The 57,671-nt window shown below is 48.4% G+C and carries 46 protein-coding genes, 2 tRNA genes and 4 pseudogenes (2 of these 52 only partly in view); 22 read left to right on the forward strand and 30 right to left on the reverse strand.

Translation table 11 applies throughout. The features are described 5' to 3' along the window. Positions 1-379, reverse strand: partial view of a nucleoside deaminase gene (locus EDC33_RS12170; RefSeq protein WP_124011379.1) — the 5' portion only. 113 nt of this gene lie to the left of the window's left edge; the window shows 379 of its 492 coding nt (coding positions 1-379); the start codon lies at positions 377-379; its stop codon lies off the left edge, out of view. A 157-nt stretch (positions 380-536) separates the two neighbouring features. On the opposite strand from EDC33_RS12170, the gene EDC33_RS12175 reads away from it, so the two are divergent. The 9 genes from EDC33_RS12175 to EDC33_RS12215 all read left to right on the forward strand — a co-directional run bounded on the left by EDC33_RS12175 (position 537) and on the right by EDC33_RS12215 (position 12,648). Then, positions 537-1,490: an ABC transporter ATP-binding protein gene (locus EDC33_RS12175; RefSeq protein WP_094907111.1), complete on the forward strand. Its 954-nt coding sequence runs from the start codon at positions 537-539 to the stop codon at positions 1,488-1,490. Then, complete coding sequence (locus tag EDC33_RS12180) at positions 1,490-3,004, forward strand: ABC transporter permease/substrate-binding protein (RefSeq protein ID WP_094907110.1); 1,515 nt, start codon at positions 1,490-1,492, stop codon at positions 3,002-3,004. The genes EDC33_RS12175 and EDC33_RS12180 overlap by 1 nt, the downstream gene beginning before the upstream one ends. Before the next feature lie 251 nt (positions 3,005-3,255). Next, positions 3,256-4,797, forward strand: a complete 1,542-nt coding sequence (locus EDC33_RS12185; protein WP_124011380.1) for a BCCT family transporter — start codon at positions 3,256-3,258, stop codon at positions 4,795-4,797. Positions 4,798-4,897: 100 nt separating this feature from the next. Next, positions 4,898-5,185, forward strand: coding sequence for a 4a-hydroxytetrahydrobiopterin dehydratase (locus EDC33_RS12190; protein ID WP_040105469.1), 288 nt, complete (start codon positions 4,898-4,900; stop codon positions 5,183-5,185). Positions 5,186-5,475: 290 nt separating this feature from the next. Then, positions 5,476-7,089, forward strand: a complete 1,614-nt coding sequence (locus EDC33_RS12195; protein WP_124011381.1) for a BCCT family transporter — start codon at positions 5,476-5,478, stop codon at positions 7,087-7,089. A gap of 276 nt (positions 7,090-7,365) precedes the next feature. Next, positions 7,366-8,142, forward strand: coding sequence for a gluconate 2-dehydrogenase subunit 3 family protein (locus tag EDC33_RS12200; RefSeq protein WP_124011382.1), 777 nt, complete (start codon positions 7,366-7,368; stop codon positions 8,140-8,142). Continuing rightward, positions 8,143-9,894: a GMC family oxidoreductase gene (locus tag EDC33_RS12205; RefSeq protein WP_124011383.1), complete on the forward strand. Its 1,752-nt coding sequence runs from the start codon at positions 8,143-8,145 to the stop codon at positions 9,892-9,894. Positions 9,895-10,184: 290 nt separating this feature from the next. Then, positions 10,185-10,898 (forward strand): aggregation-promoting factor C-terminal-like domain-containing protein, encoded by a 714-nt coding sequence (locus EDC33_RS12210; RefSeq protein WP_124011384.1) that lies wholly within the window; start codon positions 10,185-10,187, stop codon positions 10,896-10,898. Positions 10,899-11,199: 301 nt separating this feature from the next. Continuing rightward, positions 11,200-12,648, forward strand: a complete 1,449-nt coding sequence (locus EDC33_RS12215) for a flotillin family protein (protein WP_124011385.1) — start codon at positions 11,200-11,202, stop codon at positions 12,646-12,648. A 98-nt stretch (positions 12,649-12,746) separates the two neighbouring features. Here EDC33_RS12215 and EDC33_RS12220 read toward each other — a convergent pair whose 3' ends face one another. Then, the gene (locus EDC33_RS12220) at positions 12,747-13,634 is read right to left on the reverse strand and encodes an RluA family pseudouridine synthase (protein ID WP_124011386.1); all 888 of its coding nucleotides are present in this window, start codon (positions 13,632-13,634) and stop codon (positions 12,747-12,749) included. A 227-nt stretch (positions 13,635-13,861) separates the two neighbouring features. Between EDC33_RS12220 and EDC33_RS12225 the strand changes: the two genes are divergently transcribed. Continuing rightward, positions 13,862-14,905, forward strand: coding sequence for a C45 family autoproteolytic acyltransferase/hydrolase (locus EDC33_RS12225; protein ID WP_124011387.1), 1,044 nt, complete (start codon positions 13,862-13,864; stop codon positions 14,903-14,905). A gap of 53 nt (positions 14,906-14,958) precedes the next feature. Here the strand turns inward: EDC33_RS12225 and EDC33_RS12230 are convergent, their stop codons facing one another. Further along, entirely contained in the window at positions 14,959-15,564 is a 606-nt protein-coding gene (locus tag EDC33_RS12230) for a TVP38/TMEM64 family protein (RefSeq protein ID WP_249036100.1), read from the reverse strand. 375 nt (positions 15,565-15,939) lie between these two features. Here EDC33_RS12230 and EDC33_RS12235 point away from each other — a divergent pair. From EDC33_RS12235 to EDC33_RS12245, 3 genes and pseudogenes are all read left to right on the forward strand, one after another. Further along, positions 15,940-16,532 (forward strand): annotated as a pseudogene (locus EDC33_RS12235) (transposase). A gap of 160 nt (positions 16,533-16,692) precedes the next feature. Then, on the forward strand, positions 16,693-17,154 hold the full coding sequence (locus EDC33_RS12240; protein WP_124011389.1) for a helix-turn-helix transcriptional regulator: 462 nt from the start codon (positions 16,693-16,695) through the stop codon (positions 17,152-17,154). A gap of 445 nt (positions 17,155-17,599) precedes the next feature. Beyond that, positions 17,600-18,546, forward strand: a pseudogene (locus tag EDC33_RS12245) (IS30 family transposase). Between the two features lie 57 nt (positions 18,547-18,603). Here EDC33_RS12245 and EDC33_RS12850 read toward each other — a convergent pair. Next, a pseudogene (locus EDC33_RS12850) lies at positions 18,604-18,711 on the reverse strand (universal stress protein); the annotation flags it as partial. 8 nt (positions 18,712-18,719) lie between these two features. Continuing rightward, positions 18,720-19,310, reverse strand: coding sequence for a TetR/AcrR family transcriptional regulator (locus tag EDC33_RS12255; RefSeq protein WP_170156423.1), 591 nt, complete (start codon positions 19,308-19,310; stop codon positions 18,720-18,722). A 144-nt stretch (positions 19,311-19,454) separates the two neighbouring features. Here EDC33_RS12255 and EDC33_RS12260 point away from each other — a divergent pair, with 144 nt between their 5' ends. Beyond that, positions 19,455-21,107, forward strand: a complete 1,653-nt coding sequence (locus EDC33_RS12260) for a YhgE/Pip domain-containing protein (protein ID WP_124011390.1) — start codon at positions 19,455-19,457, stop codon at positions 21,105-21,107. 212 nt (positions 21,108-21,319) lie between these two features. Beyond that, positions 21,320-21,748: pseudogene (locus EDC33_RS12265) on the forward strand (LLM class flavin-dependent oxidoreductase); the annotation flags it as partial. A gap of 512 nt (positions 21,749-22,260) precedes the next feature. On the opposite strand, the gene EDC33_RS12270 reads toward EDC33_RS12265, so the two are convergent. Further along, a complete protein-coding gene (locus EDC33_RS12270) occupies positions 22,261-22,884 on the reverse strand; it encodes a TetR/AcrR family transcriptional regulator (RefSeq protein ID WP_170156424.1) in 624 nt (207 codons plus the stop codon). 159 nt (positions 22,885-23,043) lie between these two features. On the opposite strand from EDC33_RS12270, the gene EDC33_RS12275 reads away from it, so the two are divergent. After that, positions 23,044-24,192 (forward strand): YhgE/Pip domain-containing protein, encoded by a 1,149-nt coding sequence (locus EDC33_RS12275; RefSeq protein WP_124011392.1) that lies wholly within the window; start codon positions 23,044-23,046, stop codon positions 24,190-24,192. Positions 24,193-24,282: 90 nt separating this feature from the next. On the opposite strand, the gene rlmH is transcribed toward EDC33_RS12275, so the two are convergent. Beyond that, positions 24,283-24,762, reverse strand: a complete 480-nt coding sequence (gene rlmH, locus EDC33_RS12280) for a 23S rRNA (pseudouridine(1915)-N(3))-methyltransferase RlmH (RefSeq protein WP_124011393.1) — start codon at positions 24,760-24,762, stop codon at positions 24,283-24,285. Positions 24,763-24,866: 104 nt separating this feature from the next. On the opposite strand from rlmH, the gene EDC33_RS12285 reads away from it, so the two are divergent. Continuing rightward, positions 24,867-25,511 (forward strand): hypothetical protein, encoded by a 645-nt coding sequence (locus EDC33_RS12285; protein WP_124011394.1) that lies wholly within the window; start codon positions 24,867-24,869, stop codon positions 25,509-25,511. Between the two features lie 286 nt (positions 25,512-25,797). On the opposite strand, the gene EDC33_RS12290 is transcribed toward EDC33_RS12285, so the two are convergent. The 23 genes from EDC33_RS12290 to dnaA all read right to left on the reverse strand — a co-directional run bounded on the left by EDC33_RS12290 (position 25,798) and on the right by dnaA (position 53,096). Further along, entirely contained in the window at positions 25,798-26,586 is a 789-nt protein-coding gene (locus EDC33_RS12290; protein WP_094907308.1) for an MBL fold metallo-hydrolase, read from the reverse strand. A 5-nt stretch (positions 26,587-26,591) separates the two neighbouring features. Then, positions 26,592-27,368 carry a two-component system regulatory protein YycI gene (gene yycI / locus EDC33_RS12295; protein ID WP_124011395.1) on the reverse strand — a complete coding sequence of 259 codons (777 nt, stop codon included), beginning with the start codon at positions 27,366-27,368 and terminating at the stop codon, positions 26,592-26,594. Further along, positions 27,368-28,681, reverse strand: coding sequence for a YycH family regulatory protein (locus EDC33_RS12300; protein ID WP_124011396.1), 1,314 nt, complete (start codon positions 28,679-28,681; stop codon positions 27,368-27,370). Before EDC33_RS12300 ends, yycI begins: the two co-directional genes overlap by 1 nt. Beyond that, a complete protein-coding gene (gene walK / locus EDC33_RS12305; protein ID WP_124011397.1) occupies positions 28,674-30,515 on the reverse strand; it encodes a cell wall metabolism sensor histidine kinase WalK in 1,842 nt (613 codons plus the stop codon). The genes EDC33_RS12300 and walK overlap by 8 nt, the downstream gene beginning before the upstream one ends. Before the next feature lie 15 nt (positions 30,516-30,530). Next, positions 30,531-31,232: a response regulator YycF gene (yycF, locus tag EDC33_RS12310; RefSeq protein ID WP_040106977.1), complete on the reverse strand. Its 702-nt coding sequence runs from the start codon at positions 31,230-31,232 to the stop codon at positions 30,531-30,533. Between the two features lie 135 nt (positions 31,233-31,367). Next, positions 31,368-31,440: transfer RNA gene (locus EDC33_RS12315), tRNA-Asp, on the reverse strand. Between the two features lie 16 nt (positions 31,441-31,456). Next, positions 31,457-31,528 (reverse strand) — tRNA-Glu (locus tag EDC33_RS12320). Between the two features lie 120 nt (positions 31,529-31,648). Further along, positions 31,649-32,935 (reverse strand): adenylosuccinate synthase, encoded by a 1,287-nt coding sequence (locus tag EDC33_RS12325; RefSeq protein WP_124011398.1) that lies wholly within the window; start codon positions 32,933-32,935, stop codon positions 31,649-31,651. 115 nt (positions 32,936-33,050) lie between these two features. After that, complete coding sequence (gene dnaB / locus EDC33_RS12330; RefSeq protein ID WP_170156426.1) at positions 33,051-34,421, reverse strand: replicative DNA helicase; 1,371 nt, start codon at positions 34,419-34,421, stop codon at positions 33,051-33,053. A 39-nt stretch (positions 34,422-34,460) separates the two neighbouring features. Next, positions 34,461-34,907, reverse strand: coding sequence for a 50S ribosomal protein L9 (gene rplI, locus EDC33_RS12335; RefSeq protein ID WP_040106974.1), 447 nt, complete (start codon positions 34,905-34,907; stop codon positions 34,461-34,463). Then, positions 34,904-36,880, reverse strand: coding sequence for a DHH family phosphoesterase (locus EDC33_RS12340; RefSeq protein ID WP_124011400.1), 1,977 nt, complete (start codon positions 36,878-36,880; stop codon positions 34,904-34,906). The genes rplI and EDC33_RS12340 overlap by 4 nt, the downstream gene beginning before the upstream one ends. A gap of 5 nt (positions 36,881-36,885) precedes the next feature. Beyond that, complete coding sequence (locus tag EDC33_RS12345) at positions 36,886-37,806, reverse strand: DUF2232 domain-containing protein (protein WP_148087059.1); 921 nt, start codon at positions 37,804-37,806, stop codon at positions 36,886-36,888. 63 nt (positions 37,807-37,869) lie between these two features. After that, complete coding sequence (gene serS / locus EDC33_RS12350; protein WP_124011401.1) at positions 37,870-39,147, reverse strand: serine--tRNA ligase; 1,278 nt, start codon at positions 39,145-39,147, stop codon at positions 37,870-37,872. A gap of 286 nt (positions 39,148-39,433) precedes the next feature. Further along, the gene (gene hutI / locus EDC33_RS12355; protein WP_124011402.1) at positions 39,434-40,666 is read right to left on the reverse strand and encodes an imidazolonepropionase; all 1,233 of its coding nucleotides are present in this window, start codon (positions 40,664-40,666) and stop codon (positions 39,434-39,436) included. Continuing rightward, positions 40,663-42,339 carry a urocanate hydratase gene (gene hutU / locus EDC33_RS12360; protein ID WP_124011403.1) on the reverse strand — a complete coding sequence of 559 codons (1,677 nt, stop codon included), beginning with the start codon at positions 42,337-42,339 and terminating at the stop codon, positions 40,663-40,665. The genes hutI and hutU overlap by 4 nt, the downstream gene beginning before the upstream one ends. After that, positions 42,332-43,840 (reverse strand): histidine ammonia-lyase, encoded by a 1,509-nt coding sequence (gene hutH / locus EDC33_RS12365; protein ID WP_040106969.1) that lies wholly within the window; start codon positions 43,838-43,840, stop codon positions 42,332-42,334. The genes hutU and hutH overlap by 8 nt, the downstream gene beginning before the upstream one ends. A 102-nt stretch (positions 43,841-43,942) precedes the next feature. Then, entirely contained in the window at positions 43,943-44,386 is a 444-nt protein-coding gene (gene hutP, locus EDC33_RS12370; RefSeq protein ID WP_124011404.1) for a histidine utilization transcription antiterminator HutP, read from the reverse strand. A gap of 135 nt (positions 44,387-44,521) precedes the next feature. Continuing rightward, positions 44,522-47,026 carry a DNA gyrase subunit A gene (gene gyrA, locus EDC33_RS12375; protein ID WP_124011405.1) on the reverse strand — a complete coding sequence of 835 codons (2,505 nt, stop codon included), beginning with the start codon at positions 47,024-47,026 and terminating at the stop codon, positions 44,522-44,524. Between the two features lie 19 nt (positions 47,027-47,045). Then, on the reverse strand, positions 47,046-48,965 hold the full coding sequence (gyrB, locus tag EDC33_RS12380; RefSeq protein ID WP_040106988.1) for a DNA topoisomerase (ATP-hydrolyzing) subunit B: 1,920 nt from the start codon (positions 48,963-48,965) through the stop codon (positions 47,046-47,048). 14 nt (positions 48,966-48,979) lie between these two features. Then, positions 48,980-50,077: a DNA replication/repair protein RecF gene (gene recF / locus EDC33_RS12385; RefSeq protein ID WP_124011406.1), complete on the reverse strand. Its 1,098-nt coding sequence runs from the start codon at positions 50,075-50,077 to the stop codon at positions 48,980-48,982. Continuing rightward, positions 50,074-50,289 (reverse strand): S4 domain-containing protein YaaA, encoded by a 216-nt coding sequence (gene yaaA / locus EDC33_RS12390; RefSeq protein WP_094907322.1) that lies wholly within the window; start codon positions 50,287-50,289, stop codon positions 50,074-50,076. Before yaaA ends, recF begins: the two co-directional genes overlap by 4 nt. A 188-nt stretch (positions 50,290-50,477) precedes the next feature. Further along, entirely contained in the window at positions 50,478-51,611 is a 1,134-nt protein-coding gene (gene dnaN, locus EDC33_RS12395; protein ID WP_040106964.1) for a DNA polymerase III subunit beta, read from the reverse strand. Positions 51,612-51,773: 162 nt separating this feature from the next. Next, positions 51,774-53,096 carry a chromosomal replication initiator protein DnaA gene (dnaA, locus tag EDC33_RS12400; protein WP_040106963.1) on the reverse strand — a complete coding sequence of 441 codons (1,323 nt, stop codon included), beginning with the start codon at positions 53,094-53,096 and terminating at the stop codon, positions 51,774-51,776. A 448-nt stretch (positions 53,097-53,544) separates the two neighbouring features. On the opposite strand from dnaA, the gene rpmH reads away from it, so the two are divergent. The 5 genes from rpmH to mnmG all read left to right on the forward strand — a co-directional run. Continuing rightward, positions 53,545-53,682, forward strand: coding sequence for a 50S ribosomal protein L34 (rpmH, locus tag EDC33_RS12405; RefSeq protein WP_000240855.1), 138 nt, complete (start codon positions 53,545-53,547; stop codon positions 53,680-53,682). Between the two features lie 196 nt (positions 53,683-53,878). After that, the gene (gene rnpA / locus EDC33_RS12410) at positions 53,879-54,214 is read left to right on the forward strand and encodes a ribonuclease P protein component (RefSeq protein ID WP_175288337.1); all 336 of its coding nucleotides are present in this window, start codon (positions 53,879-53,881) and stop codon (positions 54,212-54,214) included. A 15-nt stretch (positions 54,215-54,229) separates the two neighbouring features. Continuing rightward, positions 54,230-55,096, forward strand: coding sequence for an RNA-binding cell elongation regulator Jag/EloR (gene jag, locus EDC33_RS12415; RefSeq protein WP_124011407.1), 867 nt, complete (start codon positions 54,230-54,232; stop codon positions 55,094-55,096). 14 nt (positions 55,097-55,110) lie between these two features. After that, the gene (gene mnmE, locus EDC33_RS12420) at positions 55,111-56,490 is read left to right on the forward strand and encodes a tRNA uridine-5-carboxymethylaminomethyl(34) synthesis GTPase MnmE (protein WP_094907326.1); all 1,380 of its coding nucleotides are present in this window, start codon (positions 55,111-55,113) and stop codon (positions 56,488-56,490) included. A 13-nt stretch (positions 56,491-56,503) separates the two neighbouring features. After that, a protein-coding gene (gene mnmG / locus EDC33_RS12425; protein ID WP_124011408.1) for a tRNA uridine-5-carboxymethylaminomethyl(34) synthesis enzyme MnmG crosses the window boundary here: on the forward strand, positions 56,504-57,671 show its 5' portion. Its footprint extends 716 nt past the window's final position; only the first 1,168 of its 1,884 coding nucleotides appear in the window; its start codon is at positions 56,504-56,506; its stop codon lies off the right edge, out of view.

Consider the following 57,671-nt stretch of genomic DNA (forward strand, 5'->3'; position numbering starts at 1 on the left):
AAAGTCCTTTCAACCGGCCCGGGGCAGCATCCATTTCTTCCTGCCATTCCTTCAACTGTCTGGTTGAACTGGCATAGACGATGCGGCCCAGACCTGCCAAAGCGTGGGCGGAAGCGCACATGGAGCAATGCTCGCCTGAAGTGTACACGGTCGCATGAAGACGATCCGTTTCCTGCATGTTATTGGCAGTCCACCGGGCAATCGCGAATTCCGGGTGCTGTGTATTGTCCCCTCCAGAAGTACGGTTGTGATCTTCAAAGAGCACTTCACCATTTTGTGATACAAGTATGGAGCCGAACGGTGCATTTCCTTTTTCCAATGCTTCCCGAGCCAATTCGATGCACCTTTTCAAATATTTACGATCCTTTTCTGTAATCATGAACCCACCCTTTCAAATAATGTTTCGTCTGATCACTTCAATCTTAAGCCGAAGGCCGGGTGTCGTCAAACAAGCGCACCTTTAAAAGTGAAAGTGTTTTCATTGCCTGATTCTTTCTCTATAATTACAGTTAATACATCCAACTAGGAGATTAAATATGATCAAATTCAAAAATGTGACAAAACGCTATGGTGATAAGGTTGCCGTGGATGATGTGAGCTTTGAAATCAAAGAAGGGGAGATCTTCGTCCTCATCGGCCCTTCAGGGTGCGGCAAGACGACGACGTTGAAGATGATCAACCGCCTCATTCCACTGAGTGAAGGCTATATCTACTTCAAGGACAGACCGATCAGCGACTACCCTGTATATGAAATGCGCTGGGATATCGGCTATGTCCTCCAGCAGATTGCACTCTTTCCGCATATGAGCATCAAAGAGAATATTGCACAAGTGCCGCAGATGAAGAAATGGACGGATGGGGAGATCGACGAACGGGTCGATGAACTCCTTACTATGGTAGGACTGGAACCGGATCAGTATAAGGACCGCGTGCCCGCCGAACTTTCCGGAGGTCAACAGCAGCGTATCGGCGTTATACGGGCACTTGCTGCCGACCCACCCGTCATACTCATGGATGAACCATTCAGTGCACTCGATCCAATCAGCCGCGAGAAGCTCCAGGACGATCTCGCAGACCTTCAGGAGAAGATACAGAAGACGATCGTATTCGTAACACACGACATACAGGAAGCACTGAAGCTTGGGGACCGCATCTGCCTCCTCAAGGAAGGTCATGTCGAACAGATTGATACCCCTGAAGGCTTCATGACCAATCCAAAGAACGATTTTGTCAGGGAGTTCATCGGTGACCTTGAATCATACAGGATGCAGCAGGTGACGGTTGGGGATATCGCCAAAGATCATCCTCCCCTTCAGCCTGGTGAACAGGTCGACTACCCTGAAGTCTCCCATGAGGCTTCCATACAGGACATCTATAAATACTTATCGGAACATGAAGGCATCCTCATCAATGAGAACGGCGAGAGAAAAGTATTGAAGCATACGGATGTCTTCAAATACCTGGATACCAGTCAGCGGGGTGACGCGTGATGAATACATTCTTCGAAACTTTGAATGCAAGGAAAGGCGAACTGCTCACCACACTGATTGAACATATTCAGATCTCCTTCATCGCATTGCTTATCGCGGTCATCATCGGCGTGCCCCTTGGCATTATATTGACAAAAACGAAAAAGTTATCCGAGGTTGTCATAAACATAGCAGCAGTCCTCCAGACCATACCTTCACTTGCGCTGCTCGGTCTGATGATTCCGTTGTTCGGCATCGGCAAGGTGCCTGCCATCATCGCATTGGTCATCTATGCACTGCTGCCGATTTTGAGGAATACCTTTACCGGCATAGACGAAGTTGATGATTCACTCGTTGAAGCTGCCAGAGGAATCGGCATGAAACCGATGCGTCGATTGACCAAAGTCGAGCTGCCGATTGCGATGCCCGTCATCATGGCCGGCATACGCACGGCGATGGTACTGATCATCGGTACCGCGACACTTGCTGCACTCATCGGAGCCGGGGGCCTCGGCGACCTGATCCTCCTTGGAATCGACCGGAATAATACATCACTCATCATCCTGGGTGCCATACCGGCAGCATTGCTCGCCATCTTCTTCGATATAGCGCTCCGGGTGATACAGAACCTTTCCTATAAGAAAATCATATTCACCCTCGGTACCATACTCGTGGCGATGCTGGTGATTTCGGCCGCTCCACTCCTCACACAGAGGGACGATACGATAACAATCGCAGGAAAGCTTGGAACCGAACCTTCCATCATTACGAACATGTATAAAATCCTCATCGAAGAGGAGACCGATTATTCGGTGGACGTCGAAGATGGCCTTGGCAAAACATCCTTCCTGTTCAATGCACTGAGGTCTGACGACATAGACGGATACCTCGAATTTACAGGAACGGTAATCGGCGAACTGACAAAAGAGGAGCTGGATTCCAAAGAGGAAGAAGCTGTGTACGAACAGGCCAAGAGCAGTCTTGAAGAACAGTTCGACATGACGCTGCTCGAACCGATGGAATTCAACAACACCTATACACTTGCAGTGAAGCGTGAATTCGCAGAAGAGAATAATCTAGAAACCATTGGAGATCTTCGGAGCATCGAAGATGAGATCGATCCTGGATTCACATTGGAATTCAACGACCGTGAAGACGGCTGGCCAGCGATCCAGGAAGCCTATAACCTGGATTTCGATAATATCAGGACCATGGAACCGAGCCTTCGTTACCAGGCAGTAGAAGGCGGGGACATCAACCTGGTAGATGCCTACTCCACTGATGCGGAACTGAGGCAGTTCGACATGGTCATCCTGGAAGACGATCGGAATGTCTTCCCTCCTTATCAGGGTGCACCACTCTTCAAAGAGTCATTCCTTGATGAACATCCTGAAATCATCGAACCATTGAATAAGCTCGGCGGTATGATCAGCAATGAGGAAATGCAGGAGATGAACTACAGGGTAGGCGTTGAAGGGGAAGACCCTTATGTCGTGGCAGAAGATTACTTGGAGGAAGCCGGACTGATAGAATAATCGAAAGACCTACAGCACTTATATGCTGTAGGTCTTCTTCATTTCCCGGGAAATTCACTGCGTAATCCACAACATTAAAGCAAGTGATGAATTTCTATTATTACTGTATAAGGGGTGGGGGAAATCTCCCATCTATAGTATCATTTGTAGCCGGCATCATTATAATCACAGCTGCATTTGAAGCTGTGTAATCTTATGCCCTGAATTGGGTATAGGTAATTCATATCACGTTTTATATAGGAGTGGTCACTATGCAAGCAAAAAAATCCATCACACTGGTGTTCTGGTTGGCTCTCGCTTTCTGCATCCTGTTTGTAGGGGTCGGAGCAATAATCCCCGAAAGTATGGAAGCATCCACGCAGTACATAACTACCCTCATTTCCAAGAATTTCAGCTGGTATTATCTGTTGCTGATACTGGCAATACTATTCGTCTGCATCTATCTGCTCTTCTCCAGGTTCAGCAGCATCACATTGGGCAAGGAAGGGGAAGACCCGGAATTTTCATTGCATTCCTGGTTTGCGATGCTCTTCAGTGCAGGTATGGGGATCGGCCTTGTCTTCTGGACGACAGCCGAGCCGATCAGTCATGCATTCAGTGCTTCCCCAATAGCGGAACCTGGCACCCAGGATGCAATCGACCAGGCAATGCAATTCTCTTTCTTCCACTGGGGTATCCACGCGTGGGCAGTCTACGGCATTGTAGCCCTGGTATTCGCCTACTTCAACTTCCATAAAGGATATAAAGGGCTCGTAAGTTCAACTTTGACCCCGTTGTTTGGTGAAAAACGGATGAGGGGACCTCTTGGCATCCTCATCGATGTCCTGGCAGTCATTGCAACTGTCACTGGGGTGGCTGCAACATTAGGTTTCGGCGCACTCCAGATCAATCAGGGCTTCAACTTCCTGTTTGGTGTGCCTGCAAACTTTCTGATCCAGTTCCTCATCATTGCAGTGGCCACACTGCTTTTCACATGGTCCACATGGTCTGGCATCAACAGGGGCATCAAGATGCTCAGCAACTTCAACATGGTCATCGCCGTCATCGTGCTGGTCGGCCTTTTCCTGGTCGGTCCGACGCTCTATATTCTTAATATGTTTACCAGTTCTCTCGGAAGCTATATTGCAAACTTCTTTGACATGAGTCTGCGTCTGCCCATGAATGATACGGAGGCTTTTTCCTGGATTCAGGGATGGACGATCTTCTACTGGGCATGGTGGGTCTCCTGGGCTCCATTCGTCGGCATCTTCATCGCCCGGGTATCCAAAGGGAGGACGATCAAGGAGTTCATTCTGGGCGTGCTTTTTGCGCCGACGCTCGTATGCTTCATATTCTTCGCGGTATTTGGTGCCTCTGCGATAAACCTGCAGGTCGAAGGTGTTGCGGACATCGCTTCATATGCCACAGAAACTGCCACATTTGCCATGCTTGAACAGTATCCATTGGGCTTCTTATTAAGCTTGCTGACACTGGTTGTCATTGCGGTATTCTTCATTACATCTGCCGACTCGGCAACATATGTCATTGGAATGCTCACCACAAACGGCAGCAACCTGCCAAGCGGCGTTGTGAAAATCATCTGGGGAATCATCCTTTCAGCATTCGCCCTGATTATGATCTATACCGGAGGTACACAAGCGATACAGAACCTGCTGATCATCGCCGCCCTGCCTTTCTCGCTCATCATCATATTCATGATATGGTCGCTTTTCCTTGCGTTGACGAAGGACCACCCGCGTTCCAGCAGTGCACATGGAGTCGTACATGAAGAGGATATAAAATTGAAGGAATGACCGGAAGCTCCCGCTAATGGGAAGAACTTCTACTCTGGATTGGCAGCAGCCATTTCCGGGTAAAGGAATACCACTATGCAATATTGAAGGGGGTGGAGGTATGTCAGATGTAAAATCCGAAGTGGAGAAACTGGATGGCTGGACACTCGAAGAAGAAAAGATAAGCAAGAAATATAAATTTGCCAAGTATTTGGATGGCATCGATTTCACAGAAAAAATAAGCATCTATGCTGAAGGGGTTCAGCATCATCCAGGAATAACAATCAACCACACTACAGTCACAGTATCCTGGACGACTTTCTCCAAAAAGGAACTGACCGAAAAGGATATTGCTGGAGCCAAAGCCTGTGAAAACCTATACCGTCTATTTGAACAACCGAAGAAATAATGGTCAGCATTATGCCCATGGGGGAATCCCCCATGGGCATAATATCTTTGATAGGCACCTTTCCCATTTTATTTTGTAACGCCATGCGGTACTTTATAAACAGCTTTATATCAGCATCTATACATAAAATGTAATGCCCCAATAATGCGTAATACGATGACATTCATCACCAATGTATGGAAATCCAAATTGTGCTTCTCCATTAAATTTGTTACTATCAATAGGTTATTCGTTTTGTTTAAAATAAATATAGCGGGGGTAGGCCCCCCCGAACAATAAGGAGCAGATCAATGAAGGATTCTTCAAGTCCTGACAGTAGGAAGTTATCGAATGTCTTTATATACTCGGTCATTATAGTCGCAATATTGGTAGTTATGGGGGCAATCAATCCAGAGCGGTTTGGGATGGTATCAGGTGCCATAGCAAATTGGGTGAGCAACTATTTCGGATGGTATTACATGATCATCACATCCGCCATGCTGTTCTTTTGTGTTTTCCTGATCTTCAGCCCCATCGGGAAACTGAAATTGGGCAAACCGCATCATAAGCCGGAATTCAGCACCCGTTCATGGCTGACCATGCTGTTTAGTGCAGGCATGGGTATCGGGGTCGTATTCTACAGCACCTCCGAACCGATTGCACACTTCCTCGCACCGGCTACTGCCGATCCGGAAACGGATGAGGCTTTGCTTGAAGCCATCCGTGCGACCATATTCCACTGGGGGGCACATGCCTGGGGCATGTACGGCGCAGTCGCCCTGGCCCTTGCCTATTTCCAATTCAGAAAAGGGGAGTCCGGACTGCTTTCCAAAACGCTGCGTCCCATATTGGGCGATAAGGTCGATGGACCAATCGGTGTCATAATCGACATCCTCACCGTCTTCGCTACAGTAATAGGGGTCGCCGTATCACTCGGTATCGGTACGACACAGATAAACGGCGGTCTGAATTATCTGTTCGGCCTTCCGATCAACCTGACGATGCAGGGCGTCATCATAGCTGTAGTAACCGTCCTCTTCCTCACCAGTGCATGGAGCGGCCTGACTAAAGGAATCAGATATTTGAGCAACCTTAATATGATACTTGCGTCAATATTGCTTTTGGCCGTCCTCATATTGGGGCCCACAATGCTGATATTAAACATGCTGCCGACTGCTGCCGGCGAATACATCAACACATTCGTCTCAAGGACCCTTGATGCTGCACCTTTGAGCCAGCAGAAGAACGACTGGCTGCAATCCTGGACAATCTACTATTGGGCATGGTGGCTGAGCTGGAGTCCCTTCGTGGGAATCTTCATAGCCCGTGTGTCAAAAGGACGTACAGTACGTGAATTCATCATGGCACTTCTTATCGTTCCGACCACCATCGGCATCATCTGGTTTACTGTATTTGGTGTCACTGGCATCGAAATTGCCGATAAGGTCCCTTCAATAGTGGAGCTCGGGCCGGAGACACAGCTGTTCGCGATCTTTAATGAGTTGCCGATCAGCGTACCACTTTCCATCATCGCAATCATATTGATATCTTCATTCTTCATCACCTCCGCCGATTCCGCCACATTCGTGTTGGGAATGCAGACATCGCACGGATCGCTGCGCCCGGCGTCGAGTATAAAGATCGTTTGGGGCATCGCCCTGTCCTCCATCGCCTATGTACTGCTCCTCTCCGGAGGAGAAACAGGGCTCGAGGCCCTTCAGTCTGCAGCCATCATTGCAGCATTGCCTTTCAGCTTCGTCATCATCATGATGATGATTTCATTCTATAAGGATGCCAATGAAGAGAGAAAATATCTCGGCCTCACAATTACGCCCAACAAGCATCGCATGAAGGAATATCTCAACAGGGAACAGCGGGAGTATCAGGAGCAGAAGGAAGCAGGCGTGGACGAAAGGGATCTATAGTACAAATCATCAGCATGTACCATAAAACCACCAGAACCTCATGACAGGCTCGGCAGTAGATACATTCTACTGTCGGGTTTTTTGAATTCAATTTGATTAAGAACACTTCATTTTTCCTCGCTCAAAAAATTCCGCTCCCATTGTCATTGACCAGAGGGCATGTACAAATAATTTCCTTCCTTGCAAATATTATTATGTTATTTCCGATAAAAAGTTGACTAAATTTTCTAAAAAGTTAAAATTGTATTTATATCTTATATTATTGGAGGGGAGATAATGGCTGATATTGGAGAAGAGAAACAGTTCTCAAGACGTGATTTTCTGAAAACCACCGGTGTTTTCACTGGCGGTATTCTCGGTGGCTCTTTATTGGGCAGCGTATTTATGAACCAGTCACAGATGCTTACTGACGATGATCCGGAAGTTTCAGAGGAGTCTACTTCAGAAGATGAGGCTCAAAACGAAAGTATGGAAGCACGGACCTTCTTTAGCCGGAGTGAGGATTTTGAAACATTGGCGGCTGCTACAGAGCGTATCTATCCTGAAGATGATAACGGCCCGGGCGCCATCGCACTGGGTGTACCCTATTTCATCGATCGACAGATGTACGGGTTCTGGGGACAGAACAGCCAGGACTATTCCTACGGACCTTTCGAGCCCACTTCAGACACACACGGATTTCAGGCAAAACTGAATAGGGGAGAAGTCTTTCTTGCCGGCCTGCGTCGTCTACAGGAACTCAGCATGGAGGAGCATGATACAGCCTTCGCGGACCTGGATGGCGGAGCCCAGGATGAGCTCCTCCGAAGTTTTGAATCGGGAGATGTGGAGATTAGAGGAGTAAGACCCGAAACCTTCTTTTCATTACTCAGAAACGCAACAATTGAAGGCGTCTACTCAGACCCTGCGTATGGCGGCAATAAAGATATGCAGGGATGGAAGATGATAGAGTATCCCGGCCCCCGTATGGGGTGGGCGGAAGACATTGAATCTGAAGAGTTCATGTCGCTGGACCCGGAAGGGTTGAGATCTTATCAGGGAGGCGGAATATAGATGGCTGAAGAATTGGATAAGGTGGACGTTGTTGTTGTAGGTATGGGGTGGGCCGGCGGCATCATCAGTGCCGAGATGGCCAAAGCCGGAAAAAGCGTCGTCGGTCTCGAAAAGGGGATTGATAAGAACAGAAGTGACTATGTAGGGGTGAAGGATGAACTGCGTTTTGACAACCGTTATCAGATCATGCAGAACCTTACCGGACACACCGTGACCTCAAGAAACGAAATCGACGAGACGGCGCTGCCTGTCAGAACAATGCAGAACATGCAGCTTGGCACGGATGTGGGGGGCGCCAGCGTACACTGGGCCGGGGCCACTTATCGTTATTGGCCCTATGAGTTTGAAATCCGCAGCCAGACCATAGACCGCTATGGTGCGGATAAGATACCTGAAGATATGAATCTTCAGGACTGGGGAATCACATACGATGAAATGGAAGAATACTATGAAAAATGGGAATACACAGCTGGTATTTCCGGGGAACAGGATCCATTGGCGCCTGAGAGGAACAGGGAGTGGCCGAATCCACCGTTGAAGGAGACACCCTCACTGAGGCTATTCAAGGATGCGACTGAAAGGCTCGGGCTTCATCCCTTCCAGATTGCAGCAGGCAACCTTTCCCAAAATTACGAGAATCCGGATGGTGAACAGCTCAACGCCTGCATGTACTGTTCCTTCTGTACGAGACATGGGTGTGATTTCAGTGCAAAATCAGATCCCCTTGCCACTGTTATCCCGACTGCAATGAAACATGATAACTTTGAGCTCAGGACCCGCGCCAATGTCAGGCGGGTACTTTATGATGAAGATAGTGGCAAAGCAACCGGCGTCATGTATGTTGATGAAAATACTGGTGAAGAATATGAACAGCCGGCTGATGTAGTTGTATTGGCAGCATTCGCATTCGCGAATAACCGCCTGCTGATGCTCTCGGACATAGGAGAACAGTATGATCCGGAAACAAGGGAGGGTGTCATTGGCCGGAACTTCAACGGACAGTACAATTCAGCCTTCCATGGGGCTACCGGCTTCTTCGAAAATGAACAATTCAACCTCTATATGGGGGCTGGCGCCCTCGGTGCTGCAGTAAACGATTATGCCGCAGACAACTTTGACCACTCCGATCTCGACTTCATCGGGGGAGGAGCGATAGAATTGAGGCAATATGGGTTCGGGGCTATTTCAAGCAGCGGCAACGTCCCTGGAGATACACCAAACTGGGGACAGGAGTTCAAGGACAAATCACTCCACTATGCCTACCGGACCCTGACTATATGGTATACATCCATAGCCATGTCCTACTGGCATAACTATCTCGACCTTGACCCGACCTATACGGATGAGTATGGAGATCCTCTACTGCGGGCTACTTACAAGTTTGGCGACCAGGAAAGGAATATCGCTCAATTCGGTATAGAACGGTGCCACGAAATCATGGAAGAGATGGGCGCTGATATCATTGAAGATGGTAATGTGCCTGAAGAATTCAATCATGTCTATTCCGGTGGCCATTACACAGGGGGCGTCGTCATGGGAGACGACCCGGAAACATCCGCCGTAAACAGCTACCTGCAGATGTGGGATGTGGATAACCTTTTCGTCGTAGGCGGCTCAGCCTTCCCACAATTTGGCGGCCATCACCCAACTCCGACCATCGGTGCCTTGGCCTATCGGGCAGCAGAAGGCATCGAACGATATCTGGAGGATGAAGAACAGCTTGTAAAAGCGCCCGGCAGAAAATTCATCTGATTTCAAATTACAGACTGCAATCCACCTGATGGGGGTGGATTGCAGTTTTTTTGCTTCTACTCACATCTTTACCACGAGTATTGCGAAATATTACAGACATATCTCCATGTTACAGACATCGGTGTATATTGTAACCTCCTTTTCATTATCCTGTAACCCACAATGTAATTATGAATGTTATAGTGGGTCTTGTCTTGGAAAAAGCAGGACATCAAAACGTGATGCACCCTGAAGATTAAAAACAATCAATTGATGATAATATACCCATTCATGGAGGATGAGATTTTTTTATGAAGAAAACAATACTGACGACAACACTCGCACTTGGACTTGGCGTATCCGGCATCGTAGCCGACCAGAATGCAGAAGCTTCAGAGGTCAATAAAGACGAACTCGCGCAGATGGCGCAGAACAACTCAAGCGCACTGAACAATGCACCGATCCACGAAGGTGAATACAGCTACAACTTCACTGTTGATGGCGTCAACTACAACTTCGAATCCGATGGCACGTACTACACATGGTCCTATGGCGGCTACAGCGTAGAAACACCGGAAGTCGCTGAGGCAGCACCACAAGAGGCGCCTCAACAAGCGGCACCGCAAGTGACTGAAGAAGAAACACAGGAAGCTGCGCCACAACAGCCAACTGAAGTGGAAACTCAAGAAGAAGCACCACAGGTCGTTGAGGAAGAGCCGGTACAACAGACACAGCAGGTTGAAGATGTACAGGCAGCAGCACCGGCAGCGAACGGTTCCACTAAGGAGCAGTTCCTTGCAGCCGGCGGTTCAGAAGCAATGTGGCAGCACATCGTAATGCCTGAATCCAGCGGTAACCCGCAGGCCGTCAATGAGCTTGGCTACAGAGGCCTTGGTCAGACGAAGGAATATTGGGGCACTGGTTCAGTAGAAACACAGACTGAAGGCATGCTCGACTATGCTGTGGAACGTTACGGTTCCGTAGAAGCAGCAATCGAATTCCGTCAAGCAAACAACTGGTGGTAAGATCTTCACCCATATCAGCTCCCTTATGAATTGGAAATCCAATTCATAAGGGAGCTTTTTTATTGAATCACCCGATTATCTTTTACTGAATATAACAAATATTATTAAAAATGGTATCATGGATATATAATCATTTTCAGCTTCTTCTTTTCTCAGGAAATTGAGATGCCTGATTATGTATATATGTCGGGTGATCCGAATCACATAATTTTACGGGAGGAGGGTTAATTGCAATCTACATCTGCCTTTTGGAACCTGACGCCTGCACATGACGTAAAATCATAAAGATGGGAGAATACATATGGAACTAACAGGAACATTGATCGTTATACTCGTAATTGCCGCACTGCTCATCGCCGGTGCTGTTGGCTGGTATCTTTTCATGAAGGCCAGATACCGTACCGTCCCTTCCAACGAAGCGCTCATCGTCACAGGACCGAATCTTGGGGATGAAACTAAAGAGACAAATATATATAAAGATGATCAGGGCCGTTATATGAAGGTCATCCGCGGGGGCGGCCACAGGCTCAAACTCTTCCAGACTGGTACGAGAGTATCCCTGAAATCATTCCAGCTGCAAATTTCAACACCAAAGGTCTATACACTTGAAGGTGTGGGCATCTATGGTCAGGCTGTCGCAACTGTAAAAGTGGCCGATGACCTGGATGGCATCGTAAAGTATGCAGAACAGTTCCTTGGGAAGGACCAAGAGGATATCGAACATGAAATATCCGAAGTCCTGAATTCGAATCTGCGAGCAATCCTGTCTAAGATGACAGTGGAGCAGATCAATAAGGATCGTGAGAGCTTCAACGAACAAGTGCGTGAAATCGCCCAGGATCAGCTGAACAGGATGGGATTCAAAATCACTTCCCTGGGCCTATCAGACTTGAAGGATGACGAAAATTATCTTGAAAACCTCGGCCGTCCGCAGATTGCCAGGGTGAAGAAGGAAGCAGAAATTGCAGAATCCGAGAATAGGCGCGAAACGGAAATCCAGCAGGCTAAAGATAACGAAGACATTTCCAACGAACAGTACAAAAGGGAAATGAATATCGCCGACAGCCGCAAGGAAAAAGACTTGAAGGACGCCAAGATACTTGCTGAAACCGAGAAGGAAAATGCAGCTGCCAGGGCTGCCGGCCAGCTTGAAGAGGAAGAGAGGCGCCTGGAAGTGGAGCGTCAACGTCTGGAGATCCGCGAGCAGGAGAAGCAGAACGAGTTGAAGCTTCGCCAGATGGAGCGTGAAAATGATGTGGCGCTTGAGAAGCAGCAGGTGGAGGTCCGCAGACAGCAGGCTGAAGCGGACTACTATGCACGCACCAAGGAAGCTGAAGCAAGAGCCGAGGCACGCACGGCCGAAGGTAAGGCTGAAGCGGAAGTCATCAGGGAGAAGAGCATGGCTGAGGCCGAGGCCATTGAACGCCGGGCCAAAGCAATGGCCGAGCATAAAGATGTCATCATCCTCGAACAGTTCATTGAAATCATGCCTGAATTCGCCAGGGCCGTCAGTGAATCACTCGGCAATGTGGAATCCATCCGTATCCTCGATGGCGGCAGTGGAGATCAGTTGAACTCATTGCCGAACACAGTGACAGGAACCATGGCCAAGCTTCAGGAAAGCATGGGACAGATGACCGGCTTCGACATGGAAAGTTTCCTCGGAAATCTATCCAATGAGGAGAAGAAGGAAAAGGATCAGGCCCCTGATGAAAAAGCTGAACAGGATAGTGACGATTATTCGATCTAGCACCTCCATATCAAGAATTAAAAGAGAGCCTGACCGTCATAAACGATGGTCAGGCTCTCTTTGATGGTCGGGAGACTGCGTCTCCACACGGCTTCGGATCAATTGAAGCTGCGCATGAATGCACTTGGAACTTCCGACTCGAACCTCAGGGTTTCTCCACTCTTCGGATGTCTGAATGCAAGGACATGGGCATGCAGACCCATCCTCCGGATGGGATTGCTGCGGGAACCATATTTTTTATCCCCCACGATGGGATGACCGAGTTCCTGCATGTGAACGCGAATCTGATTTTTACGTCCCGTCTCCAGATTGACTTTCAATAAAGATGAATTTTTATTGGATTTCAACACTTTATAATGGGTTACAGCTTTCTTTCCGTGATTTGGATTTTTACTCGATCGTACAGTAAGCGTCTTATCTTCAGTCAACCAGGAACTGATGGTCCCATCCTCCTGCACCCTTCCTTCGACGAGTGCGATATAGGTGCGCTCGGAGACGGTATTCTTCCAGGCATTCTGCAATTTCTGCTGCACGTCTTTACTTTTGGCGAACATCATCACTCCGGAAGTATCACGGTCCAGACGGTGCACGACAAAGACCCGGTTTCTGGGATGGCTGCGCTGTACATGGTCTGAGAGCTGACGGTAGGCAGTCATCTGATTCTCCTTATCCGACGCAATCGACAGCATCCCCGCTTCCTTTTCAACCACAATCACATCATCGTCTTCATGCAGTATCTTGATTCCCTTCACTTTCACATTCCTTGCCCCGAAACGGGAATTGATTTCAACACGGTCTCCGGGCTGCAACACCGCATTGAATTGGGTGGTCGCTTCGCCGTTCACATGGATCTGGCCGCGGCCTAAGATCCCCTTCACTGACTTGCGGCTGCGCGAAGGCATCTTTTCAAATAGGAACTTCAGCAGCTCTGTCGATTCTTCAACGATCCATTCGGCATCCGGGCCATTCGATTTCTTGCTTTTCATTATATTATACTCCTTCTACTTCACTTCATTTTGCTCTTCCTTAATGGACATTATAGCATTTATGGACAGGTTTAAATATCACTTGGAGCAGCTCAAAATCCATGGAACCTTTTTATACGTCCACCATAAAGGGTAGATATGGTTATGTACTTCAACACTATCCATCATTTCATAATTCACTGGCGCGTGAAGTGAAAGAATAGGATTTTGATAAAGGCGGAGAGACAATGAAGAAATTCTACAGTGATGTCATTCAATATAGAGGGAGCCATTATGACTTCGGCTTCTTCCAAGGCGAACAGCTTAGAGAGTCGTCGATTCTGCCCAATCGTGAAAAGCAGTGGGCATCCCGGAGAAACCGTCATTTCCTGATCAACCCGGAGGCATTCACATCAGTCATCTCAAAAGTTGCACCAGCCATACTGGAAGAAATAGATGGCCTTGCCGATGCACTGGAAATGGACATGGATGAGGCCTTCCGTCTGTTCGGCGGCTATTATCGGGAATACATCCGGAGCGGGTGTTCAATCTTCACCGATTCCGACTTCATGGTCCGAAACTACGACAGTCATCCCCGTGGATACGAAGGGCGTTATACATTTTATGCCCCGACCGATGAAGGCTATGCCGTAATTGGACCGTCCATGCAGATAACCGGACGGATAGACGGTATGAATGAAAAGGGTCTCGTGATGGGATACAACTTCACCCATAGTAAGAATTCCGGCGATGGGTTCATATGCAATATGATTGGCCGGCTCATACTGGAGACATGCGCAGATGCAGAGGAGGCCATTTCCCTATTGGAAAAGCTTCCACACAGGCATTCCTTCAGCTATATCCTTCTCGATGCTGAAGGGGCGTCCTACGTTGTTGAAGCCTCTCCAAGGAAAGTCGCCGTCAGGGAATCCAATGTTTGTACAAACCATTTCCATCTGCTCGATGAGGAGAACCGATACCGCCAGGAAGAAACACGCCAGCGGGAGCAGACCATCCAAAATGAGCAGCAGCGTGCTGCCAATCCCTATGAAGCCTTTAAAGTCATGAACGATCCGGCACATGGCGTATTCTCCAACAAATATGATGCTTCAGCAGGAACGATACACACTTCCGTCTATTTTCCAAAGGAGCTGAAAGCATGGTATGTGATAGGTCCCGATAAGGAACCGGTCATCTTTGACTTCAACAAATGGCTGGAAGGGGAGAACGTCAACGTCAGGCAGATCAAAGGGATGCTCGACTACCACCGGCCGTTCGTCAATATGGGATAGAGGGGAACTGGCATGTATAAATTTTTTAAAAAACGCATCATAGACAATACGGTTTATTCATGGTCACTCTCATGACGCCTTGTACGGCTCCAATAACGGTAGGAGACCCAGGTAAGAGCCACTACCGCAATCCACGCCACAATCACTATCGCGCCGCGGAATACCGACGGATTGGCCGCAAAGGCACCTAAAGCCACTAGGGAAACCTGCCCGGGGATGGAAGCCAGAAGAGTAGCGGATATGAATGCATACTGCTTTATACCCAAAGCTCCAGCACCATAATTCACCGGCCAGTATGGCAGTCCGGGCATCAGCCTCACAGTACACATCGCCCAGAATCCTGCATTGCGGAGATAATTCTCTACAATGGAACCATGGCTCCCCAGGAGCTGGAAGGTGAGGCGTTGACCCAGGGCACGTGCCAGCCAGTAGCCGATCCAGGAACCGAGCATCACTCCAGAAACTGAGAGCAGTGTTCCTATGATCAGACCATAGAGTGAGCCGGCCACCAGAGCAGGCACCGTTATGGGGATGGGGGTGATGGCAATTGCTGCTGTAATACCCAGGAATACCAGAAAGCCGGCCCAGCCATAGCCAAGGATGATCTCCCGCATCTCCTCAGGTTCAGGCAGGTCCAGGTTGAAAACCGCCCATAACAAAAATGCACCCAATACGATCAGGATAATCAACGATATAATCGAACGTAAACGTAAGATGACGGTGCGATTTTTGTCCAAACCCATAGATTCTCCCCCTTTGGCTCAGATTTGAAACATGTCTGGTGTTCATTCAATATTATTCTTCAATCCTAATATCATATGATGAGTCTTTATTTATGAAAACTCTCAGCGTATCGTTTAATGACATAGTTTTAACTAATGTGGTTTTATCCCTACTAAAAAACTAGAGATTGAGTTGACATGTAGTTTTCTTTGATATCGCCGATTGTAAAATTAAGCTAGACACATAAAAAGGTCACGCATGATACACTCAAAATAGTTTTCCGACCAAAGAAATCATAGGAGTGATCACGCATCACCTACATCCATAATACTACGGATGAACTGGTAATCATAGAAGCCTACTTCCATCAAGAGACACCGATTTCTCATATTGCGAAACGGATTGGACGTGCCCGTCAGACGGTTCATAATGTCATCGCATATCTCAGGGACGGACACACCGCGCCGGATTATTATCAGCGCTATCAGGAAAACAAAAAGCGGTGTAGTAGAAAACGGATTGTCCTGCCAGCCGACCAACAGGCGTATATTGAAAAGCAGGTGGCTCAGGGCTGGACGGCGGATGTCATTGTGGGTCGGCAGGAAATGCGGATTGATTGTTCAATTCGTACGCTGTACCGGATATTCAAGCGTGACATTTTTGACGCGGCCACATTGCCGATGCAGGGACACCGTCCCAACGGGGATTGAATGAACATTCCAATGGATTGCTCAGAAGGAATGGACTGCCTAAAGATATGGATTTCAACACGGTCGATCAGGCTTTCGTCTCATCCGTCGCTGCAAAAAGAAACCACATACCAAGAAAATCACTAAACCACTGCACGCCACTGGAAGTCTTTTTGAGTTACATGGGGGATAGAGAACTGTCTAGCTTATTTTGACAAACGAAAAAACCAAGAAATAAACCAAGACCACCACTCTCGAACCCAATCTTTTGAGTGTAAGGGTTTAAAAATAGAATTCTATTTTTAAGAAATTCCTTCAGGTAGAGTGAGTTTTGTTTAAAATTAACGATAAGTATGAGCGAATAGGAGGATGACAATGTCCAAAAGTATATTGAGTTTCAAACTAAAAGAATACCGAGAACATAATAACCTTACACAAGAAGATGTTGCGGAGTTATTAGGTGTGAGTGACAAATCAATTTCAAAATGGGAATTGGGGAACGGCTATCCAAGTAAGAAGAACATGATAAAACTATCAGAGTTATTGAATGTATCACTGGAAGTGTTGGTCATTGAAGAACAAACTGCGGACGACAAATTGAAGAAAAGCGTTAAATATGGTCTGGTGAGTTATTGTATAATTTTTGCATTAACAATATTGATTAGAGGGATTAAAGATACTAATCATTATCAAGAAATATTAAGTAGAGATCTTGATGAAATCATTAAAATAGTACTTATTAATTTCGGACAGAATATTTATATTGCCATTGTACCGGCTGTGATTATTGGTCTGGTATGTTACTTCTACATCATTCCGCGGCAGCAAGTCGATTAAATAACCCCATGAGATTTGCTTCAACTTATGATTTGGAAGATGGATTTCCAATTATTTTTAGAGTGTATTCCATTTAAAATGAAATACAAAAGGAGAGCGTAAAATAGTTTGTGTAAATGGATAAATAGAAAAAGGGAGCCCCTTTCTTGTAGAATTGAGTCACCACAACACATCCCAAGAGAAGGGATGCCTTCATTTACACATAATTATTGACGGTTCCTCTAAAAAATGTCGCTTTTGTTGATGTGCATATTTTTTATGAATTCTTTTTGAACGTCTTCATTCCGATCTTTGCTTGTGACTTTAGGAGCTATTTTGCATCTGTTTTGACTGTTATTTTGCACACTTAATTTAGAAATCCAACTGTCTTCGTGAAAAGATAAGCCGGGCTTTTTAACTTTAGTGCAAAATAACATCGAAATTGAAAATTCTGGTTAGTTGGATTATGTTAACCCCTGCAGAGATCTACTATATAGAAGCCCATTTCCATCACGACACACCGATTTCTCATATTGCGAAACGGATTGGGCGTGCCTGTCAGACGGTTCATAATGTCATCGCATATCTCAGGGACGGGCACACCGCGCTGGATTACTATCAGGCTATCAGGAAAACAAAAAACGCTGTGGTAGAAAACGGATGGTCCTGCCGACCGACCAGCAGGCGTATATTGAAAGGCAGGTGGCTCAGGGCTGGACGCCGGATGTCATCGTCGATCGGCAGGAAATGTCGATTGACTGTTCAGGCCGTACACTGTATCGGATGTTCAAACGGGAAGCTTTTGATGCGGCCACACTGCCGATGCAGGGCAAGCGAAAACTGAACAGCCATCAGGAACGCCGGGGGCGTCAGGCGTTCCGGCGCAACATTTCCGAAAGGACAACTGACTACCCGGCGTTCAATGATGAATTGGGCCACCTGGAAGGCGACACCATCGTTGGTGTCCGTCACAAGAGTGCCGTCATCACGCTGGTCGAACGCCTGTCAAAAGCCATCATCACCCTGAAACCCGAAGGCCGGACGGCGCAGGATATCGAGGCTGCCATCAATACATGGTGTCAAGAGATGCCCAGAAACCTGTTCAAATCCATCACTTTCGACTGTGGCAAGGAATTCTCCAACTGGCAATCGATGAGCAATCGGAATGACCTGTCCATCTACTTTGCCGATCCGGGGACACCGTCTCAACGGGGGCTGAATGAACATTCCAATGGGTTGCTCAGAAGGGATGGACTGCCTAAAGACATGGACTTCAACACGGTCGATCAGGCTTTTGTCTCATCCGTCGCTGCAAGAAGAAACTACATCCCGAGAAAATCACTAAACTACTGCACGCCACTGGAAGTCTTTTTGAGTTACATGGGGGATAGAGAACTGTCTAGCCTATTTTGACAAACGATAATAATTAAAGAATGCCTGCTTACCAGTCGAGTAAGCAGGCATTTTATGCTATTTGATAATCATCACAGGTGTATTGATGCGTTTTGCAGCCTTATGAGTTACATGACCAAGGACATGTTTAATATCCATTTTAAAACGTTTGTTGCCCATTACTATCCAGCGCATCAGATTCCCACGGTTTTGAATACACCATTTATCGTAAATTTTTCAATAAACATTGCCATCTCTTCAATTGACTCTTCAAAGCCGCCTTTGACCCATTTTAAAATTATACCGATATGGGCGTTTGTAATGTAAGTAATCAAATAATCAGTAAATATTTCAGAATCCAGTTCAACACCGAATTCTCTGCTTTTCACTTTATAAAAATCAAACATATGCTGTGAAAAATATTTTGCAAGTTCTGCGCTGCCGAGACTATTTGCAATAACGAGTACGCGTTTGCGGTTATCTTTAAGATACTGGAACATTTTCAGAATAGTATTGTTAAGATCGCTCTCATCCACATCTTTCAAACTGCTGCCTGTAATATTTTTGTAGAGCAGCTGTTCAATATCCGTCATCATCGAATTTTGATAACTTTCTATCAGTTCGTATTTGTCCTTATAATAAGTATAAAATGTTCCCCGGTTAATCATGGCTTCTGAACTTATGTCCTGGATAGTAATGCTTTCAAACGGTTTTTGCTCAAGCAAGGTTATGATGGCATTGTCAATTGCATTTAGTGTTTTCTGTACTCTTAAATCTTTTTTCAAAAATAAACAACCTTTCTCTGCAATGTGTTGGTTATCCCACAAACCTGGTTATATCAACCATTGAAGAATAATTTAATCGACTTATAATGGGTTATTGTACATCGTGTACGATAACTTTAACACAAAAAAATGAAGGATGATTAAATGTTACAGGATTTTAAATTTGTATTTAAAAAACCGTTGTTATTAATATCTCTTGCAGTCATCTCACTGTTTCCGGTTATATATTCATTGACATTTCTCAGTGCAATGTGGGACCCATATGACCACACAGGCGATATGCAGTTCCATATAGTAAATGAAGATACAGGCAACGAAGATATAGAGCTCGGAAAAGAAATCGAAGCTGAGCTGAAAGATAACGAACAGCTGGACTGGCAATTTTCTACTCTGGAAAAAGCAGAAGAAGCACTTAAAAGTGGAGAATCATACGGATATCTGGAAATCCCCGCAGATGCTTCTGATAATGCCATGACCTTCTTAAGCGAATCGCCGGAAAATGTAAACCTTAAACTAAAGACAAATCCGGGATTCAATTTCATCGGTTCAATTATGTCTGAACAAGTCGGTTCAGTCTTAGTCGAAACAGTTCAAAAAGAAATTACAGAAACATATACCAAAACATTGATTAGCGAACTCGGCAGTTTGTCCGACCAGAGTGATGAGGCACAAGATGCCATTGCTGAGCTGAAGAACGGTGCAGTCACGCTTGACGATGGACTTGGCCAGCTCGAGGACAGCTCAGCGCAGTTAACAGAAGGCGCAGACAACCTTGAAAGCGGCGCTTCGCAAGTCAGCGAGGGAGCAGCAACACTGTATAATGGTGAACAGCAATTTACAGAACAGATCACTCAGCTGGCACCAATGCTTGGAAATTACGCACAGCCGGTTCAAGGTGCACAGTCAGAACTTGAAAATGGAGCAGGCCAATTAAATGAAGCCAGCACACAGCTTGTTGGCGGCGCTTCTGAATTGAATTCAGGTATTGTGCAAATGAACGGCGGTATCAGCGAGTTGAAAGCAGGCTCCAGCGAAATGGCAGAAGCACTTACAGATGTTGACACCAGATTTAACGAGCTGCTTGCGGAAATAGAAGAACAGAATATTGTTTTCAGTGATGAGGGAGCAGAAGCGATTGCAAGTCCTGTTAACCTGGATATTGAGTCCATGGTGGATACACAAAACTATGCGCAGAGTTTTGCACCGTTAGTTATTGCAGTCAGCCTGTATATCGGAGCTATTACATTTAATGTTGTATACCCGATGAATAAAATATTCGAAAATAAGAAAAATGTATTCAGCCAGTGGCTCAGCCGCGGTCTGCTGTTTTTATCTCACTCGGTAATCATTACAACTCTGCTGTATGCTACAATTGTCTGGATAATGCAGATTGAGATTGCCAGCCACTGGAGATTTTACTTTGCTATGCTTGTATGGTCACTCGTTTCCATTTCCATTATAGGATTGCTGGTAATGATATTCGGCAACTTCGGCAAATTCCTCGGAATCGTACTGCTGATTGTACAGTTATCATCAAGCGGCGGAACTTTCCCGATAGAAACTGCAAACAATTTCTATCAAACGCTTTATGAATTCCTGCCGATGGCATTCGTCGTGTCTGGCTTTAAAGATGCGATTTTCGGCCAGGCATTTAACATGGAATTCAGCACAATAATGTATACCCTGATAGCAACAGCTACTGGTGCTTACCTGCTCGTATTGTTAGTATTATGGCTGAAAGATAAATTCCCTAAGTATGAAGAAAAAGCGAATAAAATGGCCAAATTTGAAAACTAAAAGTTCAGCCCGCTGACCGAGCGGGCTTTTTTTCTGCAAAAATTTTCCAGTAATGTACACCTACTGAGGATTGTATGATATGAGACGGAAACAAATTGATGAAACTCAAGATTCCGGAGTTATTGTATGGAGGGGTTCTTCAAATAATGAACTATAACCCGAATAATGGACGTTTTTTATTAACTGTCCATTATTCGGGTTATAGTTCACTACTTCCAATTGATACTGCACTTAATCAGCTCGAATTCTTTATTCAGCAAGATACAAAATCATGGAAACTCGACGAAAAAGTACCAAAATTGCCGCCAGTCGAAGAATTCAAAGGACCTGTTGGACGTTATCAAACTGTTTTAGAAATTATAGAAGACAGAAATCCCACAGTCAGAGAACTACTTGGTTATCTCAACGCTGGAGGTGGACATTTAACACTCATTGGCACACCTGAAGAAATTGTCGATGAATTAGAAAGATGGATGAATGAAGGTGCTGCAGATGGATTTAACTTGATGCCTCCAACACTCCCAGGAAGTCTTGAAGGCTTTGTCGACTTAGTCATCCCGGAAATGCAAAAACGCGGTATTTTTAGAAGAGATTATAACGGTGAAACGTTTAGAGAAATGTTGGAACTCGATAAGTATTAAGCTGAATGATTCATAGGTACACCTCAATTTTGCATTGTGTTTTTATATTAAGGCTGGGACATAAATATCTCCAGAAAAAATAATAACTTTTGAGAACTTATGTCCCCGACCCCCAAGTGCGAAGTTATAAGGGCTGAATTGCTTACTAATATCCCGGTAAGCAAGGATGAAGTCAAAACTCACAAAAAAACATTAACAGCTGAGACTCAGGTTTTCGCTTATATAAATTAATTTGTCTAGCTTATTTTGACAAACGAAATTTCTATAAATTTTTCCTGATTGATCAAACTCTTTAAGCTCCAGATGAACAACCTTTAGATACTGACCGCTCTGCCAGTTCTCTCTATTAAGATGATATAACTCAGATTCAATCATATTAAAATCTCCTTTGAAATATAAGCAGCATTTCCACTTAAAGATTCTTAGATTATTTCTAACACACTACTTATGATAACTCTCCCCTTATCATAGAGATGTGAGTTTCAAGCTCTACTTGATGGTTACAGTTGTGTTTAATTTACTATACCACTTGCTTTCAAAGGTCCTTTCGACGCCATATCGAATAATATCTCAGCTAACTCTTCAGGTGATTCCTGCACACCATTTGATAACCAATAACGGATGACACTCATGTATATAGATGCAACAATTTCTACCAGTAATTCTAGTTTAACTGTCAGTTTAGAGATATCGAGAAAAGTTTCTGCATTATTAAGAAATGTATCTGCAAAGACATTTTTCAAGTCTTTTTCAAAAGATGGATCACCGTTCGGACCCAATATTGCTTTTAATAATTCTGAGTTCTTTTGAAAATATTCCAAAAGATGGATGATAAATGCAGGGGGATAACCTTTGAGTACAACTTGCTGCAATGCATTTACATCTCTTAGGGTTTGATTGAATGGCGGATTTTTACTGATATTTGTAATCTGAGTAAAAATTTCCTGCTCACATTGATTTATTAGATCATATTTATCCAGATAATGCAGATAGAATGTACCCCGATTAATATTCGCCTTCTTCGCCAGTTCAGCTATTGTTATCTTGCTGAAGCTTTTTTCATTTAATAATGTATTAAAAGCATTTATTATTTCTTTTCTTGTTTTTATAATTCTGCGGTCTTCTGAATATTCCACTAAATTCACTCCAAACAATTAAATAATGAACATCTACATTTAGTATGTTGATAATTCAACAACATGAGCATTACTGGTCATTGTTCAACATTCAGTCTTAATATACAATGATAACAAGAGTTAATCAACACATTGTTTATTATAAAAGGAGGAATATCAGTGGGAAAAAATAAGTTTTTCATAGTAAGTTTTGTTGCTGTTGCTCTGCTGATGTTTATATTTGTAGCGGCACAAATTCCCGGGGCGCATCAGTCGCCATCTGATCTGCCTGTTGCTATTGTTAATGAGGATAATGGTGATATGAGCGCTACAATCGTTGATACGATACAGGAACAATCCACTCAGAAGTCTGGTGGAGAAGCACAGACGATTGAATGGCAGGCATTTGATAATAAACAGGAAATGATGGCTGCGCTGGACAATCAAGAAGTGTATGGCGCATTACTGATTCCTGAAAATTATTCTAATCAGTTTGCATCACTTCAATCAGAAAATCCAGCTTCACCAGTGATTGAAGCGTTTATCAGTGAAGGCTCCAATACAATGGTTGCAAATATTTTAAATCAGGCTTTCAACGGGATGCTTGGCCAGATGAATGGAATGATTAGTGAACAGATGCTTGGCCAGGTGGAAGAAGCCGGTGCCCCACTATCTGCTGAACAAGCACGCTTATTTACTAAACCTGTTCAGATGGAAATTACACAATTGCATGAGACTGGCGAAATGGGGAATGCACCACTGTCACTTTTCCAACCGATATGGATTGGCAGCCTGGCAGGAGCTGTACTGTTATTTTTAGCAGGCAAAGATAGAGTGTTTTCAACAGTAAAATCAAAATTTAAGTTCAGACTGACTCAAGTAATTATTGCAGTGATAATTGGATTCATCGCAGGATTCAGTTTACCTTGGTTTACGACATTTATGCTTGGATATGAGTATGAGAACTTCATAACATTAGCGTTATTCCTATCCATTACTAGTATGAGTTTTATACTGATGATACTTGCCACAATGACATGGATCGGTTTCGGAGGAATTGTCATCTTCGTACTCCTCCTATTCTTTGGACTGCCAATACTTCAAATGGCCCCGGAAATGTTGCCTGAGTTTTATCGCGATTGGATTTATCCGTGGCTGCCAATGAGATTTATGCTCGAGGGTGTCCGTGATATACTGTTTTTCAACGAATCTGTCTGGAATAGCTCAACAACTGTTTTGGCATGGATATTCAGTATAGGTGCCATACTTCAGCTATCAAAAGTATGGCTTAGAAAAAATTCAGACAGTCAGAACGGCTCAACGTCATAAAATATTACTCGAGAAAAAAGCTGATGGAATCAGAATCCCATCAGCTTTTTTCTCGAGTAATTCTCATACCGTATCACCTCATGATGCGAACTATTTATGGTAATTTTCATTCCGGATGATCTTATTCACCCTGAATATCTGTTCAAGGAGCATGACTTTCATCATCTGATGTGGGTAGGTGAGGGCGCCGAAACTGATTGCCTGGTCGGAACGCCTGCGCACGGTTCCCCCAAGCCCATTGCTGCCGCCGATGATGAATACGACATCACTCCTGCCGGTATTCATCCATTTCTGATATTCATCTGCGAGTCCTTCACTGGTAAACGCCTTGCCTTTTATTTCGAGTGTGATGACATGCTGGTTGTCCTTGATTTTGGAAAGGATCTTTTCAGCTTCCTTCTCCTTGATGATTTCAATATCCTTTGCACTTGCATTGTTTGGTTCCTTCTCATCCGGAATCTCGATGAGTTCGAGCTTTGCATAGCCGCTGATCCGCTTTCTATACTCCTCGACTGCCTGTTTCCAATACTTTTCTTTCAGTTTTCCAACACTGATCAATGTGACTTTCATTTCAAATCATCCTTTTGTACGAGCCATAATAACTTGACTATAATTCTGAATTGTTAAATAATTAAAGTAACTTTATATCCATAAAGTGAGATGGGAGTGATCATATGGCAAACACAACCTACAGTATACTGAAATTCCGAAGCCAGGACGATCTCCGTAAAATCGTCGACTACGCGATTAAAGATGGAAGGGACTTTGACTTCAATTCGATCGAACCCATACCTGACGCCTTGAAGGTGGAGCATATCCCCTATCAGGATGCAGCAATCGGTTCTTACTATAATACCCTCGATAGGGAGGATCAGACGGCGCTTATTGAGAATCTTGAGGATAAGCACTACACGAACGTCGAGGATATCATTGAACAGGCTGCTGCCCAGGAGAAGGAACAGATACTGGTGGCGGAGGAACGCATCGACCTGGGCCAGAAATATTATGAGAATATCATGGAACATGGCTACCCTGATTTCTTCGAGTGGGCGAACGCGCACTGGAATACAAAGGGGAATGCGATAGATACTGTCGTTGACGAGGAAAAACTGGAGATTTCATTTTCGACCTCATCAAGTGCGGTTGAAGACTTGATGAAGAATCTCTACGAGAAGACCGGCGTGCCTTTCGTCTACCAATATACCGATGACACATTCACTGTTTATGGTGAGATGTGCTGTGATGAAGAAGGAATCAGGAACAGTGAAATTGATGAAAAGTGGGTCAAAGACGTTTTTGCTGAAAGGACGGCTGGCTGATCGGGCTTATCCACAATATCAAAGGTGAACTGCAGTGAAGTTATTCACAGTGGTTCATCTATTTTTATGCATGCATTTATAGTTATCCACAAGATTTCAACATATCCACGGATAATTACGCATAAATCATGCATATTACTTTTCTTTACTCATTATAATCACATAAATATAAATAAAACAGCCAGTTTTACACGACTGACTGCTTACTTATCCACAATTTTTATACTTTACTAACATTTATGACTATTTATCCACAGAGTTTTCACACATTTATGTGGATAACTTTTTATATCTGATATATCTTCGTTGGTATGGCCTTATCAGTATCACTGATCGTTACATGGTTATCCGTATCGATATCATACTGGTTCAACACCTGTTCCACACTCATCTTTGCCAGTTCCTTTATATTGTTGTCTGTGCTCAGATGGCTGAGATATATGCGTTTTGTACGGTCGGTTATAACGTCACGCATGGCATGGGCAGCATCCTCGTTTGAAACGTGGCCGACGTCTGACAGTATCCTCTGCTTGGTCACCCATGGATATCTGCCCATCCTGAGCATATCGACATCATGGTTGCTTTCGAACACGAGACAGTCACTTTCCTTGATGATGCCCTTCATCTGGTCGGATACATAACCTGTATCCGTGATGATCGACAGCTTCCTGTTGTCTTTCATGAATGTATAGAATTGCGGATCGATGGCATCATGGGAGACGTTGAAGGATTGTACATCCATGCCGAGCAGTTCCTTCTCCTCCAATGGATTGAAGTGGAACTTCTTGTCGCTGTGGACTTCTATGTCTTTGGCTTCTATACGCTGCCATGTCTTCTCATTGGCATAGATGGGGATGCCATAACGCTTCGAGATCACCTTGAGGCCTTTTATATGATCGCTGTGCTCATGGGTGATGAGGATGGCATCGATGTTCTTCAGGGAAGTATCCAATGTGTTCAGCGACTCCTCTATACGTTTGCAGGAGAGGCCCACATCTATGAGCAGGCTGCCTTTTTCAGTTTCTATATACGTGCTGTTCCCGGTGGAACCGCTGGCTAACACGCTCATCTTCATTACTGTCACTCACTTTCGATAATATCTTCTGTTTCACTGATGGCATCGACATAAATCATCTTTTCGACACCCTGGTCTGTAATCTTGAGCTCCCATTTCGGTCTTAAGAGCACCTGCTCATCATCGCTCAGGATGATGTAGTATCCGAGTCTTGCATTCTCTATCACCGCTTCTCCGGATATCCTTTGGCGTCCATAGAGATCAGAGACCACCTGTCTTGGATTCCTGACGGCGATCGGGGAAGTATAGCTGTTCTCACGCAGATTGGTGATGTATCCCTGCTCATACTCCATGGCTTCAATGCCGTCTCCCCTGTATATCACACGTGCCCCTTCGTCGTTGAAGATGGGATATTCACCGTAATATTGGTTGAAGAGCACAGAAGTGCCGTTACTCATTACATCATCATACTTGTAATTTCCGCCTCTGTAAACCTGTTCGTTCTTATGCCTTTGGAGGGCATCGACCCTCATCTCGGGTGGTTCGTCCCCGATGTCGAATTCCTCATGGATGATATGGCCGCTGTTGGTGATTTCTACCTCATCATCAGAAATTTCGTCGACTTCATTGAAGTCCAATTTTTCTCCAGCGAGTATATTCAGCTTTTCGGGCTGATGTTCAGGAAGCTGGCTCATATCAATATCCGTCTCTTCAAGCACCCCGGGAGTATTCTCAATCTCTTCGATGTCCTCCTGCTGCTTATTGTAGTACATCATCAGAAGGGCGACATTGATGAGCAGGAAGACAAGGATGTATAACGACTTGGTCAGTTTCCAATCCACTACTCCAGCCCCCCTTCATTGAACCGCAGCCATTCGCCATCATATTTCACATACCACTCGGGTACGAATTCCACCACGTTGAGCTCCGTCTGGGAATCCGAGAAGCGCATATCGTAGCCGATGGTGATTTTCGATACCTTCTGCAGATCGATCTCCTCATTCAGGGCAATCTGATATCGTACATCCTCAAGACGGGTGAGTGTCTTCGATTCCTCACTCGGAATCTGCGCGTTGATGTAGAGCAGGGGACGCTCGTATTCGAACAGGGCATTGCTGCCATATTTGGTGGTGATGGTATGTGAAATCTCTTCACTGAATACGGCATAGCCGTTCAGCGTGTAGCGGTAGGTTGACTCGCTTCCTTCTTCATCATAGTCGAATAGCATATGGTCCTGGGAGAGTCCTATATGCGAATTGAGGAAATCGAAGCTGCGCTGTATGGTCTGATGGGGATTGCGGTCGGATGTCTGTGATTCATCCAGATTCGTATATACGTAATTATAGGTTTCCGTATTGTAGGTTGCGAGGTTATTTTCACCCTCATATACATAGACATCTTCATTTTGGGATACGCTGGCTTCATCTTCCATGAAGAGCAGTGAGTTGACGTTGTCTATACTGATCTGGGTGGAAAGGAAGGTCTCTATGCTCACTTCTCCCGGATCATCCGGACCATATATCGCTGTCTTGTTATTCGATGTCTGCTGGTTGGTGATGACGGGTGTGTAGGCTTCGAAGGATGTCTCGTACTCATCGACGATGGAGAGCAGGTAGGCGCTGTCTATATCAGTCTGGGCGACTGCCACCCGGTCGAGTGCCTCATTCAACAGATAGAAGGTCACCTGCGGGGAGGCGATGTCCACTACAATCCGGTCGAAACTGTAGTCGGGCAGGGTACCTTCATATGTGAAGCCAAGCACCTGGAAAAGGGATTTGGAGGGCATTTCCGATGGATAGTCGACAATCAGGAATTCCTCATCGCCGTTCTCCTTCACAGCTGGATCCAGACGGTCCATATTATTGTAGACATCTATGCCTTCAATTTCGGTGCCGTCGAGGAACTCCCTGACGCCCACTACAGCGTTTTCCTCTATCGTCCCCCTGACATTGTCCCCATCCACCCAGATGAGCTGATAGGCGCGCATGACGCTGTTGAATGGCACAGGCTCGCCCTGACCGATATTGGAAGTGGAGTCGATGCTTGTATCGACCTGTGAAAATTCCGGCTGGTAGCTCCACACCATGTAGGTCAGTACGGCACTGCTGATGACAAGAAGGAAGAGGATGATGGATTTGGCTGTTTCCCTATACATCCCAATCATCCTCCTCGAGCGTTTCGCATGGCAGATTGATGAATATCGTCGTGCCTTTGTTCTCAACACTGTTTGCCCATATCCTGCCATCATGTGCCTCCACTATTTCCTTCGAAATGGCGAGCCCGAGGCCGGTGCCGCCCATTTTGCGGGCCCGGCCCTTATCCACGCGGTAGAAGCGCTCGAATATACGCTCGACCTTGCTCGCCGGTATGCCGAGTCCATTGTCTTTGATCTGGACCGTCATCCTGTTGTACAGACGGTTCTGTTTCACATGGAACTCCACTTTTTTGTAATTGCTGTTCGAGTATTTGATGGCGTTGGAGATGACATTATCAAGCACCTGTCCCATCTTGTCCATGGCAATTTCCGTGAAAATTGGAGTCTCAGGAATATTGCGGACAAACTCCACATCATCCTTATGCGTCATCTCGAAACGGTCGATGATCCGGTTCAGGAACTGGTTGAAATCAACAATTTCACGTTCCAGCTCCTCTGCCTCATTGTCCATTCTGGAAAGCTGCAGCAAATCTTCCACGAGGCGGATCATCCTATCCGTCTCCTCGCGTGTCACACCCAGGAATTTCGGTGCAAGCTTTTCATTCTTCCATGCCCCTTCCTGGAGGGCTTCGATATAGCTCCTCATGGAAGTAAGCGGAGTCCTGAGTTCATGGGAGACGTTTGCCACAAATTCCCTGCGCTCATTATCTACACGTTCCTGTTCGGTTACATCATGAAGTACTGCGATATATCCATTGATGAATCCGGTATCCTTCACGATCGTCGAGAAGCTTACCCGGATCGTCGTCTCCTCGTCATCTTGATCGACGAAAATCAGCTGGCTTTCATTCATCTCCTGGATGTCTTCAAGCGCCATATCCTCCTCCAGTTTCAAAAGCTCCAGCATGTCCTCTCCATGGAGATTCTTACCCGACATGCCGAGCATATCCAGAGCCATCTCGTTGACGACACGGATGCGTCCTCTGCGGTCTGTGGCGATGATGCCGTCCGACATGTGGGTGATGACGGAATCCAGGCGCTTCTTCTCACTTTCAGTATTCGCCTGTGCCTCTTGGACACGCTTCGACAGGATGTTGAAGGAGCCTGCGAGTTCGCCGATTTCATCACTGCTGTAGATTTTTACGCGGGATGTATAATCACCTTCCGACATGAGGAGCGCCTGGTTGCGCATGTCCGTGATGGGCTTCGTGATGGTTCGTGCAATGAATATGCCGAGGATGCTCGTGATGATCAGTGAGATCAGGGTGGCGATGATGAAGGTATTGTTGATCGCCTCCAGCTGCTGATAGACGGTTTCGATGTTCGAAGCCGTATATATGGCACCGAGGATCTGGTTGTCCTGTATGACCGGCTGGTTGAGCAGCCAGACACGCTGGTGGTTCTGCTCGACATCGACATAGATCTCCTCGTTGCGTGTCCCGGTGGTGATGGCTTCTTCGGTGAGCGGTGCATTGATTCTTGAACCGATGTTCGATTCGTTGGAGATACGGCTTGTGGCCACAAGTACATTATCGGAATTCACATATCTGACTTCCTCGATCTCAGGTCTGTTTCCATAGTCGGAAAGCAGATTCTGTATCTCTTCACGGAACTGTTCGCTATCGTCTCCATACTCTGTGTAGAGCTCATTGATTCTGGTATCTATGAGGCTCACCTGGGTCTCGATGTTGTCCTGGAAGTTTCCGGTGAGTTCCTTCTCAAGCGTATTCGTAAAATATAGACCGATGATCTGCATTCCGATGACGATGAGGAGTACATATATGATCACAAGCTTTATATGAAGAGACTGCAGGTTTTTTAAAAACTGCTTCATCAAAAGTTAACTCCTTTATTCGTCACCTTGAATATAATAGCCGACACCTCTTCTTGTCATGAGGTATTCAGGATGGGAGGGATCTGCTTCTATCTTCTCCCTGAGGCGTCTTACAGTCACGTCGACTGTCCGGACATCCCCGAAATAGTCATACCCCCACACAGTCTCGAGCAGGTGTTCCCGGGTCATGACCTGGGAGAGGTGCTGTGCCAGATAGTTGAACAGCTCGAACTCCCGGTGCGTGAGTTCAATATCCTTTCCATGCTTCTTGATGGCGAAGGAATCGGGGATTATAGTGATATCCTTTATCTGGATATTGTTGTTTTCCGGCTCCTTCTCTTTGGTCCCGGCATCGCTCTTCCTTCTCAGGTTGGCCTTCACCCGGGCGATCAGCTCACGTGTCGAAAAAGGTTTCGTCACGTAATCATCGGCACCGAGTTCCAGACCGAGCACCTTGTCTATCTCGGAATCCTTTGCCGTAAGCATGATGATGGGCATATCATGCGTCTTCCGGACTTCGCGGCACACTTCCATGCCGTCCATGCCCGGCAGCATTATGTCGAGCAATACAATATCCGGTTCGACTTCAAGTATCATTTCCAGTGCATCATTCCCGTCATAGGCACAATGCACCTCATATCCTTCCTTCTCGAGGTTGAATTCCAGTATATCCGCTATGGGTCTTTCGTCATCCACTACGACAATCTTCTTAGGCATTGCATTCCCTCACTTTCATTAGGTGCCTGTTTCCATACTCATATCCATTATAAATGTATCACTTTTCCTATTCCATTTCCATTCCACCATAACAAAAAAGCCACCAGCATAGTATGCTGACAGCTTCTCGATGTACGGTCCCGACGGGAATCGAACCCGCGATCTCCTGCGTGACAGGCAGGCATGTTAACCGCTACACCACGGGACCATAATAATATTGAAAGTGACCCGTACGGGATTCGAACCCGTGTTACCGCCGTGAAAGGGCGGTGTCTTAACCACTTGACCAACGGGCCGTGTTGGATGGTGACTCTGAACACAAAGGTTATTATACCATGATATAAATTTCATTTTCAACTGGAATTTTGCTTTTATACAAAATAAATATCCTGCGGCGGACCGCCGCAGGATATTTGCTAGTTCCAGAAATCTTTCAGCAGATTCGTCTGGTTACGGTCCGGCCCCACAGAAAAGATGGAGACGCTGACTCCTGTCAGACGTTCAATCTCTTCAAGGTAGTTCCGGGCATTATCTGGAAGGTCTTCCATGCGTTTCACGCCTGTGATGTCTTCCTTCCAGCCAGGCAGTTCCTTGAAGATCGGCTTGGCGCGCTCCAGCGCATCCAATGTTGCCGGATATTCGGTGATTTCCTTGCCGTCTATTTCATAGGCTGTACAGATTTTCACCGTATCGAGTCCGCTCAATACATCGATGGAGTTGAGGGACAGGTCGGTGATCCCGCTCACACGTCTTGAGTGGCGGACGACCACGCTGTCGAACCAGCCCACACGGCGTGCACGGCCGGTCGTCGTACCATACTCACGGCCGACTTCCCTGATGTGGTCGCCGCTTTCGTCGAACAGTTCCGTCGGGAATGGACCGTCCCCGACTCTTGAAGTATATGCTTTGCAAACACCGACGATGCTTTTGACGGATGTCGGGCCGACGCCGCAACCGACTGTGACATTGCCGGCGACCGGGTTGCTGGATGTGACGAACGGGTACGTACCATGGTCGATATCGAGCATGACGCCCTGTGCGCCTTCAAAAAGGACTTTCTGGTTGTTCTGGAAGGCGTCATCGAGCACTTTCGCCGTATCCGTCACGTAAGGTGCCAGACGCTCCGCAGCCTTACGGTAGCTGTCGAAGATTTCATCGAAAGTGAACCCTTCACGGCCATACAGTGCTTTGAACATATGGTTCTTGATCTCGAGGTTCTCTTCAAGCCTTTTTCTGAACACGGATTCATCTATAAGATCCGCCATCCGGATGCCTATCCGCTGCACCTTGTCCACATAGCATGGCCCGATGCCGCGTTTCGTCGTACCGATCTTGTTGTCTCCACGGGCTTCCTCTTCCAGTTCATCCTGCAGGAGGTGGTAGGGGAGGATGACCTGTGCACGGTTCGAAATCCTCAGATTGTCCACCGATATGCCACGCTCGATCAGTCCATCAAGCTCCTTGATGATGGAAAGCGGGTCGATGACCACGCCATTGCCGATCAATGAAATCTTGTCATCATAGAATATACCTGAAGGTACGAGATGCAGCTTGTATGTTTCGCCACCGAACTGGATGGTGTGTCCTGCATTGTTTCCCCCGGAGAAGCGTGCAATGATATCCGCGTCTTCCGACAGGAAATCCGTGATCTTGCCTTTTCCTTCGTCGCCCCATTGCGTTCCGACTACTACTGTTCCAGACATATGTTTGCCCCCAATTTTTTCATTGAAATACCGTAATCATTTTACCAATAAGAATGGAGGAATGCAATAAAAATACGAACGTTTTTATAATGGTCATATAAAAACATTCGTAAATTTAGTTGGGTGGGATATAACCATCGTCATAACCCCTGTTATCCTGGTCGAAGAAGCTGCTGTAGGATTTGTTGAATATCAGTTTTACAGTTCCCGTTGGACCATTCCTGTGCTTCGCCAGGATAATCTCTATCTCATCCTGCTCCCTCTGGGCGCCTTCTGCGTCCTCTTCGCCATCTCCCCGGACATAGTAGTCCTCGCGGTAGAGGAAGGCGACGATATCGGCATCCTGCTCAATCGATCCAGATTCCCGCAGGTCACTCATCATCGGACGCTTGTCCTGGCGTGTTTCCACACTTCTTGAAAGCTGGCTCAGGGCGATGACCGGACATTCCATCTCGCGTGCCAATGCCTTGAGCATACGGGAGATTTCGGAAACTTCCTGCTGACGGTTGTCACTTCTCTTATTGCTCGACCCCTGGATCAGCTGGAGATAGTCGATGATCACCATATCAAGCCCATGCTCCTGTTTCAGACGCATGCACTTGGAGCGGATATCGTTGACCCGGATGCCCGGCGCATCATCGATGAATATCTTCGATTCAGCGAGACTGCCGATGGCGGTCGTAAAGTTGTCCCAATCATCATGATTGAGATTCCCTTGACGCAGTTTCGTCGCGTCGATCATTCCCTGGCTTGAGATCATACGGGACACCAGCTGGTCGGCCCCCATCTCCAGCGAGAAGATCGCTACAGTATGCTTTTCAGCAGAGGTGCCGACATGTCCTGCAATGTTCAGGGCAAAGGCCGTCTTACCCATGGAAGGGCGGGCAGCCAGTATGATGAGGTCATTCCGGTTGAAGCCCGATGTCATGAAATCAAGATCGCGGTAGCCTGTTGGGATTCCGGTCGTCGTATCCGTCTGACCGGCTCGTGCCTCGACCTGCTCGTACACTTCATGGACAACGGATTTCATCGATTTGAAGCCTTCGTTGCGCCGGTTTTCGGAGATGGACATGATTCTTGATTCGGCTTCCGTCAAGAGATCCTCAATATCCGCCTCCTCGGAAAACCCTTCATTCGCAATCTCTTCAGCCGTCTGGATCAGCTTCCGTTTGAGGGCATATCTGGCTACGATATCCACATAGAAACTGACGTTCCGGCTGGTCGGCACAACATTGGAGAGTTCAGCAAGGTATCTTGGGCCGCCGACTGAATTGAGCACTTCCATGCTTTTCAGCTGGTTGATCAGCGTGACCACATCGATGTTCTGGTGATTTTCACTCAGTATGCTCATTGCCCGATAGATGTGCTGGTGCTCTGAACGGTAGAAATCTTCCGGCTCCAGCGTTTCTGCTGTAGAAATGAAAATTTCGGGATTGATCAGAATGGCACCAAGGACAGACTGCTCCGCTTCCATGTTATGCGGCATCTGCTGATGTATATCCAAAATCAATCCCTCCCCGGGCTTCTATTGCTCAATAACATGCACCTTGATTTCTGCATGGACTTCGGGATGAAGTTTCACGTTCATCTTATGATATCCAAGGCTCTTCAATGGCTGGGACATGTCGATCTTCCTCTTATCCAGCTTGATGCCATGCTGCTTCTCGTATGCTTCCACCACTTGTTTTGAACTGATTGAACCGAACAGGCGGCCGTCTTCACCAGACTTCGTCTTGACTTCGACTTCCTTCTGCTCCAGATCTTCCTTGAGCGCCTTCGCTTCTTCCAGCTCCTGCTGGGCCTTTTCCGCTTCTTGGTCCTGCTGTTCCTTGAGCTTCTTCAGGTTTCCCGGTGTCGCTTCTTCTGCGAGCCCCTTCTTGAGCAGGAAATTCTGTGCATAGCCTGTAGCGACTTCCTTCACTTCGCCTTTTTTGCCTTTATTCTTGACGTCACTCAGAAAAATTACCTTCATTCCGCTTCACTCCTGTTATAAAGTATTTCTTCAATCGCATCGACGAGCTCATCGTAGAGCTCATCCATTGTCTTGTCCGTTACACGCGTCGCTGCATTGGAGAGGTGGCCGCCCCCGCCGAGGGCTTCCATCACAAGCTGTACATTCATCTCACCGAATGAGCGCGCGGAAATGCCGATGGATTCGTCTTCCCGTATGGCCATCACGAAGGAGGCCTGGACGCCCTCGATCTGCAGCAGCTGGTCGGCCGCCTGGGCGACGGTGACGGGGTGGTAGGTCATGGACTGGTCGGCCTTGACGATGGCGATGCCGTTATCCCTGATTTCAGCCGACTTGATCAGGTCGCTCCTTGCAATGTACGTATCGATGTCATCCTTCAGGAAAGTCTGTGCAAGGACCGGATCGGCCCCATTGCTTCTCAGGAAGCTTGCAGCATCGAATGTCCGTGATCCCGTACGGAGCGTGTAGTTCCGTGTATCCACGATGATGCCTGTAAGCATGATCGTCGCTTCCAGACGGGAGAGCTTCTTCTCCTTGTTCTGGTACTCAAGCAGTTCTGCCACAAGCTCGCTTGCACTGGATGCATAAGGCTCCATATAGACGAGCAGGGGACTGGATATGAAATCGTCGGAACGCCTGTGGTGGTCGATGATGACTTTCCGCGTCGCCTTGTTCAGTATGACTTCGTCGAGCACCATGCTCGGGCGGTGTGTATCCACGACGACGACTGTAGTCTTCGGATTCATCTTATCCCAAGCGTCCTCTGAGGTCACGAACATTTCCATCAGATCTTCACGTTCATGCAGCTCCTTCATCATGCGCTGCAGTGTTTCATCTATATCTTCCTCATTCAATACGATGTGCGCCTCGATGCCGTTCATCGAAGCGATCTTCGCGACACCGATGGCCGAGCCCAACGAATCCATATCCGGATGCTTGTGCCCCATGATGAGCACATTGTCCCCTTCCAGCAGGATGTCGCGGAGGGCGTGCGAGATGACACGCGCCTTCACGCGTGTGCGCTTCTCCATCGGATCCGTCTTTCCGCCGTAGAACCTGGCATTGCCGTTCATCGCCTTGATGGCCACCTGGTCGCCGCCGCGGCCAAGCGCGAGGTCGAGGCTCGACTGGGCCAGTTCACCGACTTCTATATAGTCGTCGGAGCCTTCCCCGATGCCGATGCTCAAGGTGATCTGAGCCCCAAGTTCCTGCGAACGGTCCCGCACTTCATCGAGCAGGTTGAAGCGTGTCGACTCGATGTCCTTCAGGCTCCTCGAATTCAGCAGGATGATGAAGCGGTCCTGTGAGAACCGGCGGATATATATATGATGACGGGTCGCCCATTCATTGAGCGTGTTCGTGATGCTGTTGTTGAGTTCGCTCTTAAGCGCTTCACTCATGTTCTGCGTCACTTCATCGTAATTGTCGAGGAAAAGGATGCCGAGGACCGGCTGCTTGTCTTCAAGCTCCGTCTCACGGTTCCGCTGGTTCGTGATGTCTATGAGATGAAGTGCCTGGTGCTTTTCATCCCAATAGATTTTATAATATTTGTCATTATATGTCGATTCTGTCGTACTGATGTTATTCGCCTTCAGTGTCGTCATGATGTTCGGGAAAAGACGGTTGATCGGTGCATTCATATTATCTCTCGAGATTTCATTGCACATATAGTCGTTCATCCACTCGATCTCATCATCATCATTCAATATGATGAGGCCCATCGGCAATTCATCAATGGCATACTGCTTGCTTCCGGCAATATCCACCACCATCTGGCGGAACCTGTTTTCATTGATGCCAAAAGAGCGGTAGAGATACATGAATAGAAGTGTCATGAGAATGGTACTTACGATCAGGAAGAGCAGGCCGATCCTGAAATGGTTCGTCAGCACAAATATATTCATCACCAGTATATGAAATGCTGCGATGGCAAACGGTATGAAGACCATTTTCTTGTCCAGCACATTATACATTCCCGTCACTTCCTTTTCATGAGTAGTAGGGTCCTTAGCCTGAAGATCATTTCAAATATGCCGATCAGCAGGGTGAGCGGCCTCAGTATCGCCAATGGAATCAGCAGGATTATGGAAAGCACCATATTCAGGTTCTTCTCCCTGAAGAAGAAGTAGCTGAAGCTGAGACCGTGGAGGTAGAGCGCCCACTCAAGCACCAACAGAAGGTTGCCTATCGTGGATTGGGCGGCTGTCCCCTCAGTTGTAAGAAATGATACTATAAACAGAATCAAAAATAAATATAGGATGAAGCGTGGAAAGGCCCAATCCTTGAATGAGCGATAGTTCCACAGCTTGATTGATGATGATTTGAGCAGCACACGCTGCATCAGCACGGTATAGAGCGCAAGCATGAACGAAATCACCGTGACATAGGCCGGCAGATTGATGAAGATCTGGTCCATGGACGCACGCATGAGATCAGCATCGAATGTGGATGAAGCAAGCGTGCCATACATTTCGATCTGCTCCATGTACCAGTTGCGGAAGTCCAGGTAGATGTTCGAGAGGGGCTGGATGAATCCGAGCCCCTGCAGCAGGTTCAATCCGCCGATGATGCCGAGCATCAGTGCAGATGTCACATAGAAGATCGTGAGCTCCTGCGACACCTCTTTTTTCAGCGTGCCATGCACTACTGCAGCCACTATATATAATACCACAAACCACAGCCATGCATCCGGTGCCAGGAGCAGGACTGCAGGTATGAGGAAACTGATGAACGTCAGCCAGAAATGATAATTCGACCTGTGTTTCAGGTCGACAAGGAAATACACGGCGAACGGCAGCAATACCGCACCGAAAATCAGGCTGATGTCGGTAAGTGTGATGAATACGAACACCACAAGCAATACGAGCATCAGTTGAAGCATTGATACTTTTTTATCCAATTTTCCACTCCTCCAACCATAAAATAAAGCTCCTAAACGAATAGGAGCATCCAGTACTGTTTATTATAACGCTTCAAGCTTTTCCTGACCACTCATATACGGTCTGAGCACTTCAGGGATGGTCACTGAGCCGTCTGCGTTCTGATAGTTTTCAAGCAGGGCGGCCATCGTCCGGCCGACTGCAAGTCCACTGCCGTTCAGCGTGTGCAGGAACTCGGGCTTTGCCCCCTTTTCCCGTTTGAATTTGATGTTGCCGCGACGGGCCTGGAAATCCGTCATGTTGGAGATTGAGCTGATTTCCTTATAGTCGTTATAGCTCGGCAGCCATACTTCCACATCATATGTCTTGGAAGAGCCGAAACCGATATCCCCTGTGCACAGCAGCACTGTACGGTGCGGTATGTCGAGCAGATTCAATATGTTTTCAGCATGCGTGGTCATCTCTTCGAGCGCCTCCCAGGAATCTTCAGGGCGCTCCACACGCACCATCTCCACTTTATTGAACTGGTGGAGGCGGATCAGGCCGCGTGTATCCCTTCCGGCGGAACCGGCTTCGCTTCTGAAGCAGGCAGTCTGGGCAGTGAATTTCACCGGCAGCTGTGCATCTTCCAGCGTCTCGTCCTTATAGAAGTTCGTCAGTGTGACTTCTGAAGTCGGAATCGTGTACATCTCCATGCCATCGATCTTGAAGAGGTCCTCTTCGAACTTCGGCAGCTGGCCTGTGGAATACATCGCTTCGGCACGGACGATCTGCGGCGTCATCATCTCCCGGTAGCCATTTTTGTTGTGCACATCGAGCATGAAGTTCATCAGGGCGCGCTCCAGGCGGGCGCCGTCACCAGTATGGTAGACGAAGCGGGCACCGGATACTTTCGCTGCCCGTTCGAAATCGGCAAGCTCCAGGTCCTCAAGGATGTCCCAGTGGGCCTTCGGTTCAAAATCGAACTGGCGCGGGTCTCCCGTCCTGCGTATTTCAACATTCTCCGTATCGTCTGCACCTTCAGGCACATCATCATGTATCAGGTTCGGCACACGGCTCATCCTGTCTTCGAAATCCGTTTTGACGGCATTGAGACGTGCATCGATGTCCTTGATGTCCTCCCCGACCTGGCGCATGGCCTGGATGGCCTCATCTGCATTTTCCTTGTTGCGCTTCTTCTGGGCGATCTCCTCGGAAACCCTGTTGCGCTCCTTCTTGAGTTCCTCAGTATCCTGGATCAGCTTTCTCCTGGACTCATCGAGCTCCAGTATCTCATCTATTATTGCAGGATCCACCCCACGCTTCTGCGTCTTTTCCTTTACCTTCTCAGCCTCATTGCGAATCAGTTTGATATCCAGCATAAGCCTAACCTCCATGTTTATAGAAATAAAAGATACCACGCCCCGGAAAGGGACGTGGTATACGCGTTGCCACCCTAATTTGATGCATGAAGCATCATCTCATCAATTTAACGGTACAGGGTACCGGCCACTCTTGTCGAAGGATGGAAATTCATATTCCCCTGTGGCCATTTTCACCATCCATGGCCTCTCTGGAGACAGGTGGAACACTACTGTTTCCTTCAAGCGGCTGATATTCAGCTTGCTACCATTCTATTATGAATATCCTGAAAATGCAAGGTTTCGCCTATAGGGTGAGGCCCGGACGTTCATATACGACCCTGCCTTCAGCGATTACCGTATGTGCGTGGTTGACGCCATAGTGGTAGGGGATGTATTCATGGTTCGGCGCATCCCAAAGTACTATGTCCGCGCGGTCACCGGCTTCCAGTGTGCCAGACTCTGCATCGATGGCGTGGGCCGCATTCACCGTCACGGCGTTCCAGATTTCGTTTGGCGTCATCTTCAGCTTCAGGCTCGCAATCGCCATGATCATCTGGAGGTTGTCCGTCACACAGCTACCCGGGTTGTAGTCGGTCGCCAGGCTTACAGCACCGCCCTGTTCAATCATGCCACGGGCATCGGCATACTGGTCCTTTCCAAGGTAGAAGGTCGTGCCCGGCAGCAATACTGCTACCGTGCCGCTGTCCCGAAGCATGCTTTTGCCGGCATCGCTTGCGGCGACAAGGTGGTCTGCACTGATGGCCCCCTGCTCTATGGCCAGTTCGAGACCGCCGAGCGGATCGATCTCGTCCGCATGGATCTTGACCCGCATCCCTTTTTCATTCGCGGCTTCCATATACCTCCTCGACTGTTCGATCGTGAAGACGCCCGTCTCACAGAAGATGTCCGCAAAATCGGCGTAGTCCTTAGCCTCGTCCAGCAGGTCGATCATCTCATCCAGGAATGCTTCCCCATCCGCACCCTTAGGAATCGCATGCGGCCCCAGGAAGGTGTGGCGCATTGTAATGGGGAATTTCTTGGATATTTCCCGGGAAACTTCAAGCTGCTTCAGTTCGTTTTCACGATCCAGTCCGTAGCCGCTCTTGCTTTCGACAGTGAGTACACCATGCTGGATCATGCGTGTGATGTTCTTGGATGCCTTGTCCAGCAGCTCCTGATGTGTGGCTTTCCGCGTCTGCTCTACGGTATTCAGTATGCCGCCGCCCTGTTCAAGGATTTTCAGATAGTCCATACCCTGGCGCTTGAGCGCCATTTCATGTTCCCGTGATCCGCCGTGCACCACATGTGTATGCGGGTCGACGAGGGCAGGGGAGGCGATCATGCCGCCGGCATCGATGATCTCCGATGCCTCATGCTCATCATTTTCTTCTCCTCTATAGACGATTACGCCGTCCTTGATGACGATCATCGCCTGATCGACGATCTCCAGTTCATCCATCTCCCTGCCTTTGAGCGGTCCGTCGCTTTTCTTCGGCAGGATGAGTGACTTTATGTTTCTGATGATGATATCGTTCATGACTGATTCTCCTTTAGCATTGGAATGTTGACGCCTTTCTCTTTGGCTGTATCAATTGCAATGTCGTACCCCGCATCGGCATGCCTTGCGACGCCCATGCCCGGATCGCTCGTCAGCACCCGTTCAAGGCGGCGCTGTGCATTTTCTGTACCATCCGCAACGACCACCATGCCTGCATGCAGGGAATAGCCCATCCCGACACCGCCGCCGTGGTGGACGCTGATCCAGGAGCCGCCCGCCGCCGTATTGACGAGCGCATTCAGTATCGCCCAGTCACCGACTGCGTCACTGCCGTCCTTCATGCTTTCCGTCTCCCGATTCGGGCTGGCTACTGAGCCACTGTCGAGATGATCACGCCCGATGACGACCGGCGCCGATATTTCGCCGTTCGCAACCATTTCATTCAGGGCGAGCCCCATTTTCGCGCGCTCACCATAGCCGAGCCATGCGATCCGCGCCGGCAATCCCTGAAAGGCGATCCTCTCCTGGGCCATATCGAGCCAACGGAGCAGCTTTTCATTTTCCGGGAACAGTTCCCGCATCTTCCGGTCCGCCGCTTCGATATCCTTCGGATCTCCGCTCAGTGCAACAAACCGGAAAGGCCCTTTTCCTTCACAGAAGAGGGGACGGATGTATGCCGGGACGAATCCAGGGAAGTCGAAGGCGTCCGCCACCCCTTCATCAAATGCGACCTGCCGGATATTGTTGCCGTAGTCGAAGACGATGGAGCCGTTCTTCTGGAACTCGAGCATCGCCTCCACATGATTCGCCATGGAACGGGATGAGAGTTTGACATACTCGACCGGGTCGGATTCCCTGAGGGCCGCCGCTTCTTCCAGACTGTATCCTTCAGGGACGTAGCCGTTCAGCGGATCGTGGGCGGACGTCTGGTCGGTCACCACATCTATTTTGAACTTGCGCCTCAAAATTTCATGATGGACCTCAGCAGCATTGCCAAGGAGTCCGATGGAGAGCGCCTCCCCCTTATCCCGTGCTTCCTCCGCCATCTTCAGAGCCTCATCCAGCGAATCCGTCTGTGTATCGAGGTAACGTGTATCGATGCGCTTCTGTATGCGCGTCGGGTCGACTTCCACGCATATCGCGACCCCTTCGTTCATCGTCACGGCAAGCGGCTGGGCGCCTCCCATGCCGCCGAGTCCGGCAGTGAGGGTAATCGTCCCGCGCAGCGTACCATCATAGTTCTGGTTCGCAAGCTCGGCGAATGTCTCATATGTCCCCTGGACGATGCCCTGTGAACCGATATAGATCCAGCTGCCGGCGGTCATCTGGCCGTACATCATCAGCCCTTTCTTATCCAGTTCATTGAAGTGGTCCCAGTTTGCCCATTTCGGCACAAGCACCGAGTTCGACAGAAGGACGCGCGGCGCCTCCTCATGCGTCCGGAAGACCGCCACCGGCTTGCCGGACTGGATCAGCATCGTCTCATTCTTCTCGAGAGTACGCAGCGTCTCCTCGATGGCTTCAAACGCCTCCCAGTTCCTTGCCGCCTTGCCGATGCCGCCATAGACGACCAGGTCCTCGGGCCGCTCGGCCACCTCAGGATCCAGGTTGTTGTAGAGCATCCGGAGGGCAGCCTCCTGCTCCCATCCTTTGCATTCCAGTTCCAATCCTTTTTTTGCAGTGATTTTTCTAGCAGTGATCTTTTTAGACATATTCTGCCACCCCTTTGATTTGTTTGAGTTCATCCGATAATATTTCTATATCTTTGCTGAAATTGCGGTCCTGGCTGATGAAGGCGACATGCCCCCTGTAGGTGTCGAATTTCTCCCGTGTCTCCGGAGACAGCTTGTCCTCTCCCTTGATCTCGACAGCCGTCAGTGCGATGAACAGTTCAATCGCCAGTACATTCCTGACATTCTCGATGATGTCCCGTGCATGCCGGGCACCGATCGTCCCCATGGAGACGTGGTCTTCCTGGTTGGCAGACGACGGTATGGAGTCGACACTTGCCGGGTGGGCGAGTGTCTTATTTTCGGATACTAGGCTTGCTGCTGCATACTGCAGGATCATCGCCCCGGACTGAAGCCCCTCCTGCGGGCTGAGGAAGGCCGGGAGGTCTCCATTGAGCGCAGGATTCACGAGCCGTTCGATACGCCGTTCGGATATGTTCGCCATTTCGCTTACGCCGATCTTGAGCAGATCCATCGCAATCGCAATCGGCTGGCCATGGAAGTTCCCGCCTGAAATCACTTCTTCCTCCCCGAAGATCAGTGGATTGTCATTGGCGGCATTCATTTCGATTTCAAGCTTGTCCTTTACATAGGCGAGTGTCTGCAGTGAGGCCCCATGAACTTGCGGGATGCATCTGAGTGAATAGGCATCCTGGACCCGGACCTCCCCCTGGCGTGTCGTCAGCTGGGATCCTTCGAGCAGCTCCCGCATCCTCTCGGCCACTTCCACCTGTTCCTTGTAGCCCCGGGACAGATGCACCTTTTCGTTGAATGCATCCGTAATGCCATTCAGTGCCTGATGGGTGAGGGCGGCGATCCACATGCTGTCGTCCATGATCTTTTCGGCCTCGATATAATTGATCAGGCCCTGGGCCGTCATCGGCTGGGTACCATTGATCAGTGCCAGTCCCTCCTTCGCCGCCAGCGTCAGCGGTTGGATATTGAGCGCCTCCAGCACTTCGGATGATGGCCGCAGACGTCCTTCGTAAAATACTTCCCCTTCGCCGATGAGCGCGATCGCCAGATGGGCGAGTGGGGCAAGGTCACCTGAAGCGCCGAGCGATCCCTGTTCCGGCACTTTTGGAATGATGCGGCGATTAATGAACGTCTTCAACTGGTCGACCAGTGCGACCGTGACGCCGGAGTGTCCTTTAAGCAGGGTATTGAGCCTCAGCACCATCATCGTCAGCACCGTCTTTTCCGCAAAAGGCCTGCCTACGCCGCATGAGTGGGAACGGATGAGGTTGACCTGCAGCTCGGTCGTCCTATCCCCTGAAATCCTTACATCACTGAACAGGCCGAATCCTGTTGTGATGCCATAGATCGTCTTTTCCTGATCTATTATATTTTCAACGGTCCTTCTTGATTCACGCACTTTCTGATAAGCTGCCTCTGAAATTTCGACCGTACTCCTGTCATCGCCAAGGAATGCCTTCATCCTGTCGATTGTCAGGTTCTCACCGGTCAGTGTTAGAACTGTCATAATTTACGCCTCCTTTGAGCATTAAAAAAAGACACAGCCATCCCTTCGGGATGTTCAGTGTCTCTAATAGCTGATGTCTGTGACATGATTATTCGATTATTTCTAGATATGGTTGATGCCAAGGCCGAGCGTCTCGTGCTCCTTGCCTTTTATGGGTGCACCGATGGTGCCATAGAAGCATACGGCGATCCATTCGCCCTCCTCATGCTCGGGGTACGGACGTCCCCTGACGACCGAGAAGGAGAGGCCTACAGTGCGCATGACTTCACCCACACTCAGTTTGCCGCGCGTCACACCTTCAGCCGCTTCGATGATGGCGTGGTAGAGCGCATGTGTTTCGCGGTACATCTCCCCATCGATCAGCTGGTTGCGTTTTGCCGCCGTCTCCACAGAGGAGATGACCTTCTTCAGATCCATCGATCCGACTTTCCCTGTAGTCACTTTGAAGGACGCGTACTCCGGCATCAGTTCACCTGCTGTACCGACGCCCAATAAAGCGACGAGTGTCGCATACTTTCCAAATTCACGCTGTTGATTCGGATTCATTAATCTACCTCTTTAAAAATCCATCTATGGTTATTTATCTGATTCACTAATGACTACTCATATTATAGCGCTTTCATTTAAAAAGCGCAATAAACCCCCGGCCTTTGTCGGGGGTTTATTGCGCGGAGACTGCCGCTATTCTTCTGCATCTTCCGTCGGTTCAGCATCTGACGATTCCGCCGAGTCCTGGTCAAGTGCCTCTTCTTCAAGCTCTTCCTTGACTTTAGCGACGGTCGCCACCTGCTGGTCTTCAGTCATTTTGATGAGTCTGACTCCTTGGGTATTCCTGCCGGTCGTCGAGACTTCCTCCATGACCAGACGGATGATGACTCCGTGATTCGTGACGATCATCAGGTCTTCATCGCCATCGATGGCGGCGATATAGACGAGTTTGCCGATGCGTTCGGTGAGGTTGGCCGTCTTCACGCCCATGCCACCGCGTCTTGTAATCCGGTATTCCGCTTCAGGGGTACACTTTCCGTAGCCGTTTTCGGTTACGACGAGGATGGACTGGTCTTCGGAGAGGACATCGAGGCCGATTACATAGTCGTCCTCACGCAGTTTGATCCCTTTGACCCCTGCAGCCGTCCGGCCCATCGTACGGATCTGATCTTCAGGGAACCGGATGAGGTTGGCATTGCGTGTTCCGAGGATCACTTCCTTGGACCCATCCGTAAGGCGGACCGCAAGCAGCTCATCGTCGCCTCTGAAGGAGATCGCAATCTTGCCGTTCTTGTTGATGCGTTCGAAGTTATCGAGGGTGGAGCGCTTCACAAGACCATTCTTCGTGGCGAAAACCAGGAATTTGTCTTCCGTATCCTCATCCTTCACCCCGATCATGGTGCTGATCACTTCATCTTTGTCGATCTCCAGCATATTGACGATCGGGATGCCTTTCGACTGGCGGGAGAGTTCTGGGATTTCGTAGCCTTTCAGACGATAGACCCGACCCTTGTTCGTAAAGAACATGATGTAGTCGTGGGTGCTCATCGTCACAATCTGGCTGACGAAGTCATCCTCGACCGTATTCATCCCCTGCACACCTCGGCCTCCCCGGTGCTGCGCCCGGTAGGTGGAGGAAGGCAGGCGCTTGATGTAGTTGTTGTGGCTCAGGGTGACGACGATCTGTTCTTCAGGGATGAGGTCTTCATCCTCGATGTCGGACAGGTTGCCGAGCGTAATCTCGGTCTTCCGTTCGTCACCGTATTTATCCCTGATTTCAGTCAGTTCCTCCCGGATGATCTCAAGCAGCTTTTCGTCATCTGCGAGAATCTCCTTCAAGTACTGGATTGTCTTCAGTATTTCATTGTACTCGTCCTCGATCTTGCCCCGTTCAAGTCCTGTAAGGCGCCTGAGGCGCATATCAAGGATGGCCTGGGACTGGCGTTCCGACAGGTTGAACTCTTCCATCAGGCCAGTCTTTGCCGCTTCATCGTTCTGTGATCCGCGGATGAGTGCGATGATTTCATCGATGTTGTCGAGTGCAATCTTGAGGCCCTCCAAAATATGGGCACGGTCTTCTGCACGCTTCAGGTCGAACTTCGTCCGTCTCGTGATGATGACCTTCTGGTGTTCAAGATAGTGGGCGAGGATCTCCTTCAGACCCATGATCTTCGGCTGTCCTTTGACGAGTGCCAGCATGTTGATGCCGAAGCTCGTCTGCAGCGGTGTCTGCTTGTAGAGGTTGTTCAGGATGACGTTGGCATTCTTGTCCTTGCGGATTTCTATGATGATCTTTACGCCTGCCGACAGGCTTGTCTCATCCCGCAGATCGGTGATGCCTTCAATCTTCTTCTCCCGGGCAAGTTCGGCAATTTTCTCGACGAGTCTTGCCTTGTTGACCTGGTAGGGGATTTCAGAGACCACGATGCGCTCCTTGCCGTTGCTCATCGTTTCTATTTCACAGCGTGAGCGCATGATGACGGAACCGCGTCCCGTCTCGTATGCCTGCCTGATGCCGCTTTTTCCGACGATCAGGCCGGCAGTAGGGAAGTCCGGACCCTTCACATGCTCCATCAGTTCGGGCAGGGTGACTTCACCGTCTTCAGCGTATGCAAGCACCGCATCGATGACTTCCCTCATGTTGTGCGGAGGGATGTTCGTCGCCATGCCGACTGCGATGCCGCTGGTGCCGTTGACGAGCAGGTTCGGGAATCTTGACGGGAGTACCACAGGTTCCCGTTCATTGCCGTCATAGTTGTCCTGGAAGTCGATGGTATCCTTGTTGATGTCGCGCATCAGCTCCATGGATATCCTGCTCATCTTCGCCTCGGTGTAACGCATTGCTGCAGCGCTGTCGCCGTCCATGGAACCGAAGTTCCCCTGACCGTCGACGAGCGGATAGCGGTAGCTGAAGTCCTGGGCCATACGCACCATCGCGTCATAGATCGAGGAGTCGCCATGGGGGTGGTATTTACCCATGACGTCCCCGACGATCCTTGCGGACTTCTTATATGGCTTTTCCGATGTCATCCCGTTGTCATGCATACCGTACAGTATCCTGCGGTGGACCGGCTTCATGCCATCCCGTACATCCGGCAGCGCCCTGGATACGATGACGCTCATCGCATAGTCCAGGAAGGAGGTACGCATCTCTTTGCTTATATTGGTTGATTTCAATCTATCCGTTCTGTCACTCATTCAAAATAACCTCCACTGATTAAACGTCTAGATTTTGGACGTATAATGCATTTTCTTCAATAAAGTTCCTTCTGTTCTCGACGATGTCCCCCATGAGCATTTCGAATGTCTGGTCTGCGTCGACCGCATCTTCAAGTGTCACCTGGAGCAGCGTCCTGAAGCTTGGATCCATCGTCGTTTCCCACAGCTGATCTGCATTCATTTCACCAAGACCCTTATATCGTGCCAGGGAAATCTTCGGTGTATCGCTGAGTTCATTGCGCAGGGAGTCCAGCTCCCTGTCATCGAAGACATAATATTTGTTCTTGCCCTGGGTGACTTTATAGAGTGGCGGCTGGGCGATATATACGTAGCCTGCTTCAATCAGTGGTTTCATGAACCGGTAGAAGAAGGTCAGAAGCAGTGTGCGGATGTGTGCACCGTCGACATCGGCATCGGTCATGATGACGATCTTATGGTAGCGCGCCTTGGACAGGTCGAATTCTTCGCCGATGCCTGTACCGAGTGCCGTGATCATGGAACGGATCTCGTTGTTGTTCAGGATCTTGTCGAGGCGCGCCTTTTCAACGTTAAGGATCTTGCCTCGGAGCGGCAGGATGGCCTGGGTTGTGGAGTTCCTTCCGGCTTTGGCGGACCCGCCGGCGGAATCCCCCTCGACGATGAACAGTTCACTTTTTGAAGGATCCTTGCTTGAACAGTCGGCAAGCTTGCCTGGCAGGCTGGAGACTTCAAGTGCAGATTTTCTGCGTGTCATTTCACGCGCCTTCTTCGCTGCGACCCTCGCGCGCTGGGCGGTGAGGCCTTTTTCAACGATGACCTTTGCAGGTGCTGGATTTTCGAGCAGGAAGCGCTCGAATCCTTCACTGAAGAGCTGGTCTGTAATCAGCCGTGCTTCCGAGTTGCCGAATTTCGTCTTCGTCTGCCCTTCGAACTGCGGATCCGTATGCTTGATCGAGACGACTGCCGTCATGCCTTCGCGCACATCTTCACCGCTCAGCCGGTCTTCGCCCTCCCGGATGATCCGGTTCTTGAAGCCGTAGTTGTTGATGACCTTCGTCAATGCACGCTTGAAGCCGTCTTCATGTGTCCCGCCTTCATACGTGTGGATGTTGTTGGCATAGGACATGAGGGTGGAGTTGTAGCCATTGTTGTACTGCAGGGCGATTTCAACTTCCACTTCGTCCTTTTCACTGTGCATGTAGATGACTTCATCATGCAGCACATCGCGCGTCTCGTTCATCTGCTCGACGTACGACTTGATGCCGCCCTCATAATAGTACTGGAAGGAAACGTCTTCCTCGCCCCGTTCATCGAACAGGTTGATCTCGAGCCCCTTGTTCAGGAAGGCGAGCTCCTTGATGCGTTTCTGCAGCACTTCGATATCGTATTCCGTCGTCTCTGTAAAAATCTCGGCATCCGCCTTGAAACGGATTTCCGTACCGGTCTTGTCCGTCTCGCCGATGACCTTCAGGTCGAAATCGGGGACGCCCCTTGTGTAGCTCTGATGATGGATCTTCCCATCAAGGTGCACATAGACTTCGAGCGTCTTGCTCAGTGCATTGACCACGGAGGAACCGACACCGTGCAGGCCGCCGGAGACCTTATAGCCGCCGCCGCCGAACTTGCCGCCGGCGTGGAGGACCGTCAGGATGACCTCGACCGCCGGGCGGCCCATCTTCTCCTGGATATCGACCGGGATACCGCGGCCGTTGTCGGTCACCTTCACCCAGTTGTCCTCTTCTATCGTGATGTTGATGCGGTCGGCATGTCCTGCCATCGCCTCATCGATGCTGTTGTCCACAATTTCCCACACGAGGTGGTGGAGTCCTTTTGAAGCTGTCGAACCGATGTACATCCCGGGACGTTTACGGACCGCTTCCAGCCCCTCCAGGACCTGTATCTGCTCGGCGCCATACTGTTCCATATTCTTTTCAGCCATATTATCACCTTCCATTATACTTTCACCTTGCCATCTTCTATGCCAAGTGCCTGCATCTCATCCATGATTGCGTGGTTGATGTCACTGATCGACGTTGTCGTGACGAACGTCTGGACCCTGTTGCGTATCGAGGTCAAAAGATGGGACTGCCGCGTCTCATCCAGTTCACTCAGTACGTCATCCAGGAGCAGTATGGGGTATTCTCCGATCTCCTCATTGATCAGTTCGAGTTCAGCCAGTTTCACCGACAGGGCCGTCGTCCGCTGCTGTCCCTGTGAACCGTATGTCTGGACATCGAAATCGTTGATGTAGAATGCAATGTCATCCCTGTGCGGGCCGATCAGGGCCTGGCCCCGCTCAATCTCCCGCTCGAGCGTCTCCTGGAACAAGGCTTTCAGCTCCTGTTCGAGTGCACCCACTTCAGTCGCCTCGTACTTTATATTCGGATTGTATCTGACAGCCAGGATTTCCTGTCCGTTCGATATATCTGCATGTATCTTCCGTGCATATTTTTCAATCGTATCCACGAATTGCTGTCTCTTTAAAATAATTAAACTTGCATAGTATGCAAGTTGTTCATTCAACACGTCGATCATCACGCGATCGACATTCTTCTGTTTTAGGTAGTTGTTCTTCTGGGCCAGTACCTTCTGGTAGCCGCTCAGCATATTGATGTACACTTTCGAAATCTGGCCGCACTCCATATTGATGAATTTACGTCTGATCTGCGGGGATCCTTTGACGATGTTGAGGTCTTCCGGAGCGAACAACACAACATTCAAGTGCCCGATATACTGGCTCAGCTTCGATACTTCCATATGATTGACCTTTGCCCGCTTCCCTTTGCCGCTGACACTCAAGGAGAGGGGCAGATTGCTGTAGGAAGTCGTTATATTGCCATTTACAAATGCCTCGTCCTGGTTGAAGCGTATCAATTCCTTGTCCTTTGAAGTGCGGTGGCTTTTCGCCAGCGCAAGGAAATAGATGGATTCGAGCAGGTTCGTCTTGCCCTGGGCATTCCGGCCGATGAATATATTCAGTTTCGGATGAAATTCAAGGTCCAGTGTTTCATAATTCCTGAAATTCCCAAGGTGTATGCGGTTTAGGATCATTTGGAATATTCTATCCTAAACTGGCCGAATTCCCCCAGGTCCACTTCGTCACCTTCGTGCAGCTTCTTGCCTCTGCGGTTTTCCGGCTCTCCGTTCAGAAGCACCTCATTCTCCTGCAGGAACCATTTGGCCTCTCCGCCGGTCCCGATGATGCCTTCGTGCTTCAGAAATTGTCCTAATGTAATGAGTTCGTCAAATTGGATACTTTCCATGCACTCATCCTCCTTAATCTCACTACTACATTATACTACATTTTCGGATAAATTTCACTCCAGAAGCCCAAATAAAGCCTTAGGAGCGTCGAGAGATATAAATGAGGTTTCCCCCCTGAAAATACAAAAAGCGACTGAGACCCCCCTTTTTTCAGGTTTTGGGGCTCAATCGCAGATTTTGTTGGATATTAATATGTCCGGATCGGCAGGATCAGCTGGACGACTTCATCGGATTCAGCCGCCTTCAGCGTGAACGGGCGCATTGTACCGAAGAATTCGATGACGACTTCGTCATCGTTGATCGCTTTAAGCGCATCCATCATATATTTGGAGTTGAAGGAGATCTTCAGATCTTCACCTTCGACTTTTCCAGTATTGATGTCTTCATGCACAGTACCGACTTCCGGCGAGTTGGATGACAGGGCCACACCGCCGTTTTCCACACTCATGCGGATGACATTGTTGCCGCCTTCACGGGCGAGCAGCGATACCCGGTCGATTGCATGGTAGAACTCACCGTTGTTCACAGTCACCTTCGTTTCATAATTCTCCGGGAAGAGACGGGAAGTATCCGGATAGTTCCCTTCAAGGAGCCTGGAAATGAAGCGCATGTTGCCGTAGCTGAACAGCACCTGGTTCTGGGAGAAGTGGATTTCCACTTCATTATCGGAATCATTGATGATCTTGTTCAGTTCCGTCAGGGATTTTCCGGGAATGATCGCATGCATGCTGTCCATACCGAACTGGTCACCCTCGAGTTTCCTGAGGGCAAGCCTGTGGGAATCCGTGGCAGTGAACTGGATGCCGCTGTCCTGGAACTGCCAGTTTACGCCTGTCAGTACCGGACGCGTTTCAGAGAGTGAAACGGCAAAGTTCGTCTGGTTGATGATGTTCTTCAATACAGTGGAAGGAAGGATGATGCTTTCCTCGTCATTGACTTCAGGCAGCAGCGGATACTGGTCCGGATCGTTGCCGCTCAGGTTGAACTCCGATTGGGAAGCTGAAATCTTCGTCTGGAAGGCATCATTCGTTTCAAGTTCTACGAAGTTGCCGGAGAGCTTTTTGATGATATCCACAAAGAATCTTCCGGAAAGTACAACTGTACCTGTTTCATGGATTTCAAGGATTTCTTCATTATCGATTTCAGTAGGGATGGTGATTTCAATAGAAATTTCAGAATCACTACCAGTAAGAAGCAGATGATCCTCTTTCACTTCAATTTTTATGCCATTGAGAATCGGCAATGTCGTCCGGGGGGAAATTGCCTTGAGGCAATGATTCAACTGTTCGATGAAATACTGGCGGTTAATACTGATTTTCATAAGTTAATGACTCCTTATATATATTGATTAGTATTTTAAGTAATAACAGTAGTAAGGCCTGTGGATTTGTGGATAAGTCCATTCAGCCCACAGCAGCCAAGTTATCCACATGTTGGTAAAGTGTTTGTTACAGTGTAACATTTATCCACAGTGTGCACATCTTTAATTGATACGGTTTTCTACCTCTTCCAGTTCCTGTTTGAAACGTTCATCTTCTGTAATCATCTTTGAAATCTTCTCATGGGCATGGATGACGGTGGAGTGGTCCCGGCCGCCAAATACTTCCCCGATCTTCGGCAGGGAATAGTCTGTGAGTTCCCGGGCGAGATACATCGCAATCTGCCGCGGAAAAGCAATGGATTTCGTCCGTTTCTTGGAAGCGAACGATTCGATCTGGATATCATAGAATGAAGCGACCGCTTCCTGGATGTCCGTAATCGTGATCTTCTTCGATTTGGACTGGGTGACGAGATCTTTGAGCGCTTCTGAGACCATTTCGGGCGTCAGGGGCTGGTTGACGAGCTTCGAATACGCAGCAACCCGTGTCAGGGCCCCTTCCAGCTCCCGTATGTTCGTGTGGATATGGTTGGCGATGTAGATCATCGCTTCATTGGGGATCTCCACTTTCTCCTCTTCACATTTTTTGCGGAGGATTGCTATCCGGGTCTCGAGGTCTGGTGGTGTGATGTCGGTGATCAATCCCCATTCGAAACGGGATCTGAGCCTGTCTTCAAGCGTCGGAATCTCCTTCGGCGTCCGGTCGCTTGAGATGACGATCTGCTTATTGTCCTCGTGGAGGGCATTGAATGTATGGAAGAATTCCTCCTGCGTCGATTCCTTGCCTGCGAGAAACTGGATATCATCAATCAGCAGCACATCAACGTTCCGGTAGCGGTTGCGGAATTCCTCGGTCTTGTTGTCGCGGATCGAATTGATGAATTCGTTGGTGAACTTTTCACTCGACAGGTATGCCACCTTCGCGTTTGGACGATGCTCCAGCACATAGTGCCCGATGGCATGCATGAGATGGGTCTTGCCGAGTCCGACCCCTCCATAGATGAAGAGCGGATTGTAGGCTTTGGCCGGGGCTTCGGCCACGGCGAGTGATGCGGCATGGCTGAAGCGGTTTCCGTTCCCGATGACGAATGTTTCAAATGTGTTGTTTACATTGAGCTGGTTGTTCACTGGAACCTCAGGTTCCGGAGCGGTCTTTTCGGGAAGCTTCGCCGGGGTTTCCTCCTCTTCGGTGACAATCCTGATTTCAGGCTTTTCCCCCATGACTTCGAACAGCTGCTCCTGGATGAGTCCACTATAGTTCTTTTCAAGCCAATCCCTCTGAAATTGGGTATCCGCTTTGATCACAGCCGTCTCATTGTCCAGATGGATCATTGAAGTATCCTGGAACCATGTCTGGTAGCTTGCATTGGCTATGGTCCCTTTGATGCCTTTCAGCGTATTCTCCCAGATTTCCTTAATACTACTCATACGATTGTCCTCTTTTCCTATTCACATAATCACAGTGTGTGGATAATCATTTCCACAGCTTTGGATAACTATCCACAGGTTACACACATTCTGTGGACAAACTATATTGCTAGGGTGCCTTTTCCACAAATTTATATTCAAAATTATAACGAAAAACATAAGTAATATCAACAATTACAAGAAGATATACACAATATCCGCACTTATCCACAGGGCGTCTGTGAACATGTGTGAAACTGGGGATAACTCATGCAGAAGTATGTGGAAAAGAAATATCCACAATATAGTTATCCACAAAGGTTGTCAACAGCTTAAGTTATCCACACGCTGGATTTGCAGAATCCAAGTGAAAAATGTATTGAAATCTATAGGGCCATCTGTTATTCTTTAATAGTTACAATTCTAGAAGCTATACACAGGCAAAAGTATCATGGAGGTGTAATTTAATATGGTAAAACGTACTTATCAGCCAAATAAACGTAAGCACAGCAAAGTGCACGGTTTCCGTAAAAGAATGAGCACAAAGAACGGCCGTAAAGTATTGGCCCGTCGCAGAAGAAAAGGTAGAAAAGTTCTTTCAGCCTAATCCTCAAGATCATCTGAATAGGTGATCTTTTTTTGTGTAGCAAGGCAGCTTTACATTTTACCACTTTCAGGCAGCCCCACCGGAGGAGTGCGCATGCCCGGCTTGAGCACGGCGGGTTCTTCCAGTGTATATGGCATGCTATAATGACGATGAATTTTATATAATGAAATATCATATGTGAGAGAGCGTACCAATGATGAAAAAGAGATTCAGAATAAAAAAAGAACGTGATTTCCAGCTTGTTTTCAAAAAGGGCAGATCGTACGCAAACAGACAGTTCGTCGTGTATCTGGCCGACCATCCGAAGACCGATCATATGAGGCTCGGCATCAGTGTGTCCAAGCGGCTTGGCAACGCTGTTAAACGCAACAAGATCAAAAGGCGCATCCGCGTCTTCTTCCATAAGCATCAGGAACGGCTGAAGCCAAGGGAATATGTCGTCATTGCGAGGAAGCCGGTCAGCGATATGGACTACCATCAGATGGAAAAATCATTACTGCACGTGCTGAAGATCGCAAAATGTCTAAAATGATATGGGGGTTACACCATGTACAGGATTTACACAGATGAGACTGTTGATCGTGCAATCGCCAAAGGCCTTGAAGAGCTGAAAGTTTCCGAAGCGGATGTCAAAATCGATGTTGAAGAGGAAGGGAAGAAGGGGCTGTTCGGCTTCGGCAGGAAGGACGCCGTCGTCAGATTGACCGTCATAAACCCCGAACTCAAGATGTATGAATCGATTGACGCCTTGATTGCAAGAGATGCAGAACAGGCTGACAGCATCATTGCTGAAGAAGTACCCGAAGCGGCTGGGGCATCAGGCCCCGGTCCCGGGTCTTCGGGTTCATCGGATTCAATGGAAGAAAGTGAAAATGAAGAAGCGGATGTCATCGAAGCGGAGGAACTGGCACATGTGCTTGCCCAGGATGAAGAAATCGATGAGGAAGTGCATGTCCAGATTTCCATCGAAGAAGCGGCGGAGCAGACCAGGGACTACGTGGAACGGATCATCCAGGATATGAATATAGAAAGAACCAGTGAAGTCGAAGTGCTCGAGAATGAGGTGCACATCGAGCTGTTCTCCCCGATGGCCGCCAAGCTGATCGGGAAACGCGGTATAACGCTCAACGCGCTGCAGGAAGTCGCCCAGCAGTTCTTCAATTCGATATACAGGAGCTATGGTGTGATTACTCTTGATGTCGAGAACTACCGGGAGAAGCGGCGTGAAACCCTCGAGAACCTCGCAGTCAACATGTCGAAGAAGGCGAAGCGTATAGAGGGGCCGGTACAACTTGAGCCGATGCCTTCCTTTGAACGGAAGATCATGCACCATGTACTGAGCGGCATCGAAGGTATAGAAACCTATTCCAAAGGTGCAGAACCGAATCGTTATATTGTAATAGAAAAGAAGTAAAGGAGCATTGCATCATGCAATTAGAAACAATATCCAGCATCTCCACCCCGGTGGGCGAAGGTGCAATTGCAATCGTGCGTCTCTCCGGCGTGGATGCAGTGGAGATCGCAGACCGCCTCTATAAAGGTGCGAAGCCGCTGGAAGCGGTGGATTCGCATACGATCAACTACGGCCACATCTTGGATCCCGATACCGGGGAGACTGTGGAAGAAGTCATGGTGGCAATCATGAGGGCGCCCCGCACCTACACGCGCGAGGATATCGTTGAAATCAATTGCCATGGTGGTGTCCATACGATCAACCGGGTGCTCCAGCTGACGCTGAAGCACGGTGCCCGCATGGCGGAGCCGGGAGAATTCACGAAACGCGCCTTCCTCAATGGCCGGATCGACCTGTCCCAGGCAGAAGGTGTCATGGATTTCATCAGATCCAAGACGACGGAAGCATCAAAAGTTGCGAACCAGCAGATGCAGGGAAGGCTGAAAGCACATGTTGAAGGCCTGCGCCAGAGCATCCTCAACATATTGGCCCAAGTGGAAGTGAACATCGACTATCCGGAATATGACGATGTCGAAGAGGCGACCACTTCCTTCCTCGAAGAGGAGGCCCAGAAGGTCAAGGATGAAATCAGGAAGCTGCTGAAGAGCAGTGCCCAGGGAAAAATCCTTCGGGAGGGGCTGAGCACCGTCATCGTCGGGAAGCCGAATGTCGGGAAGAGTTCATTGCTTAACTACCTGATCCAGGACAACAAGGCCATCGTGACCGACGTGGCAGGAACGACACGCGATATACTCGAAGAATACGTGAATGTCAACGGCATTCCACTCAAACTCATAGATACCGCAGGCATCAGGGACACCGATGACATCGTCGAGAAGATCGGTGTGGAACGCAGCCGCCAGGCGCTGAAGGAAGCGGAGCTCATACTGTATGTATTGAACAACAACGAACCACTGACAGATGAGGATATCGAAATCCTCGATTCGATGGCAGACCAGAATGTCATCAATATCGTCAACAAGCTGGACCTCGAACCGAAGCTTGATGTCGAAGATCTTCAAAAGAGATATCCGGGTATGCCGGTGGTCAGAACATCCATCATCAACGGCACGGGTGTGGATGATCTCGAGGACCGGATCGCAAGCTTGTTCTTTGAAGGGGAAATCCAGTCCGTGGATTCCACCTATGTATCGAACAACCGCCATATCCACCTGCTTGAGCAGGCGGCCGATGCGATATCCGATGCGATAGAATCTGCCGGAATGGATGTGCCGGTGGATATAGTACAGATAGACCTTGTAAAAACGTGGGAACTGCTCGGAGAAGTGATTGGGGAAGATGTCAGTGAACAGCTGATCGACCAGCTCTTCAGCCAGTTCTGCCTTGGGAAATAAAAGGAGGAAAACTATGACAGATAATATGAAATATGATGTTGTTGTCATCGGTGCAGGCCATGCGGGCGTAGAAGCAGGACTCGCTTCTGCACGAAAAGGGCTGAAGACGCTGATGCTGACTATCAACTTGGACAATATAGCATTCATGCCCTGCAACCCTTCAGTAGGGGGGCCAGCGAAAGGGATCGTCGTCCGTGAAGTCGATGCACTCGGTGGACAGATGGCAAAAGTGATCGACAGGACGCATATACAGATGCGCATGCTGAATACCGGCAAAGGACCAGCGGTCCGTGCCCTCAGGGCGCAGGCGGATAAAGTGCTCTATCAGCAGGAGATGAAGCGGGTGCTGGAGGATGAGCCGAACCTCGATATCCTTCAGGGCATGGTGGATGAAATGATTGTGGAAGACGGTGAAGTCAAGGGTGTCAAAACGAATATCGGCACCATTTACGAAGCGAGGGCCGTCATCGTCACGACAGGCACCTTCCTGCGCGGGGAAATCATCCTCGGCGACCTCAAATATTCCAGTGGCCCGAACCATCAGATGCCTTCAGTACCGCTTGCAGACCAGATGAAGGATCTCGGCTTCGACATCGTCCGCTTCAAGACGGGAACACCGCCGCGGGTCAACTCGGACTCCATCGACTACTCCAAGACGGAGATACAGCCCGGGGACGATGTACCGCGCGCCTTCAGCTTTGAAACGACTGAATTCATCATGGATCAGCTGCCGTGCTGGCTGACCTACACTTCGGAAAATACGCATATGATCATCAATGACAACCTGCATCTATCCGCGATGTATTCCGGCATGGTCAAAGGTACAGGCCCACGCTACTGCCCATCCATCGAAGACAAGATTGTGCGCTTCAACGACAAGCCACGACACCAGATCTTCCTGGAGCCAGAAGGCCGGAGCACGAAAGAAGTCTATGTACAGGGTCTTTCAACAAGCATGCCGGAGAATGTACAGCGCGAGATGCTCTCATCCATTCCAGGACTTGAGAATGCCAGGATGATGCGTGCAGGCTACGCCATCGAATATGATGCACTCGTTCCGACGCAGCTGTGGCCGACACTTGAAACGAAGAAGATCACGAACCTCTATACTGCAGGCCAGATCAACGGTACCAGCGGGTATGAGGAAGCGGCCGGACAGGGGCTCATCGCAGGCATCAATG

The organism is Salinicoccus roseus (assembly GCF_003814515.1).
GTDB lineage: Bacteria > Bacillota > Bacilli > Staphylococcales > Salinicoccaceae > Salinicoccus > Salinicoccus roseus.

Excerpts from the sequence above, each read along its gene's own strand:
- EDC33_RS12175 (WP_094907111.1), top strand. The coding sequence starts at position 537 with ATGATCAAATTCAAAAATGTGACAAAACGCTATGGTGATAAGGTTGCC.
- EDC33_RS12180 (WP_094907110.1), top strand. The coding sequence starts at position 1,490 with ATGAATACATTCTTCGAAACTTTGAATGCAAGGAAAGGCGAACTGCTC.
- EDC33_RS12185 (WP_124011380.1), top strand. The coding sequence starts at position 3,256 with ATGCAAGCAAAAAAATCCATCACACTGGTGTTCTGGTTGGCTCTCGCT.
- EDC33_RS12190 (WP_040105469.1), top strand. The coding sequence starts at position 4,898 with ATGTCAGATGTAAAATCCGAAGTGGAGAAACTGGATGGCTGGACACTC.
- EDC33_RS12195 (WP_124011381.1), top strand. The coding sequence starts at position 5,476 with ATGAAGGATTCTTCAAGTCCTGACAGTAGGAAGTTATCGAATGTCTTT.
- EDC33_RS12200 (WP_124011382.1), top strand. The coding sequence starts at position 7,366 with ATGGCTGATATTGGAGAAGAGAAACAGTTCTCAAGACGTGATTTTCTG.
- EDC33_RS12205 (WP_124011383.1), top strand. The coding sequence starts at position 8,143 with ATGGCTGAAGAATTGGATAAGGTGGACGTTGTTGTTGTAGGTATGGGG.
- EDC33_RS12210 (WP_124011384.1), top strand. The coding sequence starts at position 10,185 with ATGAAGAAAACAATACTGACGACAACACTCGCACTTGGACTTGGCGTA.
- EDC33_RS12215 (WP_124011385.1), top strand. The coding sequence starts at position 11,200 with ATGGAACTAACAGGAACATTGATCGTTATACTCGTAATTGCCGCACTG.
- EDC33_RS12220 (WP_124011386.1), bottom strand. The coding sequence starts at position 13,634 with ATGAAAAGCAAGAAATCGAATGGCCCGGATGCCGAATGGATCGTTGAA.
- EDC33_RS12225 (WP_124011387.1), top strand. The coding sequence starts at position 13,862 with ATGAAGAAATTCTACAGTGATGTCATTCAATATAGAGGGAGCCATTAT.
- EDC33_RS12240 (WP_124011389.1), top strand. The coding sequence starts at position 16,693 with ATGTCCAAAAGTATATTGAGTTTCAAACTAAAAGAATACCGAGAACAT.
- EDC33_RS12260 (WP_124011390.1), top strand. The coding sequence starts at position 19,455 with ATGTTACAGGATTTTAAATTTGTATTTAAAAAACCGTTGTTATTAATA.
- rlmH (WP_124011393.1), bottom strand. The coding sequence starts at position 24,762 with ATGAAAGTCACATTGATCAGTGTTGGAAAACTGAAAGAAAAGTATTGG.
- EDC33_RS12285 (WP_124011394.1), top strand. The coding sequence starts at position 24,867 with ATGGCAAACACAACCTACAGTATACTGAAATTCCGAAGCCAGGACGAT.
- EDC33_RS12290 (WP_094907308.1), bottom strand. The coding sequence starts at position 26,586 with ATGAAGATGAGCGTGTTAGCCAGCGGTTCCACCGGGAACAGCACGTAT.
- EDC33_RS12300 (WP_124011396.1), bottom strand. The coding sequence starts at position 28,681 with ATGTATAGGGAAACAGCCAAATCCATCATCCTCTTCCTTCTTGTCATC.
- walK (WP_124011397.1), bottom strand. The coding sequence starts at position 30,515 with ATGAAGCAGTTTTTAAAAAACCTGCAGTCTCTTCATATAAAGCTTGTG.
- yycF (WP_040106977.1), bottom strand. The coding sequence starts at position 31,232 with ATGCCTAAGAAGATTGTCGTAGTGGATGACGAAAGACCCATAGCGGAT.
- EDC33_RS12325 (WP_124011398.1), bottom strand. The coding sequence starts at position 32,935 with ATGTCTGGAACAGTAGTAGTCGGAACGCAATGGGGCGACGAAGGAAAA.
- dnaB (WP_170156426.1), bottom strand. The coding sequence starts at position 34,421 with ATGCCGCATAACATGGAAGCGGAGCAGTCTGTCCTTGGTGCCATTCTG.
- rplI (WP_040106974.1), bottom strand. The coding sequence starts at position 34,907 with ATGAAGGTAATTTTTCTGAGTGACGTCAAGAATAAAGGCAAAAAAGGC.
- EDC33_RS12340 (WP_124011400.1), bottom strand. The coding sequence starts at position 36,880 with ATGTATAATGTGCTGGACAAGAAAATGGTCTTCATACCGTTTGCCATC.
- serS (WP_124011401.1), bottom strand. The coding sequence starts at position 39,147 with ATGCTGGATATCAAACTGATTCGCAATGAGGCTGAGAAGGTAAAGGAA.
- hutI (WP_124011402.1), bottom strand. The coding sequence starts at position 40,666 with ATGAACGATATCATCATCAGAAACATAAAGTCACTCATCCTGCCGAAG.
- hutU (WP_124011403.1), bottom strand. The coding sequence starts at position 42,339 with ATGTCTAAAAAGATCACTGCTAGAAAAATCACTGCAAAAAAAGGATTG.
- hutH (WP_040106969.1), bottom strand. The coding sequence starts at position 43,840 with ATGACAGTTCTAACACTGACCGGTGAGAACCTGACAATCGACAGGATG.
- hutP (WP_124011404.1), bottom strand. The coding sequence starts at position 44,386 with ATGAATCCGAATCAACAGCGTGAATTTGGAAAGTATGCGACACTCGTC.
- gyrA (WP_124011405.1), bottom strand. The coding sequence starts at position 47,026 with ATGAGTGACAGAACGGATAGATTGAAATCAACCAATATAAGCAAAGAG.
- gyrB (WP_040106988.1), bottom strand. The coding sequence starts at position 48,965 with ATGGCTGAAAAGAATATGGAACAGTATGGCGCCGAGCAGATACAGGTC.
- recF (WP_124011406.1), bottom strand. The coding sequence starts at position 50,077 with ATGATCCTAAACCGCATACACCTTGGGAATTTCAGGAATTATGAAACA.
- yaaA (WP_094907322.1), bottom strand. The coding sequence starts at position 50,289 with ATGGAAAGTATCCAATTTGACGAACTCATTACATTAGGACAATTTCTG.
- dnaN (WP_040106964.1), bottom strand. The coding sequence starts at position 51,611 with ATGAAAATCAGTATTAACCGCCAGTATTTCATCGAACAGTTGAATCAT.
- dnaA (WP_040106963.1), bottom strand. The coding sequence starts at position 53,096 with ATGAGTAGTATTAAGGAAATCTGGGAGAATACGCTGAAAGGCATCAAA.
- rpmH (WP_000240855.1), top strand. The coding sequence starts at position 53,545 with ATGGTAAAACGTACTTATCAGCCAAATAAACGTAAGCACAGCAAAGTG.
- rnpA (WP_175288337.1), top strand. The coding sequence starts at position 53,879 with ATGAAAAAGAGATTCAGAATAAAAAAAGAACGTGATTTCCAGCTTGTT.
- jag (WP_124011407.1), top strand. The coding sequence starts at position 54,230 with ATGTACAGGATTTACACAGATGAGACTGTTGATCGTGCAATCGCCAAA.
- mnmE (WP_094907326.1), top strand. The coding sequence starts at position 55,111 with ATGCAATTAGAAACAATATCCAGCATCTCCACCCCGGTGGGCGAAGGT.